This is a genomic window from Salipiger bermudensis HTCC2601, assembly GCF_000153725.1.
Lineage (GTDB): Bacteria > Pseudomonadota > Alphaproteobacteria > Rhodobacterales > Rhodobacteraceae > Salipiger > Salipiger bermudensis.
Genome location: NZ_DS022279.1, coordinates 64,348 through 120,624 on the forward strand (window position 1 = coordinate 64,348; position 56,277 = coordinate 120,624).

Here is a 56,277-nt window from a genome sequence, read left to right on the forward strand (position 1 = left end):
TTTCCTCGGCGATTGCCATGGCGATGAAGTCATAGGCCCGGCGCGCGGCGAAGACCGCGTAGGTGGTGGCAAACGGGATGAACCCCTCGCGGGCCAGCCCGGCGGCGGCGGAGAACAGCAGCTGCTCGGCCATGCCCATCTGGTAGAAGCGCTCGGGCATGGCGTTGGCAAAGACGTGCAGGTCGGTGTATTTCGACAGGTCCGCCGAGAGTCCGACGATGCGCGGGTCGCCCTGCGCCGCCTCGACCAGCGCGTGGCCGAAGGGGGCCGGGACGGTGTCATAGCCCTCGGCGGCCAGCGAGGCGATCATCGCCGAGGTCGCGACGAGCTTGCCCTCGGGCACCTTGCGGGGCTCGTACTTGCGCGCTTTCGAGGCGTGGGTCATTGCGGTTTCCCCTCTTCCAGTCGGTCGAGCGCGCGGGCCCATTCGTCGGGCTCGACCCGGACGAAATGGTTCTGCTCGCGGGCTTCGAGGAAATCGACGCCCTTGCACATGCGGGTGTTGCAGATGATCACACGCGGCTTGGGCTCTGGCAGGGCGCGGGCGGTGTCGAAGGCTGCGACCAGCGCCGAAAGGTCGTTGCCGTCGACCTCCTGCGCGTGCCAGCCGAAGGCCTCCCACTTGGGCGCCTCGGGCACTTGGGCGAGCGCGTCACGCGACGGGCCATCGGCCTGCTGGTTGTTGAAGTCGACGAGGCAGATCAGGTTGTCTAGCTTCCACTGCACGGCGGACATCACCGCCTCCCAGGTCGAGCCCTCGCCAAGCTCGCCGTCGGACATCAGGTTGTAGACCACACGGTCGGAGCGCTTGCGCTTCAGCCCGAGCGCCGCGCCCACGGCGATGCCGAGCCCGTGGCCGAGCGAGCCGCCGGTGATCTCCATGCCGGGCGTGTAGGAGGCCATGCCCGACATCGGCATCCGGCTGTCATCCATGCCGTAGGTGGCAAGCTCTTCCTCGGGCAGGATGCCGGCCTCCATGAGGGCGGCATAGAGCGCGATGGCGTAGTGCCCGATCGAGAGGTAGAAGCGGTCGCGCCCCTCCCATTCCGGATCGTCGGCGCGCCAGTCCATGGCGTGGAAATACGAGGTGGCGAGCACGTCGGCCACCCCGAGCGCCTGCCCGATATAGCCCTGCCCCTGCACCTCGCCCATCAGGAGCGCCTTGCGGCGGATGTTCCAGGCGCGCCTCTCGAGCGAGACGTTCGAGACCGCTGCGGCGGGACGTGTCATGCCTTCCCCTCCCATGGATCGGCGATGAATAGGCTGGCCCGGCACAGGCTGTGCGCCGGGCCCGAGATCAGTCGCGCGCAGCGTCGGTCATCGCGACGAGCATCACATGCGCCGAGGCGGCGCCGGGATCCATGTGCCCCAGCGAGCGCGCGCCGAGCTTGGCCGAACGGCCCCGGCGGCTCTCGATCTCGGCGGTGTAGTCGCGGCCGTTGCGGGCGCCCGCGCTTGCCGCCTCGAGGCAGGCGATCACGTCGCCGCCCGCGTGCAGCGCCTCCTTGGCCTTGGCCACCGCCGGCACCCAGGCGTCGATCATCGTCTTGTCGCCGACCTGCGCGCCGCCGCGCGACTGGATGCCGGTGCAGATGCCCTCGATCCACGCCACGGTGGCGGCGGCGTCGAGGTTGAGCCGGTCCGACACCATCGCGCCCGCCTTGCGGAAGGCCGAGGCATAGAGCGGCCCGGAGGATGCGCCGACCGCGTCGAGAAACGCCTTGGCCATGCGCTCGGAGATCTCGGTGACGGTCTCGCGGCGCTCCTCGGCCAGCTCCTTGCGCACCGCCGACCAGCCGATATCCATCGTCACGCCGTGGTCGCCGTCGCCGATGACGCCGTCGAGCTCGGAGAGCCAGTCGCGGTTGTCGTGGATGGCTGCGCCCATCGCCAGCATCATGGTGCGGAAGCGCGCGGGCGTGATCGGGCCGTCCTTGGCCAGCGTGTCGTGATCGACCGTCGCACCGGTCCCGGCGCTGGCGTGGTCGCGCCGGGTCAGGCTGCCTGCGGGGGCCAGATCGCCCGCCACGGTGAGCGCCGGGGTGCGGCAGGGGGTGTCGAGCAGCGCCTTGAGGTCGTCGTCGAGCTTCAGGAGCGTGATCGAGGCGCCGGCCATCTCGAGCGAGGTGCAGTATTCCCCGACCCATGCGAAGTGGATGTGGATGCCGTGTGCGTCGAGGATCTTGGCGGCGCGGCGGTGCAGCAGGTAGAGCTCCAGAGGCCCGGTGGCGCCCAGCCCGTTGACCAGCACCGCGACCTCGTCGCCGTGGCCGAGCCCCATGTCGGCGAGGATCGCCTCCATCAGCTCCTCGGCCACCTCGTCGGCGGTCTCGAGCTTGCCGCGGCGCATCCCCGGCTCGCCGTGGATGCCCATGCCGATTTCCATCTCGTCATGGCCGAGCTCGAAATTGGGCTTGCCGGTCTGCGGCAACGAGCAGGCGCTCAGCGCCACGCCCATCGAGCGGCAGTTCTCGTTGGCCTTCGTCGCGGCGGCGACCACGCCTGCGAGGTCGCGTCCCTGCTCGGCGGCGGCGCCTGCGATCTTGAAGACGAAGAAATCGCCCGCGATGCCGCGCCGTTCGCCCTCGCGGCCCTTGGGGGCGGAGGCGACATCGTCGGTGACGGCGAAGGAATGCGCTGGCACGCCCATCGCCTCGCATTCCTCGGCGGCCATGTCGAAATTCATCACGTCGCCGGTGTAGTTGCCGTAGAGAAACATCACGCCTGCGCCGCCATCGACGGCGCGCGCGGCATCCATGATGTGCTCGGGCGAGGGCGAGGCGAAGACGTTGCCCACCGCCGCCGCATCCGCCAGACCGCGCCCGACATAGCCGGCAAAGGCGGGCTCGTGCCCCGAGCCGCCGCCGATCACGATGCCGACCTTGCCGTCGCGCGGGCCGTCCTTCGCGACGATGGCGCGCCCGGTGGCGCCCTCGACCTTGAGCATGTGCGGATGCGCCAGAAGCATCCCCTCGATGGCCTCGGGGATGATGTCTTCCGGCGCGTTGATGAGCTTCTTGGTGCGGATATCGTCGGTCATGTGGTCCTCCCCCCTCATTGGACGAATGTCTTGGCGGCGGCAGTGGTCTGTTCGATCCACGGCTGCTCCTTGGCGATGGCGTCGTCGAGCGTGCCGCCCTCGATCATCAGCCAGTGCTCGAGGATGACGCTCATGTCCTTCGGGCAATGGGCGAGCTGGTCGAGCGTCCAGCGGATCGGCGCGCGCCCGGTCCCGAGCGGCACGCCGTGGATGCGGAAGCCGACGCCGTAGGTGTCGGGCGTGATCTCGTAATCCTTGAGATGCAGGTTGATGGTGTAGGGCGCGAGCAGGCCGATGGTCTCTTCCGGCCATTCGTTCGCGCAGATCGAGTTCGCCACGTCGAGACAGACGCCCAGGTGGTCGTCGTTCACGATGTCCAGCAGCTCGACCATGCGCGGGCTGGGGTAGTTGAAGTGGTTCTCGATCGCGATCTTCATGCCGGCGGCGCGGGCGGCATCGACGCGCGGGCGCAGCTGTTCGGCCAGCTCGGCGGTCGGGATATGCCCGTCGGCCTCGTCGAGCGCCACGCGCAGGATCTTTGAATGCAGCCGCTTGCCGATCTCGATGTAGCGGTCGACCTCGTCGGCGTCGAAGCACTGGGTGCCGAGCTCGAGCGCCAGCCCCTTCTCCTGCGCGATCTCGTAGAGGCGGTGGTGGTCCGCCGCCTCGAGCCGGTCGAGCGGCATGTTGTCGGCGTATTGCACCACGCTCAGCCCCAGCGCCTCGGCGCGGTCGAGCAGGTCGAAGGCGCTGAGCGGGCGGGCCGGGCGCTGATCCTTGATGCCGATGGACCAGCGATAGGCATAGCTGCCGAGTCCGAGTTTCATGATGTCCTCCCAAGTTCCGTCGGCGCCGGCGCCGCTTTGCCCGAGGCGAAAGCGCGACCCGCGCGGATGACCAGAAGGGATAACCGGTTTCGGCCCGCCTAGCTTTGAAGTTCTCCTAATCAGCTTGTTAAGTTTTGTTCATTTATTCGGGGCGGGGGCTTTGTCATGGTCTTTCAAACCGCGGCAGGGGAGAGCCGCAGGGGAGGATCAGCCGAAAGACATATTCCCCGGGGATGCAGTGCGCGCTGCCTGCCGTTGCCCCTTGCCGCGGAGATCACGGTCCGGTGCCAGCCGACCGGAGACATGACAGGTGGGGACTGCCCCGCCGAGAGACAGAAAGGATGAAGATGGGACTTCTGACTGGTAAAATTGCCGTCGTGACCGGGGCCGCGAGCCCGCGCGGCCTTGGCAAGGCGACGGCGAAGCTCTTTGCCGAGCATGGCGCGACCGTGGTCATCACCGACCTCGACGCCGCCCAGGCGCAGGCCGCCGCGGATGATCTTCCGGGCGAAGGCCATATGGGCATGGCCTGCAACGTCACCGACAAGGAGGCCTGCTTTGCCACTGCCGCCGCCGTCATCGAAAAGCTCGGCGCGGTCGACATCCTGGTCAACAACGCCGGCATCACCCAGCCGCTGAAGATCATGGAGATCGCGCCCGAGAACTATGACGCGGTGACCGACGTGAACCTGCGCGGCACGCTCTACATGACGCAGGCGCTGATCCCGCACTGGCGCGAGCGGCAGACCGGCTCGGTGGTCAACATGTCCTCGGTCTCGGCGCAGCGCGGCGGCGGCATCTTCGGCGGCCCGCACTACTCGGCCGCCAAGGCGGGCGTGCTTGGCCTGACCAAGGCGATGGCGCGCGAGCTGGCGCCCGACGGGGTGCGGGTCAACGCGATCTGCCCGGGCTTCATCGCCACCGACATCACCGCCGGCAAGCTGACCGACGAGATGCGCGCGCAGGTCCTGGCTGGCATTCCGATGGGCCGCGCCGGCACCGCCGACGACGTGGCGGGCTGCGCCCTGTTCCTGGCCTCGGACCTGTCGAGCTACTGCACCGGCACCGAGGTCGACGTGAATGGTGGATCGCTGATCCACTGAGGAGGAAAGACCTCCCGCCGCCATTCCGCGGTTCACGCGGGCGGCGGGAGACCGTATCTCCGGGCGGACACACCGCCCGGGGTCACGCCGGACATACCGGCGAGGGGCCGAAACGCCCCGGACCAATCAAGGAGGAGACACCATGAAATTCACCCTGACCGGCGCGCTGCTTGCCGCCACCGCCCTGACCTCGGCCCCGGCCTTTGCCGACGAGGTGATCTTTGCCCACGGCGCGAACCCCGGCAACCCGCGCTATGCGGCCGCCGAGATGTTCGCCGACCTCGTGCCCGCCTGCACCGGCGGTGAGACCACCGTCAACGTCGCGGCCTCGGCCACCATGGGCAACGATGTCGAGATGCTGACCTCGGTCGCCGGCGGCGTCATCCAGATGTCGGCCAACAGCCAGGGCCCGCTGGCGCAGATCGTGCCCGAGGCCGGGATGCTTGGCCTGCCGTTCCTGTTCGAGGACCTGCCGACGGTGTGGAGCGTGCTCGACGGTGAAGTCGGCGACATGCTCGACGCGAAGGCCCAGAATGCCGGGCTGAAGATCCTCACCTTCTGGGACAACGGCATCCGCCACGTCTCGCACACGTCGAAGAACGTGCCGACCCCGGCCGATCTCGAGGGCATGCAGATCCGCACCCCGTCGGACGAGACCACCATCGCGGCCTTCGAGGCGCTCGGCGCGTCGCCGGCGCCGCTGGCCTGGTCCGAGCTGCCGACCGCGCTGCAATCGGGCGTGTTCGAGGGCCAGGAAAACCCGCTGACCAACATCTACTCGGCCAAGCTGCACGAGATCACCCCCTACATCACCCTGACCGGGCACAAGTACGAATCCACCCCGGTGGTGGCCTCGATGGTGTGGTGGTCGGGCCTCGACGAGGCGACGCAGGAGTGCATCGAGGGCGCCGCCGAGCAGGCGGGCTGGTATCAGCGTGGCCTGTCGCTGAGCCAGGGCAAGTCGCTGCGCGAGACCATGGAAGCGGAGGGCGCGACCTTTGCCGAGGTCGAGGACCGTCAGGCCTTCATCGACGCCACGGCCGGTGTCTACGACCAGTACGAGGGCGACTACGGCGACCTGATCGGGGCGCTGCGCGAGGCCACCCAGTGACCGGCGAAAGCCCTTCCAAGGGGAGCGGCCTCGGCCGCTCCCTCCTGCGCCCGCTCCGGATCGTGGAGCGGGTGATCGAGGGCTCGGGCGCGGCGATCATCTTCGTCACGCTGAGCTTAACCTTCTGCGCGCTGCTGGTGAACGTGGTGCTGCGCTACGCCTTCGGCAGCGGACTGGCCTGGGCCTACGAGATCCACGCCATCCTGTTCCCCTGGCTGGTCGCCGGCGGCATCGCCGTGGCCTCGGTGCGCGGCTGGCACATCTCGGTCGACGCGCTGATCGGCATCCTGCCCGAGACGCTGCAGCGCGGGGTGGCGATGCTGGTCTCGGTGGCGGTGCTGGTGATCGCGCTGACGGTGATCCGCACCAGCGGGCCGATCATCCGCGCCTCGCAGTTCCAGCGCCTCTCGGAGATCCCGGTGTCGCAATACTGGGGCTATATCAGCCTCTACTATGCCTTCGGCGCGATGGCGGCGCAGGCGGTGATCACCCTGCTGCGACAGATCTTCGCGCCGCACTACGATCGCGACCTCCCCCAGCAAAGCTTCAGCTGAGAAAGGCCCCGACATGGTCAAGCTCCTGATTATCGTGTTCCCGGTGCTGCTGCTGGTCTCGGTGCCCGTGGCCCATGCCATGCTCGGCGCCACGGCCTTCGCGCTCTGGGTCGAGGGCAAGCCGATGGCGGTGATTGCGCAGCGGCTCTACTCGCCGACGCAGAGCTTCCCGATGCTGGCGATCCCGTTCTTCATCCTTGCCGGCAGCCTGATGATGTCGGGCCGCTTCGGCGAGCATCTCGTGACCATCGCGAAGCTGCTGGTGGGTCGCTTCAAGGGCGGTCTGGCGCAAGTCTCGATCATCGGCTCGGTGATGTTCGGCGGCGTCTCGGGCTCGGCGGTGGCGGATGCCTCGGCGCTCGGCAACGCGCTGATCCCGGTGCAGAAGAAAGAGGGCTATCCGGGCGGGTTTGCCGCCGCGGTCAACGCCTCGTCCTCGACCGTGTCGGTCCTGATCCCGCCGTCGATCCCGCTGATCCTGTACGGGCTGGTGTCCAACACCTCGATCATCGATCTGTTCGTTGCGGGCATCCTGCCGGGCGTGATGCTGGGCATCGGCATGTTCACCGCCGTGTGGTGGGTGGCGCGGCGGCTGGGCCTGCCGACCGCCGAGGTGCCGGGCGGCTTCCGCGCCTACAAGGGCGAGCTGCTGCACGCGATCCCGGCGCTCTTGATGCCGATCTTCGTCATCGGCACGCTGCGCTTCGGCATCGCGACGCCGACCGAGGTGTCGGTGATGGCGGTGGCCTACGCGCTCTTCGTGTCGGGCGTGATCTATCGCGACCTGACGCTCAAGGACATCTGGAAGGCGATGATCGACACCGGCGTGATGACCGGCGCGGTGCTGATCATCATCATGGCCTCGTCGGCGATCCAGTGGATCCTAACCGCCGAGCGCACGCCGCAGACCCTTGCGATCTGGGTCACCGAGACCCTGAGCGAGCCGTGGATGGTGATCCTTGCCCTGAACCTCGTGATGATCATCGTGGGCACCTTCCTCGACCTGCCGGCGGCGGTGCTTCTGCTCGGGCCGCTGTTCGTCACAATCGCCAACGCCATCGGGCTCGACCTTGTGCAGCTGGGGCTGATGATGGTGGTGAACCTCGCGGTGGGGCTCTACACGCCGCCCGTGGGCACGACATTGTTCATCTCGGCCGCCATCGCCCAGACCGGGATCGGCTCGGTGGTGAAGTCGCTGCTGCCGTTCTACGCGGTGTCGATCGTGGTGCTGCTGCTGATCTCCTACGTGCCGGCCCTGACGATCTACTGATCCTCCCGACGCCCGCGACCTCCTCCAGCGCGGGCGTCTCACGGCCCCGGCCCCTCCACTCGGGGCCGGGGCCGCGATTATGTCCGGTCCGCGCTGAGCTGACATCGTCTCAGTCTGCGGCGAATTCCTCGCCCGGGAGCTGCCGGCCCTGCTGCTCGTCGATGCGCAGGCCGAACCCGGTGACGAGGTCGCGGGCGCGGGCGTCATGCGCGGCGCCAAGCTCGCGGATCCAGTCGGAGAAGATCCGCACGATGCGGCGGTTGGTGTGGCGCGCCGGGCAGACCAGCCAGTAGGCCGGGAAGCGGATCGCCTCGAAGGCGGTCGAGAGCGGCACCAGCGCGCCGCTTTCCAGCTCGGGCAGGGCCAGTGTCGTACTCTCGAGCACCACGCCGGCGCCGTCGGTGGCCAATTGCAGCGCCATCGACGAGCGGTCGAGCCGCAGCGGGTAGACCATGCGCTCGCCCATCACCCCGTGCCGCGCCAGCCAGAAATCCCAGCGGTAATGCGTCTTGACCGAGTCGATGAGCTGGGCCTGCCGCAGCTGCCCGATGGGATCGTCCGAGCGCGCCCGCAGCTGCTCGAGATAGGCCGGCGAGCACATCGGAAACACCACGTCGTGCATCACCGGCTCCTGGTGCAGCCCGGACCAGCCGCCCTCGCCGTAGCGCAGGTCGAGATCGACCACCTCGGTCTCGAAATCCGAGAAATCCGGCGCCGCGTCGATGCGCACCTGCCAGTTCGGCGTGAGATCGAGGAATTCCTTCAGCCGCGGCGCCAGCCAGCGCACCGCGAAGGAGGGCGAGACGCGCAGGATGAAGTGCCGTGCCTCGCGCTGGCGCTGGATCGCCTGACGCACGTCGCGCATCATCCGGAACGCCTGGCTGGTGGTCTGGAACAGGCGCTCACCGTCCGAGGTCAGCGACAGGCGGCGCTTCTCGCGCCGGAACAGCAGAACGCCGAACTGCTGTTCGAACTGGCGGATCTGCTGGCTCACCGCCGAAGGGCTCACGCCAAGCTCCTCGGCGGCCTTCGAGATGCCGCCGAGCCGGGCCACCGCCTCGAAGTAGTTCATCGCGTTGAGGTTGATGTCCTTCATCATGGGCGCGGCTTTCCAAAACAGAGCTTGGCGCCGACTGTGCCCGGGACCGCCACGGGCGGCAACCGTCCGATAACGGGGGTACGGCTCTGGGAAGTTTCTTTGGCGGTCACAACTGCGCTCTTGCGTTGCGGAGCGACTCGCATATTGTGCGCCCGTTCTCAGGGCGGGGTGAAATTCCCCACCGGCGGTGACAGCCCGCGAGCGCCCTTCCCAAGGAAGGGGTCTAGCAGATCCGGTGGAATCCCGGGGCCGACGGTGAAAGTCCGGATGGAAGAGACGTATCGTGCCGGGCGTTTGCGCGCCCTGTGCGTTCGAAAGCTCTGGGACCTTTTGTGATCAACGGAGGGTTCCGAAATGACCGATCAGACACAGACCCGTATCGCCTTCATCCGCGCGCGCTGGCACGCCGACATCGTCGACCGCGCGCACGAGGGCTTCCTGGCCGAGGCCGCCGACATCCTGCCCGGCGCGGCGATTGATGCCTATGACGTGCCCGGCGCGTTCGAGATGCCGTTTCTGGCCAAGCGCCTGGCCGAGACCGGGCGCTATGACGCCGTGGTCGCCGCGGCCTTCGTGGTGGATGGCGGCATCTACCGTCACGACTTCGTCGCCGACGCGGTGGTGAAGGGGCTGATGGACGCGCAGATGACCACCGGCGTGCCGGTGTTCTCGGTCTCGCTCACGCCGCACCACTACCAGGAGACCGAGACCCACAACGCCTTCTTCGCCGAGCATTTCGTGAAGAAGGGCGCCGAGGCGGCCCACGCCGTGAAGGGCGTGCTGGACATCGTGGTGCCCGCGGGCGCCGAGCTGTCGGTCGTCAACGGCTGACAGGGCTTTCGAGCGCGCGGGCCGGAGCGCCTCCGGCCCGCGCTGCAGTTGCCATCTACCCGGCGAGATGCGCCTTGGCGCGGGCGACGATGGCGTCGCAGGTGATGCCGAACTCGGCATAGAGCCGCTCTGCCGGGGCCGAGGCGCCAAAGCCCGGCATCCCCACCACATCTGCCTCGCGCGCCACGTAGCGGGTCCAGCCGAAGGGCAGGGCGGCTTCGACCGCGATGCGCGGCGCGAGGCCCAGCACCTCGTCGCGATAGGCCTCTGGCTGGGCGTCGAAGAGCTCCCAGCAGGGCATCGAGACCACGGCGACCGCGTGACCTTCCGCGTGCAGGGCTTCTGCCGCCTCGACGGCAAGCGCCACCTCGGTGCCGGTGGCCAGCAGCGTCACGTCGCGCCCCTCGCCGAACTGCCGGATCACGTAGCCACCGCGCGCGGTGAGGTTCTCGTCGCCCGCCTCGCGCAGTTGCGGCACGCCCTGCCGTGACAGCGCCAAGAGCGACGGCGTGGCGGGAGAGCGCAGCGCGATGTCCCACGCCTCCAGTGTCTCGACCGCGTCGGCGGGCCGGAAGACGTTGAGGTTGGGGATCGCGCGCAACGAGGCGAGATGCTCGACCGGCTGGTGGGTCGGGCCGTCCTCGCCAAGGCCGATGCTGTCATGGGTCATCACGTAAGTGACGCCGAGCCCCATCAGCGCCGAGAGCCGGATGGCGTTGCGGGCATAGTCCGAGAACACCAGGAAGGTGCCGCCATAGGGCTTGAAGCCGCCATGCAGCGCCAGCCCGTTCATCGCCGCCGCCATGCCGAATTCGCGCACGCCATAGCCGATGTAACGGCCCGAGCTTTCGGGGCTGAAGAGGCTGTCCACCGCCGGAACCCGGGTGAGATTCGAGCCGGTGAGATCGGCGCTTCCGCCGATCATCGCGGGCACTGCCTCGGTGAGGCTTTCGAGCGCCACCTGCGAGGCCTTGCGCGTGGCGATGGCCTGCGGTTCTGCAAAGAGCGCCGCGCGGGCCTGTGCGACCGCCGAGTCATACCCCTTGGGCAGGTCGCCCGCGATGCGCTGGCGGAAGGCCGGGGCCTGATCGGAGGCGGCGAGGGCGTCTTCCCAAGCGGCCCGGGCGTCCGAGCCGCGCGCCCCGATGGCGCGCCATTCCTTCGCCAGGTCGGCTGGGATCTCGAACGGCGCGGCGTCCCAGCCGAGCGCCTGCTTGGCCAGCGCGCCCTCGTCCGCCCCAAGCGGCGCACCGTGTGCCTTGGCGGTGCCGGCGCGGTTGGGGGCGCCAAAGCCGATCACCGTCTTCATGGCGATGAGGCTGGGACGGGTGGTTTCCGCCTTGGCCTGCCCCATGGCGGCATCGAGCGCGTCGGCATCGTGGCCGTCGCAGCGGATCACGTGCCAACCGCAGGCCTCGAGCCGCTTGGGCACGTCCTCTGAGAACGACACCGAGGTCGGCCCGTCGATGGTAATGTCGTTGTCATCGTAAAGCACGTTGAGCTTGCCGAGGCCGAGATGGCCGGCCAGCGAGATCGCCTCTTGCCCGATGCCCTCCTGCAGGCAGCCATCGCCCAGCATCACCCAGGTGCGGTGATCGACGAGGCCGGGGAACTCGTCTGCCATGCGGCGTTCGGCCAGCGCCATGCCGACGGCGGTGGCGATGCCCTGTCCGAGCGGGCCGGTGGTGGTCTCGATCCCCTTGGCATGGCCCCATTCCGGGTGCCCGGCAGTGATCGCACCCCATTGCCGGAAGTTGCGGATCTGCTCGAGCGTCATGTCGGCGTAGCCGGTCAGGTGCAGCAGCCCGTAGAGCAGCATCGAGGCGTGTCCGTTGGACAGGACAAAGCGGTCGCGGTCGGGCCAGTCGGGAGCGGAGGCGTCGAACTTCAGGTGGTTGCGGAACAGCACCGTGGCCGCGTCGGCCATGCCCATCGGCGCACCGGGGTGGCCGGAATTGGCGGCGTTGACGGCGTCGATGGCCAGCGCGCGCAGGCAGTTGGCGAGGGCGAAGTTGGCAGGGTCGATCGCCGCCTTGGCGGCCAGTTGGCTGTGATCGAGCATCGGGATTTTCCTCCGGGTCAGGGCGCTGTCATGCGCTATCAGTCGCGGAAGTGGTAACATGAAGAATCACAAAATAACAAAAATAATGTTGATAAAGTGTCGATCGGTGTTATCTATCTTCCCGAAGACGGAGGAGACGACTCGATGCCAAGCGTTTGGATCGGCACCAGCTGGAAGATGAACAAGACCCTCGCCGAGGCTCGTACTTGGGCTGACGGGCTGGCTGCGGCCGAGCTCGATCCGCGCATCCAGAGCTTCGTGATCCCGCCCTTCACCGCCGTGCGCGAGGTCAAGGCGGCGCTGTCGGAGGCACCGGTCCTGGTCGGCGCACAGAACATGCACTGGGCCGACAAGGGTGCTTGGACCGGCGAGGTCTCGGCCCCGATGCTCACCGATTGCGGGCTCGAGATCGTCGAGCTCGGCCATTCCGAGCGCCGCGAGCATTTCGGCGAGACCGACGAGACCGTCGGCCTCAAGACCGAAGCGGCGGTGCGCCATGGCCTCGTGCCTCTGATCTGCATCGGCGAGACATTGGCCGACCGCGAAAGCGGTCGCGCGGCGGAGGTGCTGGCGGCACAGGTGCGCGGCGCGCTCTCCAAGCTTACGGACGATCAGAAGGCGGTGGAGATCTGGCTCGCCTACGAACCGGTCTGGGCCATCGGCGAGAACGGCATTCCGGCGACGGCAGACTATGCCGACGCCCGCCAGGCCGAGATTATCGCCGTCGCCGAGGAGATCCTCGGGCGCCGCATTCCCTGCCTCTACGGCGGCTCAGTCAATCCCGGCAACTGCGCCGAGCTGATCGCCTGCCCGCATATCGACGGGCTCTTCATCGGGCGCTCGGCCTGGGACGTGGCCGGCTATCTCGACATTCTCGCGCGCTGCGGCGCGGTACTGGATTCAAACGCCAAGACGGAGGAAATGACATGAAGATCGCAGTGGCCGGCGACAGCGCCGGAGAACCCCTCGCCATCGCGCTGGCCGAGTACCTGGCGCAGAACCCCGGCTACGAGGTCGCGGAGATCTCGCGCACCGAGGCCGGGCCAGACGATTTCTACGCCAACCTCTCGGACCGGGTGGCGACGCAGGTGCTGGACGGCACCTATGACAAGGCGATCCTGTGCTGCGGCACCGGCATCGGTGTCTGCCTCGCCGCCAACAAGGTGCCCGGCATCCGCGCGGCGCAGACCCACGACACCTATTCCGCCGGGAAGGCCGCGACCTCGAACAACGCCCATATCATCACCATGGGCGCGCGGGTGGTGGGCGTCGAGCTCGCCAAGGACATCGCCGACGCCTTCCTGTCGTCCTCCTTCGATCCCGAAGGCAAGTCGGCCGGCAATGTCCGCGCCATCGACGCGGTCGACGCCAAGTACCACACGGCATAAACAGGGGGCATCCCGGCCCGGCGCGCCTTTGTGCCGGGCCTCCCCCGAGCCACGGAATTCCTGTCATGCTGACCCTGCCCAACGACCGCCTGATCACGGCGGAGATCCTTCCCGCATGCCTGCCCGAAGATGGGGTGGGGCGCATCATCGGCGCTCTCGCCCATGCGCTGCCGGCCATCGGCGCGCGGCTGGCGGCGGGGAAACTGCCGGGCAACCCGGCGGAGCTCGTGGGCAACAACGAGAGCGGCGATGCGCAGAAGGCGCTCGACGTCGGCGCCCATGACCACATCCTCGCCGAGCTGCATGGCTGCGGTGTGCGGCACATGCTCTCGGAAGAGGCCGAAGAGGTCGAGACGCTGGATCCGGATGGCCTTTACGACATCGCCATCGACCCGATCGACGGCTCGGGCTCGATCGGCATCGGCGCTCCGCTGGGGATGCTCTTCGTGATCTATCCCACCGGGCCGCGCGATTTTGCCCGGCGCGGCTCCGAGGCCGTGGCGGCGGGTTATGCCTCGTTCGGGCACTCGCTGGATTTTGGCTACACCACCGGGCAGGGGGTGCAGATCGCCACCTTCGACGGGCAGGATTTCCGCATGAGCGCCCGCGACGTGACGCTGAAGCCCACCGCCTCGACCATCGCCTACAACGCCTCGAACGAGCGCCACTGGCCCGAGGGGCTGCAGGCCTGGGCGCGCGACCTGCGCGCCGGCAAGGACGGCCCGCGCGGGCGCGACTTCAACATGCGCTGGCTGGCGGCGGCGGTGGGCGAGCTGCACCGCATCCTGCTCAAGGGCGGCGCCTTCATCTACCCCGCCGACCGGCGCGAGGGCTACCGGCAGGGCCGGCTGCGGCTGGCCTACGAGGCGGTGCCCATCGCGCTGATGATCGAAGCCGCCGGCGGCCGCGCCACCGACGGCACCACCCGCATCCTCGACCTGATCCCCGAAACGCCGCACCAGAACGTGGCGCTGGCCTTCGGGGCGCCGGAAGAGATCGACACCATTGCCCGCTATATCCGGGAGGAGACCTGACCCCATGCCCCGCATCACGCTTCGCCAGCTGCTCGACCACGCCGCCGAGAACGGCTACGCCGTCCCGGCCTTCAACATCTCGAACATGGAGATGGGTCTGGCGATCATGACCGCCGCGCGCGAGACCGACGCGCCGGTGATCCTGGCGGCGTCGCGCGGGGCGCGGGCCTATGCCGGCGACGTGCTGCTGGCGCGGCTGATCGACGGGCTGGTCGAGACCTTCCCCGAGGTGCCGGTCTGCATGCATCTCGACCACGGCAACAACCTTGCGACCTGCGCCACCGCGATCCAGCACGGCTTTACCTCGGTGATGATGGACGGCTCGCTGCTGGCGGACGGCACCACCCCGGCGGAGTACGCCTATAACCGCGACATCACCGCCCGGGTCACCGAGATGGCCCATGCCTGCGGCGTCTCGGTCGAAGGCGAGCTTGGCGTTCTGGGCTCGCTCGAGACCGGCATGGGCGACCAGGAGGACGGTCACGGCGCTACCGAGAAGCTCTCGGAAGAGCAGCTGCTGACCGACCCGGAAGAGGCCGAGCGCTTCGTGCGCGAGACCGGCGTCGATGCGCTGGCGGTGGCGATGGGCACCAGCCACGGCGCCTACAAGTTCACCCGCCAGCCCGATGGCGAGATCCTCGCGATGAGCGTCATCGAAGAGATCAACCGCCGCCTGCCGGACACGCATCTGGTGATGCACGGCTCGTCCTCGGTGCCCGAGGATCTGCGGCTGCTGATCAACAGCTATGGCGGCGACATGCGCCCGACCTGGGGCGTGCCGGTGGAGGAGATCCAGCGCGGCATCCGCTCGGGCGTGCGCAAGGTCAACATCGACACCGACAACCGCATGGCGATGACGGCGGGGGTGCGCCGGGTGCTGTCCGACAACCCGGGCGAGTTCGACCCGCGCAAGTATCTCAAGGAAGGAAAGGCGCTGATGACCGCGCTCTGCAAGGCCCGCTTCGAGGCCTTCGGCACCGCCGGCCACGCGAGCCGCATCACGCCCGTCCCGCTGGAGGCGATGGCGCGGCGGTACTGAGTGGCGGTTGCGGGCGGACGGCTAAGGCCGTCCGCCGCGGCTGGATGGAGCGGTGTTGTCGGAGCGGACGTGGCTGCAGGTTTATCCATGCCTCGGCTTACCGGCGCTTCCGGCCCAGACCTACCATTCACTGTCAGCTAATACGCTGCGGCGCGGCTAGACTTTGTCGCCGTTCGTGCACCGCGAAGCATTTTGGCGGTGCAAGCTTCGATCAGCGGACTTTTGCCCAGCCAAGCACCGCCTGAAATTATATAATCTCACACAAGAACCAAGCATTGGTTAAGGCTGAACCTCCCTGCGCTCTACTCAACTTCATTTTCATCTTCATCCGGCTTGGCATCCTCTACTTCTAAGCGCTCCACCGGCTTGTTATCGGCATGCGAGATTGTTTTTATATCCAACTTTGCCGCCAAAAGATCCACTTTGCTTTCTATCAGTTTCAGATCACGCTCATTTTGAGAACCGTCCGTGTTTGAAAAGCGATAGGCTTTGAGCATCCCTTGCAACTCAGACACTTCTCGGCCCATATTTCGAACCCTATCATCGACATCATTTACACGAACATTGATTTTCTGCACATCCTCGAGGAGAGAAAAAACTCTTGCGTTCAACTCCAACAGAGATTTCAGCCACCCAACCATCAGGTTAAAACCTCGTGCCGTCTTGGATCTTTGCTGATTTCTTCCAACGCAGCGTCAAATCCTGCGGCTGCGATTGTTGTTCGGCATTCGATTACCAAGGAAAGAAGGCTCTTTGCAAAGTCTTCAGTAGTCTCGCCCTCCTCTATTGTGGCCATCAGGTCGGTCGACTGAGGAATAGACTGGAGCAGCCTGTCGCGAGAGTCACCATCATCAGATTCCAAATACCTCCCAATTAGGAAGGATGCTCTATGAGGTTCTAAAATATCCCCATTTGAGATTCTTCCAAATGTAAAGTCGTTGAAATCCTTGCCTTTAAGAATTCCCTCAAAATTCCTCGAAATCGCCTCAGAACTTACCCCTCTGCTTGAAATAAAATCAAGCTCCGGTACCTGGATAAACCATTTCCAAGTATCATCCAATTGATCCAAATGCATTTCAACTAAAAGCAGAAGCAGGAGAGCTGGCGGCTGATCCGAGCTTTGCTCACTGTCCATTAGGCTATCCAAATGACTATACTCCTCTGCAGAGGCGACACTTACCGATAGGTAGCTCCACCTCATTGACTGAAATCAGACTACCCAATATGCCAGCCCTTGGTCAACGATGCTGACTTTGAAGTTGCCCACTGCTAATAATGAACCATCATTCAGAAAGGGCATCAAACCGTCTTTCGCACAGTAGCATACACCACTGACACTTTGCTGCTTGAATGTCGGCTGTCGCCATCTGTGCACGCCAGCCTCGCACCTGCAGCGAATGCACACTGTCCGCCCTTCGAGCCAACGCCTCGCGGCATGCTGCGCATTGCATGAATGTCGCAGGAGAGCCGCAAGCGGACATCGTGATCTGGTCCTCCGCAGCTCCCCCAATCACCCTCGATCGCAGCCCGCCACCCTTTCCGCTCAATAATGGAACCGGCACTGCGCGATTTCGAGCACCTGCGCCGCGCCCTCGCCGCGGACGCGGTAGACCAGGCGGTGCTCGCGGGTGATGCGGCGGGACCACCAGCCGCTCAGGTCACCCTTGAGCGGCTCGGGCTTGCCGGTGCCGTCATACGGATGACGGCGGCATTCCTCGATCAGCTTGTTGAGCCGTTTCAAACCCTGTCGGTCGGTGTCCTGCCAGTGGCGGTGCTCGGCCCAGGCCTTACTTGAGAACGTAATCTTCATCGACGCGCTCGACCTCGAGACCCTCACCCGCATCGAACTCGGCAATGGAGGCGCGCAAGCGGGCGGCGTTGCGCGGCGAGGACAGCAGGTAGAGCGTGGTCTGGATCGCGTCCCACTCCTCCTGCGCAACCATCACCACGCCCTCGCGGCCGGTGCGGGTGATGACCAGCTCCTCGCGGTCCTCGACCACCTTGTCGAGCGCCTTGGCGAGGCCGTTGCGGGCGTCTGTATAGGTCATGACGTTCATGGCGATCCCTCCCGGAGCCGGTGCTGCGCCGCACGCCGCCGGCGGGCTGGCCGGGGCGGGGCGGTTAGGTCTAAATTGATATGATCAGAATCCTGTACATGTCAAGCGGCGGCCCGGGTCGCTGGCCCATGCACGGGCACGGGAGTGGCATGAGAAAGGGGGCCGCGCGGGCCCCCTTTCTTTGCTGCGTTCAGCGCCCGGATCAGGAGGATTGATCGAGCGTGAAGGCGGCGGTGTAGTTCTCGACATTGCTCTCGTCGATCAGCATGCAGTCGAAGAGTTGCTTCTCCTCGGCGACCATGAGCTCGCCGTTGGTGATGAAGTGGTCGGCCTGGCGCACCGCCTCCTCGGCGAAGATCGCCACCGGCTGCAGCACGGTGTAGGTCAGCTCGCCGGCCTTGACCGCGTCGACCGCATCGGGGGAGCCGTCGAAGCCGCCGACGACCATGCCCTCGAGCTGGCCGGCTTCCTTGAGCGCCGCGATGGCGCCAAGCGCCATCTCGTCATTGCCCGAGATCACGCCCTTGATGTCGGGGTTGGCCTGCAGCATGGACTGCATCTTCGAGTAGCCCTGCGTGCGGTCCCAGTTGGCCACTTCCTGCGCCTTCTTCTCGAGGTCGGGATACTGGGTCAGCACCGTCTCGAAGCCGTTGGAGCGGGTCTGGGCGTTGTTGTCCGAGGGGGCGCCGAAAAGCTCGACATAGGAGCCCTCGCCGCCGATCGCCTCGACCCAGGCCATGGCGCCGAGCGCCGCACCCTGCGCGTTGTTCGAGACGAGCTGCGCCTTGGCGAGGCCGGACTGGTTGATCTCGGCGTTGACGATGAAGACCGGGATGCCGGCCTCGACCGCCTTCTTCACCGCGCCGACCGAGCCGTCGGCATTGGCCGGGTCGAGGATGATCGCCTTGGCCTGGTTGGTGATCGCGGTGTCGACGAGGTTGCTCTCGGTGTTGGTGTCGCCCTTGTGGGCGGCGACGTTTGCGTCATAGCCCAGCTCCTCGGCGGTGGCCTTGGCGACCTCGCCCTCGGTGAACCAGTAGGGGTTCGAGGGGTCGTTGACGATGATCGAGATCAGGCCGTCGGCCATGGCGGCCTGCGCCATGAGCGGCAGGGCGGCGACGGTGGCGAGGATGGTGCGGCGGGTGAGTTTCATGGTTTGGGGTCCTCCCGTTGGGTTTTGGAACTGCCGGAGGGTCCGGCGGGGGTATTCGGGTGCGGGGTCTCCTCGCCCCGCATCCGCGAAGTCTCAGCGGCCGGTGCGGCCGTATTGCAGGCTGTTGAGCAGCACGGCGAGCACGATCACGGCGCCGGTAAAGACGGTCTGCCAGTAGGCCGACACGCCGATGATCACGAGCCCGTCGCTCAGGAAGCCGATGACGAAGGCGCCGAGCATGGTGCCGCGCACGTTGCCGCGCCCGCCGGTCAGGGCGGCCCCGCCGATCACCACCGCCGCGATGGCGGTGAGCTCGTAGGTGGTGCCCGCGGTGGGGCCGGCAGAGGTCAGCTGCGAGCTCAGGACAAGGCCGGCGATGGCGGCGCAGATGCCGGAGAGCACATAGACCGAGACCTTGACCTTGCGGGTGGGCACGCCCGAGAGTTCGGCGGCGCGCTCGTTGCCGCCCGAGGCGTAGAGCCAGCGGCCAAAGGCGGTGCGGGCCAGCACGAGACCCACGGTCAGAGCCACCAGCGCCAGCACGATCACCCCGATGGGGACGCCGCCGATGCGGTTGAAGCCGAGCCAGTCGAAGCCGGTGTTGCCCAGGGCTGCGTCGCCGCCGAGGTTGTTGTAGGTCAGCCCGTTGGTCATCAGCAGCGCCACGCCGCGGGCGACGTAGAGCATGCCGAGCGTGGCCACGAAGGCGGGCACGTTGAAGAACGCGATGAGCACGCCGTTGATCGCGCCGACGAAGGCGCCGAGGCAGATGGTCAGCAGCACCACCGCCCAGACCGGCGGGTAGAGGATGACACCGGCGGCGGGGATCTCGACGCCCTGCATCAGGTAGCCCGCGACCACACCGGAAAGTCCCAGGGTGGAGCCCACCGAAAGGTCGATGCCGCCATTCAGGATGACCAGCAGCATGCCGATGGCCAGCAGGCCGAAGATCGCCACGTGGCTCGACATGATGAGGAAGTTGCCGACGCTGAAATAGACCGGCGACAGGATCGAGAACACGATGATGATTGCCACGAGGGCAAAGAAGGCGCGGCCTTCGAGAAGAATCTTGCCAATGTTCATGCTGGTGCCACCTGTTGCCGGCTTGGAATTCGTGATGTCCGCCATGATGGCCTCCCTTAATGGTGCACGGCTTCGCCAGAGGCGGCCATGATCTGTTCCTTGGTTGCGGTATGGTCGAACGTGGCGGCGATGCGGCCGCGGTGCATGACGATGATGCGGTGGGCGATGCTCAGGCACTCGCCGACCTCGGAGGTCGAGTAGACCACCGCCAGCCCGCGCTCCTTCGCGGTCTGGGCGAGCAGCTTGAAAACCTCGGCCTTGGCGCCGATGTCGATGCCGCGCGACGGCTCGTCGAGCAGGATGACCTCGGGCCGGGTGGCGAGCATCTTGCCGATCACAACCTTCTGCTGGTTGCCGCCCGAGAGCGAGCCGATCATCGCGCCGCCGCCATCGGTCTTGACGGTGACCTCGCGGATCGAGGTCTCGACGACCTTGCGTTCGGCCTTGCGCGAGGTAAATAGCCCGCGGGTAAAGGCGCCGATCGAGGCCAGTGACAGGTTCTGGCCGACGGTCATGGTCTGCACCAGCCCGTCGCGCTGCCGGTCCTCGGGGACCAGCACCAGCCCGGCCTCGATGCGCTGCGAGATCGACAGGCCCGAGACGTCCTGCCCGTGCAGCTTCACGGCGCCGCCGCTGGCGGCGAGGCGCCCGGCCGCGCATTCCATCATCTCGGTGCGCCCGGCGCCCATCAGCCCGTAGATGCAGACGATCTCGCCGGCCTTCACCGACAGGCTCATGTGATCGACCACCAGCCCATGTCCCGAGGGATCGGGCACGCAAAGCTCTTCGATCGAGAGGGCAGGGGCGCCCATCTCGCTCTCGGGCGGGCTGCCGAGGTCGAAATTCTCGCCCACCATGTTGCGCACGATCCACTCGAGGTCGATCTCGGCGCGCGGCGCCCAGGCGGTCATCGCGCCGTCACGCAGCACCACCGCGTGGTCGGTCACCTCGAGCGCTTCCTCGAGATGATGCGAGATGTAGACGATGCTGACGCCCTTGGCGGTCAGGTCGTTAATCACCTTGAACAGCACCTCGACCTCGGAGGCCGACAGCGCCGAGGTGGGCTCGTCCATGATCAGGATGCGCGAGCGGGCCTGCAGGGCGCGGGCGATCTCGACGATCTGCTGCTGCCCGAGGCGCAGCTCCTCGACCGGGGTGAGCGGGTCGATCTCTTCCTCGAGCTCTTCCATCAGGGCGCGGGTGACGCGCTCTTCCTCGGCGAAATCGACGCCGCGGGCGGTGCGGATCTCACGCCCCATGAAGATGTTGTCGCGGACGTTGAGATTGGGCGCCAGCGCCAGCTCCTGGTGGATGATCGAGATGCCCTGCGCCAGCGCGTCGTTGGCGCCGTGAAAGGTGACCGGCTGGCCGTCGAGCAGGATCTGGCCCGAGGTCGGGGTCACGATGCCGGACAGGATCTTCATCAGGGTCGACTTGCCGGCGCCGTTCTCGCCGAAAAGCGTGGTGACCTGCCCGCGGTGGATGTCGAAGTTGACGCCCTTGAGCGCCTTCACCGCGCCGTAATGCTTGGCGACGTGGCGGGCCGACATCACGACCTCGCCGGTGGCGCCGGGGCGGATGGTCTGGTGAACGGTCATTGCACCGACACCTCGACCGGGGTGATCAGCCACATCTTGGGATTGATCAGCTTGAAGGCGCCGGTGACGGTCATCTGCTTGCCGGTCAGGTCGGAGGTGTCGAGCCCCTCGAGCACCTCGGCCTTCATGGCGCGGTTGATGCCGGCGCCGGCGTCCTGATACTCGATCTGGTTCTTGAATTCGCCGAAGGCGATGTCGCCGGGCGCGTCGCGCAGGTCGGTGCCATTGATCGCGGGACCGGTCTGGACCCGGATGCGAACGTCCTCGACGCCCTCGACCGCGACATCGTAGATGCCGCCCTTGCCCTCGCCCACGGTGCCGCTGAGGCGCACAGGCAGCACCGGCATGGCTCCCCCGGTGCCGTATTGCGCGGCGGCGGCGGCCTTGTCCTCGGCCAGCGCGGCGGCCAGCGTCGCCGCATCGACGGCGCGGGTGGTGATGTCCTCGCGGATGCGGGGGAACTGTTCGGCGCCGTAGGCATCGGGCGAGAAGCCCGCGACGCGGGTGTCCTCGTCCGAGCCGATGGTGACGACGGTGGTGTCGAGCGCCATCGCGGCGACCACGCAGAGCGCCACGGCGCCGAGGATCAGGCCCCGCCGTCCGATGCGCGGTTTGATGGATATCTCGCTGGCACTCATGCCTCTCGCTCCTCCCGTCGGGCCCCGAAGGCGGGGCCGGTTGATCATCGCAGGAGGGTGTCGGCCGCGTCCGGGCAGAGCCTCTGCGACGGCCTTTGCCGGGCAAAGGCCGGGCTGGCGTGCCCGGATGAGATCCGATGAGGCCAGACCGAGGTCCGGACCGTGATCCTCCCGTTTCGCGGAAGCGCCCGGCGATCTGCCGATTCTCCCGCTCCGCCGCAGAACCCCATGATTTGCCGGCCTTTTCCTCCGAATTGCTGGCGGGGCTGTCTGCGTCGTTCTCTTCACCTTAGATGAAATAAATTACGATGGAAGTAAAAAATTACACTCGACATGATGCGCCGCGCCGGTATGGTTGAAGGTGTTTCCCGGGCAGTGCCCCGTGGAATCGGCCGTGTCGGCAGGAGGGGTCGGCGGCATCTGGAAAGGGAGGAGCGGCATGGCTCAGGCATATTGCCCGGCCCAGCCAGCGCATCGCGAGGCGGTGCAGCATGGCTGAACGCGACATCATCATCGGCATCGACGCCGGAACCTCGGTCATCAAGGCGGTGGCCTTCACGCTCAATGGGCGCCAGCTGGCGGCATCGGCGGTGCCCAACCGCTATCTCGCGACGCCGGACGGCGCCGCGACGCAGGACATGGACCGCACCTGGAGCGACTGCGCCGAGGCGCTGCGCGGGCTTGGCGACAAGCTCGAGCGGCTCGCGGCACGCACCGCGGCGCTGGCGGTGACGGGGCAGGGCGATGGCACATGGCTGGTCGGAGCCGGGGACCGCCCGGTGGGCGACGCCTGGCTCTGGCTTGACGCCCGCGCCGCCGCCACCACCCGTGAACTTGCCGCCCGCCCCGGCGACGCGGCGCGCTTTCACGCCACCGGCACCGCGCTCAACACCTGTCAGCAGGGGGCGCAGATGGCGCATATGCAGCGCCATTGCCCGGAGCGGCTCGACCGCGCCGAGGTGGCGCTGCACTGCAAGGACTGGCTTTATCTCAACCTCACCGGGGTGCGGGCAACCGACCCTTCGGAGGCGAGCTTTACCTTCGGGGATTTCCGCACACGGGCCTATTCGGATCTGGTGATCGAGGCGCTGGGGCTGAGCCCGCGCCGCCAGCTGCTGCCCGAGATCGTGGATGGCAGCCAGACCACTCATCCGCTGAGCGCGCAGGCCGCCGCCGCCACCGGGCTGGCCGAGGGCACGCCGGTGAGCCTTGGCTATGTCGACATGGTGATGACGGCGCTCGGCGCGGGCGTCCATACCGGCACGCCCGGTGCCGCCTGCTCGACCATCGGCTCGACCGGGGTGCACATGCAGGCGATGCGCGACGACGCGGTGACGCTGAACGGCCGCTCGGGCTATGTCATCTGCCTGCCGGATGCGCGCATGGTCACGCAGGTGCAGACCAACATGGCCGCCACGCTCAACATCGACTGGGCGCTGCGCGTGGCCGCCGACCTGATGAGCGAGACCGGCCACCCGCATGATTATGCCGATCTGGTGGCCCGCATCGACGGCTGGCTGGCCCGCTCGGAGCCGGGGCAGATCCTCTATCAGCCCTATGTCTCCGAGGCCGGCGAGCGCGGCCCGATGGTCAATGCCAATGCCCGCGCGGGCCTCGTGGGGCTGTCGGCGCATCATCGCTTTCCCGACGTGATCCGCGCGGTCTGCGAGGGGCTGGGGATGGCGGCGCGCGACTGCTACGGCGCCATGGGCCAGCTGCCGCAGGAGCTGCGGCTCACCGGCGGGGCGGCACGCTCGTCTGCGCTGCGTGCGATCCTCGCGGCCAGCACCGGCGCCCCGGTGCGGGTCTCGTCGCGCGAGGAGGCCGGCGCGGCCGGCTGCGCGATGATGGCCGCCGTGGCGATTGGCGCCTATCCCGACATGACACGCTGCATCGCCGAGTGGGTGACCCCGCTTCTCGGCGCGGCCGAGGCGCCGGACCCGGCGCTTCGCGACACTTATGCCTCGCTCTACCCGGTCTATGCCGCCGCGCGCGAGGCGCTCGAGCCGGTCTGGGACGGGCTGGCCGAGCACCGAGCGGCCGCGGCCGCCCCCACACAGACCAAGGACGCGCCCAAGTCGGCGCAGGGAGGAGCGTGAGATGACCCCTGAAGAGCTGGACATGTTCGTCATCGGCGGCGGCATCAACGGGGCGGGCTTTGCCCGCGACGCCGCCGGGCGCGGCCTCAGCGTGGCGCTGTGCGAAAAAGGAGACCTGGCCGAGGGCACCTCGTCGCGCTCGGGCAAGCTGGTGCATGGCGGGCTGCGCTACCTGGAATATTACGAGTTCCGGCTGGTGCGCGAGGCGCTGATCGAGCGCGAGGTGCTGATGAACGCGGCGCCGCACATCATCTGGCCGCTGCGCTTCGTGCTGCCGCATTCGCCGCAGGATCGCCCGGCCTGGCTGGTGCGGCTGGGGCTGTTCCTCTACGACCACCTCGGCGGCCGGCGCAAGCTGCCGGGCACCCGGACGCTCGACCTGCGTCGCGACCCGGAAGGCGCGCCGCTGCTCGATCAATATACCCGGGGCTTCGAATATTCCGACTGCTGGGTCGACGACGCCCGGCTGGTGACGCTCAACGCGCTCGACGCCGCCGAGCGCGGCGCGCTGGTCCTGACCCGCGCGCCCGCGGTCTCGGCCCGGCGCGAGGACGGGCGCTGGCGCATCACCACGCAAAACAGCCTGACCGGAGAGACCCGCGAGTTCCTCGCCAAGTGTCTGGTCAACGCCGCCGGTCCCTGGGTGACCGACGTGCTGACCCGGGTGGCGGGGGCGAACTCGAGCCGCAACGTGCGGCTGGTCAAGGGCAGCCACATCATCGTGCCGAAATTCTGGGAGGGGCCGCACAGCTACCTCGTGCAGAACGACGACAAGCGGGTGATCTTCATCAACGCCTACGAGGGCGACAAGGCGCTCATCGGCACCACCGATATTGCCTATGAGGGCCGCGCCGAGGATGTCGCCATCGACGATGGCGAGATCGACTACCTGCTGGGCTGCGTGAACCGCTACTTCAAGGAAAAGCTGCGCCGCGAGGATATCCTCGAGACCTTCTCCGGCGTGCGGCCGCTCTTCGATGACGGGCAGGGCAACCCCTCGGCGGTGACGCGCGACTACGTGTTCGACCTCGACGAGACCGGCGGCGCGCCATTGCTCAACATCTTCGGCGGCAAGATCACCACCTTCCGCGAGCTGGCCGAGCGCGGCATGCGCGAGATCGCCCATGTCTTCCCCAAGATGGGCGGCGACTGGACCGAGGGCGCGACGCTGCCCGGCGGCGACATGCCCGGCGCCGATTACGATGCCTTCCGCGAGACGCTGAAGGCCGAGGTGCCGTGGATGCCGCGCGCGCTGCGCGAGTATTACGGTCGGCGCTACGGCACGCTGACCCGGCGCATCGTCGGCGGGGCCACCGGGCTCGAGGGTCTGGGGCGGCATTTCGGCGCCCATCTCTACGAGGCCGAGGTGAGCTGGCTGGTCGAGAACGAATGGGCGGTCACCGCCGAGGACATCCTTTGGCGCCGGACCAAGCACCGGCTCGACCTGAGCGAGGCCGAGATCGCCGCCTTTACCGAGTGGTTCGACCGTGCCCATGCGGAGGCCGCGTGATGGCGCTGACGCTGTCTCTGAATACCAACCCGCTGGTGAACCGCTTCGCCGCGCCGGACGATCTGATCGATTGCGTGGCGCGGGATCTGAGGATCCGCGACCTGCAGCTGACGCACGAGTTCATCAACCCGTCCTGGCCGGCGCCGGTGATCCGGCGGCTGACCCGGGAGATGGGCGCGGCGCTCGACCGCACCGGCGTGCGGGTGACCTCGGGGATGACCGGGCCCTACGGGCGGCTCAACCATTTCGGCCATCCCGATCGCGACGTGCGGCGCTACTATGTCGACTGGTTCAAGAGCTTCGCCGACATCATCGCCGATCTTGGCGGCCGCTCGGTGGGCACGCAGTTCGCCATTCTCACTTATCGGGAGCAGGACGACCCGGCGCGGCGCGCCGAGATGATCGACATCGCCATCGACTGCTGGGCCGAGGTGGCCGAGCACGGCCGCAAGGCGGGGCTCGACTACGTGTTCTGGGAGCCGATGAGCATTGCCCGCGAGTTCGGCGAGACGATCCCCGAGTGCCTTGCGCTGCAGGCGCGGCTGAGCGACGCCGGCATGGCGATCCCGATGTGGATGATGGCCGATATCGACCACGGTGACGTCACCTCGGACGATCCTGCGGACTACGATCCCTATGCCTGGGCGCGCGCGGTGCCGAAAGTGTCGCCGATCATCCACATCAAGCAGAGCCTGATGGACAAGGGCGGCCATCGCCCCTTTACCGCCGCGTTCAACGCGAAGGGCAAGATCCAGCCCGAACCGTTGCTGAGCGCCTTTGCCGAGGGCGGGGCGCAGGACAACGAGATCTGTCTCGAACTGTCCTTCAAGGAGCGCGAGCCCAACGACCGCGAGGTGATCCCGCAGATCGCCGAGAGCATCGCCTTCTGGGCACCGCATATCGACACCGGCGCCACCGACCTCAAACTCTGACATGGTGGCGCAACCGGGGCTTTCCCCGGCCGCGCCCGAACCGTATCAAGGATCACCTCAACGGGGCGCTGTCCCCTCGACCGGCCCCGGAGAGCGGCATGAACGACACCGACCAGACCCTCGCCATCCGCGCCGCCTGGATGCACTACGTTGGCGGGCTGACGCAGGCGAAGGTCGCCAAGCGGCTCGGCCTGCCCTCGGTTAAGGCGCATCGGCTGATCGCCAAGGCGGTGGCCGAGGGCTTCGTCAAGGTCTCGATCGAGGGCGACATCGTCGAATGCGTCGAGCTCGAGGCGCAGCTGTTCGAGACCTACGGCCTGAAGCTCTGCGAGGTGGCTCCCGACATCGGCGAGGAGGGTCTGCCGCTGCGGGCGCTGGCGCTGGCGGGGGCGGCCTATCTCAAGCGCCAGTTCGAGGCCGGCGAACATCCGGTGATCGGGCTCGGCCACGGGCGTACGCTGGCCGAGGTCACGCGGCAATTGCCGCGCATCGATGCGCGGGGGCTGAACTTCGTGTCGCTGCTTGGCGGGCTGACACGGAATTTCTCGGCCAACCCGCATGACGTGATGCACCGCCTTGCCGAGAAGACCGGCGCGCGGGCCTATGTCATGCCGGTGCCGTTCTTCGCCAACACCGTCGAGGATCGAGAGGTGCTGCTGTCGCAGCGCGGCGTCGACGAGGTGTTCCGCATGGCGCAGGCGGCGACGCTCAAGGTCGTCGGCATCGGCACCGCCACGGCAGATGCGCAGCTGGTTTCCTCGGGGATGATCGAACCGGCCGAGATCGAGGCCATCGCCGCCGCCGGCGCGCGGGGCGAGATGCTGGGGGATTTCTTCGATGCCGGGGGCCATGTGGTGGAAACCACGCTGTCGGCAAGAACCTTGGCGGTGGGCTACGATCCCGAGCGCGAAGAGGATATCGTGGCGATCGCGGGCGGGCCGGACAAGGTCGAGGCGATCCGGGCGGTGTTGCGGTCTGGCCGTGTCGCCGGGCTGATCACCGACGAGCGGACGGCGCGCGCGCTTCTGGACTGACGCGATCCACGCGTCGCGACGCTTGGACCGAAGGACCGCCGCGCATGAAACGGGACGACCGCAGGCAGCAGATCCTCGACGCGCTGGTGCGCAACGGGGCGGTGCAGCTCGATGAGCTGGCCGAGCAGTTCGCCGTGTCGAAGATGACCATCCACCGCGATCTCGACGATCTCGAGGGCGAGGGGCTGCTGCGCAAGATCCGTGGTGGCGCCACCATCGAGCCGGGCTCGCAGTTCGAGAGCGATTTCCGCTTCCGCCATCTGCAGGGTCAGGAGCTCAAGAGCCGCATGGCGCGCGCCGCGCTCGACCGGGTCGAGCCGGGCATGACGGTGATGATCAACGACGGTTCCACCGCCACGGTGCTGGGCGAGATGCTGGTCGAGAAGCGCCCGCTCACGGTGATCACCAACAACGACGCGGTGATGGAGGCGCTGAAATCCGAGACCGGGATGACGGTGATCGCGCTCGGGGGGCGGTACTCGGCCAAGTACAACGCATGGGTCGGACGGGTGACCGAGCGCGCGCTCGCCGAGCTGCGCGCCGATCTTGCCTTCATCTCGACGCCGGCGGCGGCGGAGGGCCGTGTCTATCACATGGATGACGACATCACTGGCGTGAAACGCGGCATGATGGACGCGGCGGCGCAGTCGGTGCTTCTGGTCAATCACCTGCGCTTCGGCCAGACGGCGCTGCACGTGCTCGCGGAGTATGCCGAGTTCGCCGCCGTGGTGACAGATGCCGAGCCGTCCGAGGACGAGCGCGCCCGGATCGACACCGCCGGTGCCGCGCTTCTCGTCGCAGCCGAGCGCTGACCGGAGCCGGGCCTTCGGCGCTCCGAGGCGGGGCTCAGCTTGCGCGCGCGGCCTCGGCGGCGATGACCTCTGCCATCGGCTGCGACAGCATCCGCGCGAGGATCTCTGTCACCTCATCCCAGAAGGCATCGTCGCGGGCGACGGGCTTGGGCGGGAGCCCGGTTTCGCGCAGGCCCGCCACGATGCCGGAGGCGTCCTGCCCCGCGGCGAGGGCCTGCAGGCGCGCGGCGTTGGGGTCGCGCAGCTCGTAGGGGGCGCAGTCATGCGTGCGCCCCGAGACGTGGCGCAGCCAGGCGGCGGTGGCAAAGGCGAAGGCCCGCACGGACACGCCGCCCTGTCGCGCGTCGGGGATGGCGGAGAAGATGCGCTGCGGCATCTTCTCGGAGCCGTCCATGGCGATCTGGAAGGTCTCGTGCGCGATGGCGGGGTTCTCGAAACGGCGCAGCAGCGCCTCGGCATAGGCGGTCGTGTCGATGCCCGCGATCGGCGGCAGCGTCGCGGCGGCGGTGGTCAGGTGCCGGCGCACCAGCGCGGCAAGAGGCGCGTCGGCCATCACGTCGCGCACGTAGGTGGCGCCGGCGTGGAAGCCGGCATAGGCGAGCATCGAGTGGCTGCCGTTGAGCATCCGCAGCTTCATCGCCTCGAAGGCCGACACGTCGTCGGTGAAGATCACCCCGGCGGCCTCCCAGGCCGGGCGGCCGAGGGGGAAGTGATCCTCGACGACCCATTGGCAGAAGCGCTCGGTCTCGACCGCGGCCAGATCCTCGCACCCGGTGAGCGCGGCGGCCTCGGCGCGCGTCGCCTCGGTCGCGGCGGGGGTGATGCGGTCAACCATGGTCGAGGGAAAGGCGACCTCGGCGGCGATCCAGTCAGAGAGCGCAGGATCAAGGCGGCGGGCGAAGTCGACCACCGCGCCGCGCAGCAGTACGCCGTTGTCCGGCAGGTTGTCGCAGCAGAGCACGGTGAAGGGCGGCAGACCCGCCGCCCGCCGCCGGCGCAGCGCCTCTGTCAGCAGCCCGAGCACGCCCTGCGGCGCGTCCGGCGTGGCGAGATCGGCCGCCACTGCCGGGTGCTGCGGGTCGCAGCCCTGCGCGGCCCGGTCGAGCCCGTAGGCCTTTTCGGTGACCGTCAGCGAGACGATCCGCGTCGTCTCGGCGGCCATCGCGGCGAGCGCCGGCTCGGGGTCTCCGGCCGAGCAGACGGCGTCGGCGATGGAGGCGATCACACGCGCCTGCGTGCCCTCGGTGCCCTTCTCGATCAGGGTATAGAGCCCGGTCTGCGGGTGCAGCTCTTCGGAGGCCTTGGGCGAGCGCAGCGACACCCCGAGGATGCGCCAGTCGCCGCCCGTGGCCGCCAGCGCGAGGTCGGTCAGCGCCGCCTGATGCGCCTTGTGGAAGGCACCAAGCCCGAGATGCACGATGCCGACCCCGTGGTCAGCGGGAGCGTAGCCCGGGCGCAGCGCGGCGGGCACCTGATCGAGAGAGGTCAGCCGCATGTCAGGCCTCCGCGCCGAGGGGATGCTGGAAGGCATGGTAAAGGCCGCGCAGCTCGGCCAGCCCCTTGAGGCGCCCGATCGCCGGATAGCCCGGCTGGGCCTCGCGGCCGATATCGTCGAGAATGTCCTGCCCGTGATCGGGGCGGAACGGGATCGACCAGTCGGCGCGTCCTTCGGCCTTGCGGCGGGCCTCTTCGGCGACGATGGCGCGCACCATGGCGACCATGTCGGTATGCCCGCTCAGGTGCTCGTCCTCGTAGAACGAGTTCATCATCGCATCGCCCTCGATGGCGACGTTGCGCAGGTGCAGGAAATGCACCCGGTCGGCCAGCGCCTTGAAGATCGCGACGGTGTCGTTGTCGGGCCGCGCGCCGAGCGAGCCTGTGCAGAGCGTGACGCCGTTGGCCGGCAGGTCGACCGCATCGAGGATCTTCTGGTACTGCGCCTCCGAGGACATGATCCGCGGCAGGCCCAGAAGCGGGAAGGGCGGGTCGTCGGGATGGCAGCAGAGCCGGACGCCAAGCTCCTCGGCCAGCGGGGCCACCTCGGCGAGGAAGTCGATCATGTGACCTTGCAGGCGCGCTTCCGAAACGCCGTCATACTCGGCGAGATGCGCGCGCACGTCCTCGAGGGTGAATGTCTCCGCCGCGCCGGGCAGTCCGAAGACCACGTTGCCGGCAAGCTGCTCGCGGCGTGCGTCGTCCATCGCGGCGAAGCGCTCGGCGGCGGCGGCGGTCACGTCGTCGGGGAACTGCTCGGCGGCGCCGGCGCGCTCGAGGATGTGGATGTCGAAGGCGGCAAAGTCGATCAGGTCGAAGCGCATGCAGCGGGCGCCGTTGGGCCGCTCCCACGCGAGGTCGGTGCGGGTCCAGTCGAGCACCGGCATGAAGTTGTAGCAGATCACCTCGATCCCGGCCTCGGAGAGGTTGCGCATCGAGCGCTTCCAGCTCTCGATATGGGCCTTCCAGTCGCCCTTCTGCTTCTTGATGTCCTCGGAGACGGGCAGCGATTCGACCACGTCCCAGCGCAGGGGGGAGGGCCGGCCATCCTTGCGGGTGCCGATCTCGCGTTGCCGCTGCGCGATCTCTTCGGCGGTCCATACCGCCCCGGTGGGGACGTGGTGCAGGGCGGAGACCACGCCCTCGACGCCTGCCTGCATCATGTCGTCGATGCTCACACGGTCCCGCGGACCGAACCAACGCCAAGTCTGACGCATCGCTAATTCCTCCCTCGGAAGTCATGGCCGCAGCCGGCCCGTCCTGCTGTCAATGCATAGCAGATCAGAATTCTGTTGACTAGTATGGTAGTATCCACCACGCTGCCAAGCCAAGGGAGGAACGCAATGGGCATCGAGTCGCTCGACATCGGACAACTGGACCTGTCGGCACCGGTCGGTGCGCAGCTCACCGCTGCGCTGCGCCAATGCATCATCCGCAACCAGCTCAAGCCCGGCGTGCGGCTCTCCGAGGCCGAGATCGGTGCCCGCTTCGGCATCTCCCGGCAGCCGGTGCGCGAAGCCTTCATCAAGCTCTCCGAAGAGGGTCTTCTCGAGATCCGGCCGCAACGCGGCTCTTTCGTGCGCAAGATTTCCCTCGAAGCGGTGATGGATGCGCGCTTTGTCCGCGAAGCGGTCGAGGCGGATATCGTCAAGGCCTGCGCCGCCGATCCGTCGTCCGGTCTGGTCGAGGAGTTGCGCGAGCAGATCCGCGCGCAGCAGCGCCTCGTCGATGATCGCCCGGCGGCCTTCGTGCCGCTCGACGACATGTTCCACCGCACGCTGGCGCAGGCCGCCGGCCGGCCCAATGCTTGGGCGGTGATCGAGGGCATGAAGACCCAGATGGACCGGGTGCGGCAGATGACGTCGATCAACTTCCCGCTGGCCCATCTCATCACGCAGCACAATGCCGTGGTCGACGCCATCGAGGCGCGCGACCCGCAGGCTGCGGAACAGGCGATGCGCGGACACCTGCAGATGATCCTGCAGGACCTGCCCGCGATCCGTGAAGGCTTTCCCGACTATTTCGATCCGTCAGGAGCGTAGTCGCGGAATTTTCAAGGCGAATGAAAGGGAGGAAACCATGTTCGTCACCAAGTCTCTCAAGACCCTCATGCTCACCGGCCTCGCGACCGTCGCGCTGACCGCGTCGGCGATGGCCCAGGACATGACGCTGAAGCTTGGCCATCCGGCCAACGAGGACAACATCTGGCACAAGGCCTCGATGAAGTTCGCCGAGGAGGTCGAAGCGCTGACCGAGGGCCGCATCGCGGTCGAGGTCTATCCCAACGAAACGCTCGGCAAGGAGATGGATGTCATCAACGGCATGCAGCTTGGCACCGCCGACATGACCATCACCGGCGAATCTCTGCAGAACTACGCCCCGATGGCGGCGCTGCTGGCGATCCCCTACGGCTACGAGACGCTCGAGGACATGGACGCGGTGGCCGGCGGCGAGCTCGGCGAGAAGATCGAGCAGCAGATCATCGAGAAGGTCGGCATCCGCCCGATCGCTTATTTCGCCCGCGGCCCGCGCAACCTGACCACCAACCGGCCGATCACCTCGCCCGAGGAGCTGGACGGGCTGAAGATGCGCGTGCCCAACGTCCCTCTGTTCCTCAACGTCTGGAAGGCGCTTGGCGCGAACCCGACGCCGATGGCCTTCTCCGAGGTCTTCACCTCGCTGCAGAACGGCACCATCGATGCGCAGGAGAACCCGCTGGCGCTGATCAAGTCGGCCAATTTCAACGAGGTGCAGGACTACGTGAACCTGACCCAGCACGTGCGCTCGTGGATCTACCTGACGCTGTCTGACATGGCTTGGCAGCAGATGTCCGAAGAGGATCAGGCCGCCGTTATGGAAGCCGCCGCGCGGGCACAGGACTGGGAGCGCGAGCAGTTCCTCGCCGACGAGCAGGAGCTTCAGGCCGAGCTCGAGGAGCTGGGCATGGAGTTCGTCGAGGTCGACAGCGCGGCCTTCGCCGCCGCCGCCAAGGAAGCGGTGCTGAACTCGGTCTCCGAAGAGATCCGCCCCGACGTGGAGCAGCTCTTCGCCGAGTGATCGGCCATAGATCCGACGCTGATCCTTCGGCGGGCCCGCACCCTTTTGCCGGGCCCGCCACCTCTCCGCCCCGGCGCGCTGCGCCCGGGCCCCGGATGTTCCCCTCTCGTCGAGGACGACCATGGAAAAGTTCACCGCGGTCCTGACCGTCATCGCCCGCGCCGCGACCGGCGTCGCCTTCATGGTCATCATCGTGGCCGTGGTGGTGCAGTTGCTGGGCCGGTCCGGCATCATAAGCTCGGTCGTCTGGACCGAGGAGCTGACCCGTTTCGCGCTGCTCTACCTCGCCGCCTTCGGCGTCGGGCTGAGCTACCGTTTGGGCAACCTCGTCAATGTCGACATCGTCTGCGAGGCGCTGCCCGAGCGTGCCGCCTGGCTGCTGCGGCTTGTCTGCGCCGTCATCACCTGCGCCTTCGGGCTCGTGCTGGTCAACGCCACCTGGCTCTACGTCTCGGTCGGCGCGCGGCAGACCGCGCCGTCGCTCGGGGTGCGGATGGACTGGGTCCACGCCTCGGTGCTGGTGGCGCTGATGTCGCTGAGCCTGTTCGCCGCGCTGCGCATCATCGGGATGCTGAGCGGCACGACCGACGGCACCCCCGACCGTCTCGAAGAGGACGCCTGACATGGAACTCGCCATTCTCCTGACCTGCTTCCTCGGCGGGCTGGTCATCGGTCTGCCGGTCGCTGTGACGCTCGGCGTCTCGTCGCTGGCCTACCTGTCGTTCAAGGGGATGCCGCTCGTTGTGATCCCGCAGAAGATGTATGCCGGCATGGACACCTTCGTGCTGCTCTGCATCCCGGGCTTCATCCTTGCCGGCAACCTGATGAACGCCGGCGGCATCACCGGGCGCATCGTCCGGCTGGCGCAGGCCATGGTGGGCTGGATGCGCGGCGGGCTCGGCCTGACCAACGTCGCCGCCTCGATGCTGTTCGGCGGCATCTCGGGCACCGCCGCCGCCGACGCCGCCTCGATCGGGGGCATGATGATCCCCGGCATGAAAAAGGCCGGCTACCCGGCGGATTTCTCCGCCGCGATCACCGCCGCCTCCTCGACCGTGGGGCCGATCATCCCGCCCTCGGTGCCGATGATCATCGTCGGCACGCTGTCGGGCATCTCGGTGGGCAAGATGTTCATCGCGGGCGCCCTGCCGGGCATCCTGATGGGTGTCGCGATGATGATCACCGCCTGGATCATTGCCCGCCGCCGCAACTTCCCGCGCCAGCCGTGGCAGGGCTTTGCAGAGCTCGGCCGGGCTTTCCTCGGGGCGTTCTGGGCCGTCGCCATGACCGCCTTCATCGTCGGCGGCCTGCTGATCGGCTTCGCCACCCCGACCGAGACCGCCGTGGTCGCCTCGATCTACGCCTTCGTGGTCGGTGCCTTCGTCTATCGCGGGCTCAAGCTGCGCGACGTGCCGCGCATCATCGTCAACAGCGCCGTCTCCGCCGCGGCAATCCTCGTGCTGGTGGGGCTGGCCAACGTGTTCGGTTGGATCCTCGTCTCCGAGCGCATCCCGCAGATGATCGCCAACGCGGTGCTCAGCGTTACCGACAACCGGTTCCTCGTGATCCTGCTGATCAACCTCGTGCTGCTCTGCGTCGGCATGTTCATGGAGACCATCGCGGCGCTGATCATCCTATTCGGGCCGCTGCTGGCGCTGGCCACCGGGGTCGGGGTCGACCCGCTGCATTTCGCGGTCTTCGCGGTGCTCAACCTGATGATCGGCCTGACCACGCCGCCGGTCGGGGTCTGCCTGTTCATCTGCGCCGATATCGGTCGGGTGTCGCTGTGGCAGGTGACCCGCGCCATCGGGCCGTTCCTCGTGACCAACATGATCGTGCTGATGCTGGTGTCTTACATCCCGTTCTTCAGCACGTGGCTTCCCTCGCTTCTCAGCAACTAGGACTGTTCCCATGACGATCCGCATCGCCCGCCTGCATGGCCGCAAGGACCTGCGCGTCGAAACCCTCGAGGACCCGGAGGCCGGCCCCGGCGAGGTCGTCGTGGCGATCGGGGCGGGCGGCATCTGCGGCTCCGACATCCATTACTACACCGATGGCGGCATCGGCACGATCCGGGTGCGCGAGCCGATCATCATCGGCCACGAGGCCGCCGGCACGGTGGTCGAGCTGGGCGCGGGTGTCGAGGGGCTTTCGGTGGGTGACCGGGTGGCGGTGAACCCGTCGCATCCCTGCGGCGCCTGCCGGTTCTGCCGTGAGGGCGCGCACCAGCATTGCATGAACATGCGCTTCAAGGGCTCGGCGATGTTCCTGCCGCACGAGCAGGGGTTCTTCCGCGACCGGGTCGCCATCGGGGCCGCGCAATGCCACCCGATCGCCGAGGGCGTGCCGATGGCCGAGGCGGCGCTGGCCGAGCCGCTGGCGGTCTGCCGTCGCGCCGTGACCCGGGCGATCGAGATCTCGGGGCCGCTCGAGGGCAAGCGCGTGCTGGTGACGGGAGCGGGCCCGATCGGGGCGCTCTGCGTGGCGCTGGCGAAGCATTTCGGCGCTGCCGAGATCGTCGTGACCGATCTGCAGGACGCCACGCTCGAGGTGGCGCAGGCAGTCGGTGCGACCCGCACCATCAACGTGGCCAGAGACGGGGCGGCGCTCTCGGAGTACGAGATCGACAAGGGGCAGTTCGACCTGTGCTTCGAGTGCTCGGCCGCGGAACCGGCGATCCGCTCGGCCATCGCCTGCACCCGACCGCTCGGGACCATCGTGCAGGTGGGCGTGATGGGAGACACGCCGGTGCCGTTCAACATGCTGGTGGCCAAGGAACTGAACCTCGTGGGCACCCACCGCTTCGATGCCGAGTTCGGGCAGGCGGTGGAGCTGATCAACAGCCGCGCGCTGACCCTCGCGCCCATCGTCACTCACAGCCTGCCGGTCGACGAGGTGCAGGCGGCCATGGACCTTGCCCTCGACCGGGGCAAGGCGGTGAAGGTGCAGGTGGTTTTCTGAGATCGCGCCATGGGCGCCCGGACAAGGGCGGTCCACAGCTTGGGGTCGCCGCAGGTGGCAGGCGCGGTCTTCGTGTCACTCGTTCGCGTGTGCCCTGAGCGGCGGGCGTACACGCGAGACGCGCGTTCCGATCTCGTCGGCGCCTGATATCTGCTTGTAACTCCGGGCACTTCGGGCCATTCAGGGCTCTGGTCCGCGGTGCAGCTAGCGCATGCGGGACCACATCTCCCAGCCACCGAGACGGTCCGTGCAAGCGATCGAGCTAGGCAGCGATCAACACAAAACGGACTTCGGAGACGGGAATGCCCCCTCACGTTCTTCTCACCCGCCGCGCGCTCGCGGGCGGGACCGCGCTGACGTTGCTGTCGGCGCAACTGGCCCATGCCCAGGACGAGGTCTACGACCTCGGCACCATCACCATCACCGCCGGCGGCTTCGAGCAGCTGGTCGAGAACGCCCCCGGCAGCGTCACCGTGATCGACCGCCAGGATCTCGAGGGTCGTCAGATCCGCAACCTCGAAGATGCGCTTGTCGGCGTGCAGGGCGTGGTCACCACCGGCGTTGCAAAGGAGAAGGACATCTCGATCCGCGGCCTGCCGGGCGAATACACCCTGATCCTCGTGGACGGTGTACGCCAAGGCACGCGCGAGAGCCGCCCCAACGGCAGCGCCGGCTACGAGCAGAGCTTCATTCCGCCGGTCTCGGCCATCGAGCGCATCGAGGTCGTGCGCGGCCCGATGTCCTCGCTCTACGGGTCCGACGCGATGGGCGGCGTGGTGAACATCATCACCCGACCGGTGGCCGACGAATGGACCGGCGAGGTCTCGACCGCGGTCACGATCCCGCAGGACGATGATGACGGCGCCTCGAAGGAGCTGTCCTTCTACCTGAGCGGTCCGGTGGTCTCGGACAAGCTCGGCCTGCAGGTCTGGGGTCGCGGTTACGGCGCCGACGAGAGCGGCATCGTCGACGGTGCCGATGGCGCCCGCGACCGCTACCTCAACGGCCGGCTGAGCTGGGCCATCGCCCCCGGCCACACGCTGTTTCTCGAGGGCGGAAAGACCGAGCTCGACCGCACCCGCACCGATGGCGAGTCGGTTGAGGAAGGCAGCGGCGACTCGCGCCAGCGCAACACCCGCGACCACCTCAATCTGCGCTATTCGGGCGACTGGAGCGGCACCCAGGCCGATCTCGCGCTGAGCCGCGAATGGGGCGAACGCAACACCTGGTCCGAGGATGACGACGGCTCGATGAGCAAGTCCGACCGCACCCCCGAGATCCGCAACACCACCTTCGACGCCAAGTTCACCACGCCGCTTCAGGCCGCGGGCGAGCATACGCTGGTCTATGGCGGCCAGTGGACCGAGAACGCGCTGACCGACCAGAACCCGGGCCGCGCCGATCCCGGCGACGAGACCTTCTCGGTCGAGCAATGGGCGGTGTTCGCCGAGGACGAGTGGTGGATCACGCCGAGCTTCGCCCTGACCGGCGGGCTGCGCTATACCGAGCACGAAAGCTATGGCGGCGAATGGACGCCGCGCCTCTATGCGGTCTGGAACGCCACCGACGCGCTGACCATCAAGGGGGGTGTCTCGACCGGGTTCAAGGCCCCCGGCGTGCGCCAGACCGTCGATGGCTATTACTATACCACCCAGCGCGGCGCCGGGGTGATCGTCTCGAACCCGGACCTGCAGCCGGAAAAGAGCACCAGCTACGAGCTGGGCGCGATCTACACCGCCGCCACCTGGGATGTCGGTGCGACCCTGTTCCGCACCGAGTTCGAGGACAAGATCGCCAGCTTCAACAGCGGCGAGACGGTCGAGGTCGACGGAACCACCTACAACCGCTGGGAATACACCAATATCGGCGAGGCACGGATCCAGGGGCTCGAGCTGAGCGGAAGCTGGGCACCGCGGGACGACCTGTCGCTGCGGGCGACCTACACCTGGACCGACTCCGAGCAGCTCTCGGGCGAGTACGAGGGGCTGCCGCTGATGCGCACCCCGGAGCACACCGCCTCGCTGCGCGCCGACTGGCAGACCCCGGTGAGCGGCCTCGATCTCTGGGGCGCGGCGAACTACCACGGGCGCGAGATCAACGCGGGCGCCCGCATCGGCAGCAACGGCACGCCCTACGAATATGACGACGACGGTGACGCCATCGCCTACGAATACGACCCCTATACCACGGTCGATATCGGCGGCAGCTACGTGTTCAACGACGCGATCAGCCTGGACGCGGCGATCTACAACGTCACCGATGTGCGCCTGACCTCGTCGGACAACAACGCCGTCTCCGAAGGGCGCCGGTTCTGGATCGGCGCAACCGCGCGCTTCTGATGCCATCGCCCTGTCCGCGCCACGCGGGCAGGGCCTTTCATCGTGTGCATCGCGGCAGCTCCCGCCATCGGCAGCGTGCCGCGCGTTTGGGCAGATGCGCCCGCCGGAGACGCGGGAAAGCGCCGATCGGAGCGGCACGCGGACCCTTGCGAGGGCGATGCGTGGTCAACGCCCTGCCCGGCGCTATTTATGTTTCTCGTTCATAAGCTTATTCGGCAACGCGGGGGCGACAGCCCGTGCCCGCTGCCGTAGCCTGCCGCAATCGTTCGCGCAGGTCACATCGCAGGAGTACCGGATCATGTTTGCCGCCGTCATGGGGATCATCGGCGCCTATGTCGCCTTGCGCGTCGTGGGTCCGCTGAGCCTGCCGGTCTGGAGCCGCATCCTGCTCGGGATCGCGGTGCTCCTGCTGGCCGAGAACCACCTGCTGACCAAGCTTGCCTACGGCAACATGTTCTCGCTCGAACTGCCGCGCGCCGTGGTCATCGCGGTCAATCTCGGCTTCGGCGCGGTGCTGCTGACCGCCGCCTTCCACGTGGTGCTCGATCTCTTCGTGCTGCTGCGCTCGGCGCTGTTGTGGCAGTGGCGCCCGCTGCCCGCTTCCTGGAGTGGCGGCGCGGTGGTGCTGGCGCTGGCGCTGGCGGCGCTCGGGGTGGCGAACGCGGTGCGGCAACCGGCGCAGAAAGAGCTGGCCTTCGAGATCGATGACCTGCCGGCGCCGTTCCACGGCTACTCCGTCGTTCACCTGACCGACCTGCATCTCAGCCGGCTGTTCCACCGGCCTTTCGCCGAGGAACTGGTGGACCGGGTCAACGCGCTGGAGGCGGACGTGATCCTGATCAGCGGCGACCTGATCGACGGCTATCTCGACGTGCGGCGCGCGGACGTGGCGCCGCTCGAAGGGCTGACGGCGCGGGACGGCGTCTTCGTGAGCCCGGGCAACCACGAGTACTACTTCGGCTTCGAGAGCTGGTGGGAGACCTACCAGAGCCTCGGCATGCGGCCGCTTGCCAATGCTCACACCACCATCGAGCGCGACGGCGAGGCCCTCGTGGTGGCGGGCGTCACCGACCTGCGCGCTGCCGCCTTCGGCCTGCCGGCACCGGATATCGACCGGGCCCTCGACGGCGCGCCCGACGAGGCGCCGGTGCTGCTGCTCAACCACCAGCCGCGACAGGCCCGGGCGATGGCCGCGCGCGGCGTCGACGTGCATCTTGCCGGGCACACCCATGGCGGGATGGTGATCGGGCTCGCCGCGCTGGTGGCGCGCTTCAACGAGGGCTTCGTCTCGGGGCACTACGAGGTCGGCGACATGCAGCTCTATGTCAGCAACGGCACAGCGCTGTGGCCGGGCTTTGCGCTGCGTCTCGGCGTACCGTCCGAGCTGACGCGGATCACCTTGCAGCCGCGCGGCGGCGCGGGGCCGGAGAGCGCGTCGACGGCGGCCGAGGTTGGAAGCTGAGCAGGCGCACGCCCTGCCAACCCGTTACAGCCGCTGCACACGACGGAGCGACTTACCGATCTCCGCGCGGATGCCGGGGGCGGTCGGGCGGTCGGCGGCACAGTGCCCTTGTAAGCCGGTCTGCACGGAGGCCGTTTTCGACGTCCTGTCAGGCGGCGGCGCGGGACAGGACCAGCCGCGCCGCCGCCATCGCACGTGGCACCAGCGTGTCGAGCTCGAGGAACTCGCGCTCGGAATGCACGCCGCCGCCCACCGGGCCACAGGCGCAGAGCGTCGGGATCCCCATGCTGCTGGTCAGGCCGGCGTCTGAGCAGGAGGGGGTGAACTCGGCCTTCAGGGCAAGGCCGACCTGCACCGCGGCGGCGACGTAGTCGGCGGTAAGCGCGGCGTTGCCCGTCATCGGGAGAAACTTGCCAAGACACTCCATCCGGCCATCGACATCGGGGGTGAACGGGGTCTCGGCGATGCGCCGGATCTCGACCTCCGCCGCCTCGCCACTCTCGACGGTTGCGAAGCGGACGTCGATGCGGGCTTCGGCCTCGGGGGCCACCATGTTGACCGCCTGACCGCCCGAGACGATGCCGACACTGACCGAGACGCCGGTCTCGGGATTGGTGAGCGCGGTCCAGGCGAGGATCTTCTGCGCCAGCTCCACGATGGCGCTGCGTCCGTCTGCCGGATTCAGCCCGGCATGGGCGGCGCGCCCGCTGATCGTCACGCGGTAGAACGCACCGCCACGGCGTCCGTCGACCACGTTTCCGCTGACCCGGCCCGGCTCGGAATTGAGCACGAAGGCGGAACGCGCGGCGACCTCGCGGATCACCGGCGCAGAGCCGTTGGATCCGATCTCCTCATCGACGGTGAAAAGCGCCTGGAGCGGCACCGCCAACCCCGAGCGTGCAAGCTCGCGTAGCACGAAGGCGTTCATCACCAGCCCCGCTTTCATGTCGGCGACCCCCGGCCCGTGGGCGCGGTCGGCCTCGATCCGGAACGGCCGGGCTGTTGCCTCTCCGCGGGCAAAGACCGTGTCCATGTGTCCCATGAGCAGGCCCGGCGCGGCGGGGCTTTGCGGCAGGTACTCGGCCAGCAGCGCGTCCGCATGGCCGGGGACGGGCATCCGGCTGAGCCGGATCCCGGGCTCTCCATCGAGGAAGGAGGCGATCCGGTCGCGGACGGCATCGACGCCGGCAGGGTCGCGCGACGGGCTGTCGATGTTCACCAGATCGGACAGCAGGGCGATCATCTCGTCCCTTGCGGAGGCGAGGCTTTCCGGGAAGCCGGGCGTTTCGGTCATGCTTGGGTCTTTCTGTCAGGCGGTCTGGAGAAGGGCGGAGATGCGCAGACCGGTCTCGTGAACCGCCGCGTTGATGCGGGTCTGGTTCTCGAAATAGCTCGGGGTCACGCAGCCGACGTTGAGCGCCGCGACGATGGTGCCGTCGCGATCGAGGATGGGAGCCGCGACCGAGGCCGCACCGATCACGTGTTCCTCGATGTTGATGGCGTGGCGCTGGCGGCGGATTTCGGCAATCAGGTTGCGCAGCGTGTCGGGGTCGTTGACCGTGTAGCGGGTGAATTTCGGCAGCTTGGGGGTCGCGGCGAAATAGCTCTCCGCGAAGCCCGTTCGGCCGAAGGCGAGGAAGCAACGTCCCATGGCCGAGCAGAACACCGGGAAGCGGGTGCCGAGGGGGATCTCGTAGCGGATATCGGCGGTGCTCTGCACCGTGTCGATCACCTTCACCTCCGGCTTTGCGGTCAGCACGCCGAGCACGGCGGTCTGCGCGATCCGGTGCGACAGCGCCTTCAGCTCGGGCAGCGCGATCTGGCGCAGGAGGCCGGTGCGCCCGCCGACCCAGCCGCTCTGGTCGAGCAGGGCCGAGCGCATGCTCCAGCTGTTGTCCTGGGATTTCTCGACATAGCCGCGCTGCGCCAGCGTTTGCAGCAGCATGAGGCAGCTGCTCTTGGGGATGTCCAGCTCGGACGCGATTTCGGTCAGCCGCCAGCCACGGACCTCCGTGCCCAGCAGTTCGAGCAGGTCGAGGATGCGCTGCGCCGACTTGACGCTGCCACTGGCCGGAGGGAGAGGTTCGTCGCTCTTCATGGTATCCACTCTGCCCATCCGGCGTCAGGCCGCAAGCTCGAGCAGGTTGCAATCCGAGATCGGCCGGGCGCCGGTCTCGATCTCGCGGATCAGCGCGACAAGGCGGTCGACGCGCGGCGTGGGGATACCGTGACGCCGGCCGATTTCCGAGATCTGGCCGACCTGGAACGCCACCTCGGTCGGGCGCTTGCGGATCGCGAGGTCACGCCAGATGCCGGAATGGGTCTTGGCCGAGGCGCGGTTGAAGCGCACCATGCGCTCGATCGAGAGGTCGCGCCGGGCCGGGTCGCCTCCGGCAGCGAAGGCCATCGGATCGAACCCGTCGAAACCGATGGGCGCGACGCCCTCGGCGGCGGCGACGGCGGTGGCCTCGCCGAGGATCTCGTCCCAGAGCAAGCGGAGCTCGGGCCGCGCGATGCAGTCGCCGATGCCCTTGTCGCCAAGCGCCTGCGCGTAGAGCAACGTGAGATAGGCGAGCTTGCCCCAGAGATGGGCATAGATCCGGTCGGTCTGGATCGCCTCGGGCTCGAAGATCCGCATGGCACGGTGGAGCGTCTCGAGCCGCCCGGTCATCCGTCCGTCGGTTTCGCCCACCACCACCGCGCCGCGGTTCCCGTAAAGGATTTCTCCGGGCGCGATCCAGTCGGCTCCGAAGTTGATGAAGGCGCCCATGACGCGGCTGGCGCCTACGCTCTCGGCGATGCGCGGCTCGCAGAGCCCGTTCTGGAAGGAGGCCACATAGCCGTCCTCGGTCAGGTGCGGACGCAGTGCCGCCATGGCGGCGTCGGTCTGCGGGGTCTTGACGCAGAGCAGGATGCGCGACCAGCGCCCCTCGAGCTGCGCCGGCGTGAAGGCGGGCGCCTTCACGGTAAAGCTGTCGACCGGGCCGGTGATGGCGAGACCGCGATTGCGGATCGCCTCGACATGGGGCTCGACGGTGTCGACGAAGGTCACCGGATAGCCGGCGCGGGCGAGATAGGCGCCGATGGTGCCACCGATGGCGCCGGCACCCCAGATCAGCACGGGGTCATGCGACATGCGAGACCTCCCGGTGCGATGCCAGCCCTTCGAGCAGGCTCGCGGCGCGTTCGAGGGTTTCGGCCAGCCGGTTGGCGCTGCGACGCGCGGCGACGAGGTGGTGCCGGTGCTCCTCGCCCGCCTCGGCGGCGGCGACCGCCGCGCGCAGGGGCGCGAGGATCGGATAGGCCTGCGCGATCAGCGCGGGATCGGGGCGAAAGCGGTCGCCCGTGGTGTAGTCGATCGGCACCAAGAGGTGCGAGAGGTCACGCAGTGCAAGGTCCGGCACCGGACCGGCCGCCGCGGCGATCCGGTCGAGCAGGGCGAGGCTGCGCTCGAGCCGCAGCTCGGCAAGGACCGGTGCATCGCTGAGCGGGGCGAGGGCGCCGCGCATGGCGCTGGCCCAGTTGGCATGGTCGGTCGGGAGGGTTTCGGCGGTCAGCAGGCTGCGGATCGTCTCGACATAGATCCGGGTGTCGCGGCGCAGGATCTCGGCATCGATCTTGTCGAGCGTGTCGCCGGGGGTGTGCCACCACCAGCCGAAGCCCGCGCCCTTGCGGGCCGGGCCGGCGTTGCCCATGAAGCCCGACGCGACGTTGGCGGTGCCCTCGGCTATGGGCTGTTCGCCCACGGTCAGGAACATCGACGGCACGCCGATGCCCCAGAACGACTGGTCGCCCGCGCGGCTCAGGCGCTGGCCGGTCAGGCTCTGCCCGGTGAGCCGGGAGACGATCTCGTTGCCGAAGCCATGCAGTTCGGCGCAGACCGGCATGTCGGCGAGGCTCGTGTTGCCACGCCCGCCGGTGGAGTCGACGTTGACGTGAACGAGGCAGCGCTCGGACAGCTCGGCCCAGGCCGCATCGGCATACCAGCTCGAGCCGGAATAGCGTCCGTGCGAGTGGCCGGACCAGAAGCAGAGCCGCAGGCCGCGCCGCATCTCGCCGCGACGGCTGGCGATGAGCCGCGCGGTCTCGAGCATCGTGGCGTTGGCGCCACCATTGTCCATCACGCCCTCGTACCAGGTGTCGTGGTGGCCCGAGAACAGGATGAAGGGCGCGTCCGGGCGGCCCTCGGGCATCAGGTCCGCCTGCAGGATCGGGGTCTTGCGCCAGCCGGTATCGACCTCGGCGGTGATCCGCAGCCGCGTCTGTCCGCCAGAGAGCGATGCCTTGAGGCGCGCGCCGTCGGCATCGTTCACGGTGACCACGGCGGTGGCGGGCAGGGTGGCCATGTCGGCGGCATCGGGGTTGCCCCAGATGTTGGAGATGCACATCTCGTGCCGATGCTCGTGCGGCATCACGTGCACCTGCCCCACGGCCCCGGCGAGGTTGGCGCGGCGGGTGGCGTCGGAGGCGGCGAGCCCGTCGATCACCGCGATGCGGCCACGCAGGTCGACGGCGGCGAAATTCTCGGGGGTCGGGGCGCCGACGATCACCGCCTCGGCCACGAGCCCGTCCGGCCCGGTGGCGCGGGCGAAGCTGTGGGTGATGCACTCGAACCGCTCGGAGCCGTCCTCGAGCGCGAGGGCGGCGGCACCGGGGAGGCTGATATAGGCGTCGTGCTCGATCAAAGCGGTTTCGAAACCGGCGGCGGCCATCTCGGCTTCGAGATGCGCGAAACTCTCGCGCTCCTGCGACGAGCCCGAGAGTTTGACGTAGCGAGCGAAGACCTCGAGGTCGCGCCACATGCGGGCGTCATCGACCTGTTCGTCGAGGGGGGCGGGGTGGGTCATCTGGTCTCCAGTTCTGTCTCCGCCCCGGCAGGCCGGGGCGGGTGGCTCAGCTCACGGGGGTGCCGGCGCGGGTCAGCGCCCGGCCCGCGAGGAAGCCGCCGTCGATGGCAATGCACTCGCCGTTCACGTAATCGGCGTCGGGCCCGAGCAGGAAGCTCACCACGCCCGAGATGTCCGGGGCCCGGCCGGTTCGGCCGCGCGGGATCATCGAGAGATAGGCGGCCCGGTATTCATCGCTGATCTGGTCGTCGCGCACCTCGATGAGGCCGGGCGCCACGGCGTTGACCCGCAGTCCCAGCGGCGCGAGTTCCTGCGCGCAGGACTTGGTGAACATCACGATCCCGGCTTTCGAGGCGCTGTAATGCGAGACGCCGACGCGCGCGGAATAGGCCGCGGCGGAGGCGAAGTTGACGATGGCGCCGCCCGCAAGGTCCGCGTCGCGCCGCATCCGCCCGAAGGCCTGCGTGCACAGAAAGGTGCCGCGCAGGTTGATGCCGATGACGGCGTCCCAGTCGGAAACATCCATGTCGAGCAGCGCGTGGTCGGGATAGACCCCGGCATTGTTCACCAGTGCCTCGGGCGGCCCGAGCGTTTCGGCCACGCGCGCGAAGGCGGGCGCGACGGCCTCGGCCTCCAGCACGTCCAGGCTCAGTCCGATGGCGCTCTCTCCGCTCGGGTCGAGCGCCTTTGCCTCCGCGGACGCGGTGTCGCCGTCGCGGTCGAGAAGGGCGACCGCCCAGCCTTCGGCGTGCAGCCGTTTCGAGATGTCGAGACCAAGGCTGCGGGCCGCCCCGGTGACGATCGCCACCGGGCGGGTGCCGCGGGGGGGAGTGCCCCCCGCAACGGTTGCGTCCGTGGCCATCACTGGGTTGCCACTTCGCGGTTCCAGCGCTCGGTCCATTCGGGGCGCACCGTGGTCACGTAGTCCCAATCGACGGCCTTGAGTCCGTCGAGCACGCCCTCGCCAACCGGCAGCTTGGCGGCGACCGCCTCGGGCAGCTCGACCTTGCTGTTCACCGGCGCAAGATAGGTGTTCTCGGCATTGGCGGCCTGCGCCTCGACGCTGAGCGCATAGTCGATGTAGCGCTGCGCGGCCTCGAGGTGCTTGGTCCCCTTGGCGATGCCGATGGTGCTGTCGATGATGTAGGCCCCTTCCTCGGGGATGGTCCAGCCGAGGTTCGCGCCGGCATCGATCGCGCCCTGCGCGCGGTCCGAGGTCCAGCTGGTGATCGCCGCATCGCCCTGGGCGAAGAGCTGCGCCATCTGCGCGTGCTGGGTGTAGAAGGTCAGGATGTTCGGCGTCAGCGACTGCAGCTTCTCGAAGCCGGGGTCGACATTCTCGACGTTTCCGCCGGCAAGATCGTTGGCGGTCAGCAGGAAGAAGTTGCCATGCGAGGTCGAGATGTCCGGCACCACCGTCAGGCCGGCGTAGTCCGGGTTCCACATCTCTTCCCACGAGGCCGGGGTCTCGTCGATGTAGTCCTTGTTCCAGGTCAGCGCCTGCGAGACGTACATGAACTTGGTATAGACGTCGTCCTCGCTGCGGAAGCGCGGGTAGAGATCGTTGAGGTTCGGAATGCTCTCGGCATCGAGCGGCTCGAACAGCCCCTCGGCCTTGGCCTGAGCGGCGCCGACCTCGTCCATCATCACCACGTCAATCGTGGCGTCGTCCCTCTGGGCCCGCATCATCGCGACGGTCTGCATGGTCAGGCCGGTGGCGATCTGCACGTCGATGTCGGGGTTGGCGGCCTCGAAGGGCTCGATCACGCTCTTGGTCCAGCCGTCGCCGAAGGAGCCGCCATAGACGATGACGGTCAGGACTTCCTTGTCCTGGGCGTGGAGCGGCAGCGCGGTGAGGCCGGTGAGGAGGGTGGTGGCGGCAAGCCGTTTGAAATTGGTCATGTTCTCTTTTCCTGTTGGGTATCCGTGACCCGCCGTCAGGCGACGAGTCTTGCGTCTTCGCTGCGCCAGCCGACCGTTGCGGTGACGCCTTCCGTCAGACCGCCGGTGTCGCTCCGGTCCTGGCGGTGAACGAGAAGGGATTCGCCCGAGGGGAGCCGGACGAGGTATTCCATCAGACCGCCCAGCTTCACCGCGCGCTCGATGCGCCCGGTGGTGAGGTGCGGGGTGTCCACGGGGGCGCCTTCGGGCGAGATGTGCAGTTTCTCGGGCCGCAGCAGCAACGCGGGCGAGGTTCCCGTGGCCGGGGCCAGCGCGCCAACCTCCAGCGTCAGGCCTGCGGCGGTGCGGAACTGTCCCGAGCCTGCCTCGCCCTCGAAAAGGTTGGCGGTGCCGATGAAATCGGCCACGAAGCGGGTCGCGGGGTGGTCGTAGATCTCGCGCGGGGAGCCTTCCTGCTCGATCCGGCCCTTGTTCATGACGACGATGCGGTCGGCGATGGTCATCGCCTCTTCCTGGTCGTGGGTGACGAAGAGCGAGGTGATGCCCACGTCCTTCTGCAGCCGGCGGATGTCGTGTCGCATCTGCACCCTGAGCTTGGCGTCGAGGTTGGAGAGCGGCTCGTCGAAGAGCAGCAGTTCGGGCTGCAGCGCGAGCACGCGGGCCAGCGCCACACGCTGCTGCTGGCCGCCGGACATCTGCTTGGGATAGCGGTCCTTGAGCGCGGTGAGGCCGGTCATCCCGAGCACCGAGTCGAGCCGCTTTGCGGCATCCTCTCCGGGGATCTTCTTGCACTTGAGGCCGAACATGATGTTCTGCGTCACCGTCATGTGCGGGAACAGGGCGTAGGACTGGAACACCATGCCCATGTCGCGCTTGTTGGGCGGCAGCGCGGTGATGTCGCGCCCCTTCATGCTGATGCTGCCCGCGGTGGGGGTGATGAAGCCCGCGACCATGCGCAGGGTCGTTGTCTTGCCGCAGCCCGAGGGGCCGAGGAAGGCGACCATTTCGCCCTGGGCGATGGTGAGGTCGAGCCCCTCGACGGCGATGGTGCCGGGATAGCTCTTGCGGAGGGCGGAGAGGACGAGGTCAGACATCAGGCGGAGGGTCCCTTTTTGGCGCCGGTGAGGCGCGCGTAAAGTGGCAGCCCGAGCGCCATCCAGATCAGGATGATGATCGAGGCCACGGCCGAGATCGTCGGCTCGGACTGGTATTCGAGGAAGGTGTAGATGCGGATCGGCAGGGTCTGCATTTCCGGCCCCGCGAGGAAGAGCGTCACCACGAGCTCGTCGAAGGACAGGATGAAGGCAAAGATCACCCCCGCGATCACGCCGGGCAGGATCTGCGGCAGGGTGATCTGGACGAAGGCCCGCACCGGGCCCGCGCCGAGATTGCGCGCGGCCTCTTCCATGGAGATGTCGAAATCCGACAGGCTGGCCATGGCGAGCCGCACCACGAAGGGCGTGGTGAGAAGCACATGCGCCGCGACCAGGCCCGCGAAGGTGCCCTGCAGCCCGATCCGGTTGTAGAAGATCAGCAGCGCGAGGCCCAGCACCACCGTCGGCAGCAGGATCGGCGAGAGGATCACCGTGGTCAGGCTCTGCTGCGTGCGGCCGCGCAACCGGGTGAGACCGACGGCGGCCAGCGTGCCCAGCAGCCCGGCGATGGAGGCGCTGGCAAGGCCGAGCGCGAGACTGCGCAGCATGGCGTCGGTGAAGGCGGGCTCGTTGAGCACCTTGGCGTACCATTTCAGCGTCGCCCCCTCGGGCGGGAAGGTCGGGAAGTTCGAGGTGGTGATCGAGGAGCCGATCACCGCCACGAGCGGCGCCATCAGGAAGAGGATGATGAGGGTGTTGACCAGTTTCAGCATCAGCTTGCCCTCTGCGCGGCGCGCGATGTGAGCTTGAGAAAGAGCATCATGATCGCCACCAGCAGCACCATCAGCCCGATCGACATGGCGGCACCGAAGGGCCAGTTCAGCAGAGAGACGCCCTGCTGGTAGATCACCATGGCGATCACCGGGTTGCGCGGGCCGCCGATCAGGGCGGGGGTCACGAAGGACGAGATGGCGAGCGCGAAGACCAGGATCGAGCCGGCCACGATGCCCGGCATGCACAGCGGCAGGGTGATGCGGAAGAAGATCCGCGTGGCGCCTGCGCCGAGGTTGCGGGCGGCCTCGTAGACCTGCGGGTTGATGTTGAGCAGCGCCGCATCGAGCGCCAGGACCATGAAGGGCAGATGCACATGGGTCATGACGATGTCGACGCCGGTCATCTGGTACATCATGCGGATCGGCAGCCGGATGATCTCGAGCTCGCGCAGGGTGCTGTTGATGACGCCGTTGTTCGACAGCAGCATCATCCAGCCGAAGGTGCGCACCACCACGCTCGTCAGCAGCGGCGCGAGCACGGCAAAATATAGCAGGGCGCGCCAGATGCCGGTGGTCCGCGACAGTCCGATGGCCAGCGGCAGGCCGAGCACTAGCGTCGCCAGAACGACCGTCACCGCCATGACGACCGAGCGCCAGACGATCTGCAGGAAGTAGGGATCGAGAAGGAAGTCCGCGTAGTTCTGGAGCGTACGCTGGTCGGTCACGCCGGCGCCGCCGGCCTCGTAGACCCTCAGGCTCACGTCGATCAGGACGAGCATGGCGCCCAGCAGGAACAGCCCCATGAAGACGAGGTTCGGAACCGTGAACCAGATCGGGCCGGGCGGTGCCTTGGGCGCTGCCCGGTCGCGCGCTGTGGCGCCTTCGGCGAGCTGCGTTTGATGAATCGATGAGTGCATGACGGCCTTTCCTGTCGATAGGTGCTTTTCACCGAGCGGTTGGCGCGACAGGAAGGATGTTTATGTATGTGAACGTAAGATTCGGAATAATCGAGAAATATCGCAATTGGATGGCTAATAATCCATCATAAGTCAGACAAAATGCAATGAGGTGAGCTTCATGTTCATCAATGTGAACACTTGATCACGTGGTCGGGCGATTGGTTGAGACAGGATCTTGTCCGATGTTCAGCGCCCCCACACCCGCCCTTGGAACGGTCGGGCGGCTGAGGGAGGCGCCACCATGACAACCGCACGGGCCCCGGTCGGCGCGCGAAAAGGAGGGGCGGGGCAGGCGTGGCGACTGGGCCAAAGGCGGCCCGGGCGCCACAATGACATCGGGCCGGAATGTCAGAGCTTTCGTCTTGGGAACGGGGCCGGCACAGATGTTGCGCTGCCTCCGGTCGAGGCTCTCTACCGACCGCAGGAAGCGCGGGGCGGGCGGACCGGGGCCCTGTGCGTGGCGCGCCTCGCACAGAGGCCGGTGATCGCGCTCACGCTGGGGGCGTCGATACGCGCCTGGGTCCCGCCGCCTTGCCTCGGGCTTTCGCCGTGGATTGAGGTTGAGCGGCGCGAGGCGCGCGGGGCACGGATCCCCCGCCACAGCTTCGACTGTCACATCCGGACGGCGGGCTGGCCCTCGGAGTGGCAGGCGGATCCCGGCCTCTTCCTGCCGGGGTCGGCCCGTGGCCGGTCCCGGGTCACAACGTCCCGGTCGTCACGCCGCGATGATCAGCAGCTCCGCGGTGATGCAGGTCCGGTTTGCGCCGGGGCGCAGGGTGCCGCTCTTGGGCACGCCATCAAAGCCGACCGAACTGGCCTCGAGCCGCACCGCGCCGCGCTCGAAGCGCCCTTCATGTAGCAGAACCTCGGTTGCGTAGCTCTCCTGCATCGCGTCCTCGAACCGTGTGTCGATCAGGCTGCCGATGCCCTCGACGCGGGCCTGCGTCAGCTCTGACGCGGCCCGTGCCAGCAGCGCGTGCGGGTCTTCGTTCGGTCCCAGCTTGCAGAGCAGCGCCGGCTGCCCCTCCCCGACATGCGCCTCGGCCACCGGGGTGAACAGGTCGAACCCGGTCTCGGCGTCGGGCCGGACCTCGAACCCGGCCCCGCTCAGGCCCCAACCCTCGGCCACGGTGTCCTCGGCCAGAACCGACTCGGGCATCAGCAGATGGCCCATGCGCGGCGCGGCGACACCGTCCCCGGAGGCCCCGGACCACAGCCCGTGACAATGCAGGAATGGCGCGCCCTCGCGCCGGCCCAGATGCAGCCCGGCATCGTGAAGCCTCGCGGGCACCAGGCGATAGGTCTCGCTATACCAGGCCGCCCGCCCGTCACCCGGCGCACGATCCGGGATGACATAGGCGAGCCGTGTGAAGCTGGCATCGCGCAGGCGCAGATAGCCGCAGCCGTACCCCTCGGCCGCAAACGCCTCGGTGATCGCCTGATCGAGCGGACGTCCCGCCGCGAGGCGCAGCGTGAGGGGCTTGGCCCGGCAGGGCAGGGCGGTGAACCGATCCGGCGCCCGCGGCCCGGGATGCTGAAGCGGTGCGGGCAGGCTCATCCGGCGGGCGCCGTCTCGGGCAGGTCGCCGCGCGCTGTCAGTTCTTCGCGGATCAGCTTCTTGGTGATCTTTCCGTAGGCGCTCTTGGGCATCTCGTCCCAGAACACCACGTGGCGCGGCATCTTGTAGCGCGCGATCTTCGGGCCGAGCCAGCCCAGCAGCTCCTCCGCCGCCACGCCGTCCTCCCGCGGCACGCAGACCGCCACGCCGATCTCGCCCCAGACCGGGTCGGGCACGCCCAGCACCGCGACCTCGGAGATGTCGGGGTGTTGCAGGATCTTCTCCTCGATCTCGCGCGGATAGATGTTCGAGCCGCCCGAGATGTACATGTCCGAGGCGCGCCCGGTCAGGTAGAAGAACCCGTCCGCGTCCATGTGACCAAGATCGCCGGTCAGGAACCAGCCGTTGCGAAAGCTCTTGGCGTTGGCCTCGGGGTTGTCGAAATAGCCCGCGAACACCGCCGGCCCGATCACCGCGATCTCGCCGGTTTCGCCCGGCGCGACCTCCGTGCCCTCGGCATCCTGGATCTGCACCTGCATGCCCGTGCGGGCGAACCCGCAGGAGCCGATGCGCATCGCGCCATCGTCGGTGGAATGCAACGCCGGCGGCAGCACGGTGATGTTGCCGGTGACCTCGCCAAGGCCGAAATACTGCACCAGCTTCGGGCCCAGCACCTCGAGCGCGCGCACCTGATCGGCGCGGTACATCGGCGCGCCGGCGTAAATCATGTAGCGCAGGCTGGAATGGTCATGCTCGTGCACCGAGGGGTGCTCGACGAGCAGCTTGACGATGGTCGGAACGGTGAAGAGGTTGCTCACCTTCCAGCGCGCCACCAGCCCCCAGATCTCGTCCGGATCGAACTTGGCGCCGGCGGGCAGGATCGTCTTCACCCCGTGCGCCACCTGCGCAAGCTGGTGGATGCCCGCGCCATGAGACAGCGGCGCGACCACGACCGAGGCATCCTCGGGCCCGGTGCCGGGCATCAGGTCGCACAGATGATTGGTCACGACGAAGGCCATCTGCCCGTGCGTCAGCACCGCCGCCTTGGGCCGCCCGGTGGTGCCGGAGGTGAAGAAGAACCAGCAGGGATCGTCGCGCTGCACCTCGGCCACGGCCGGGCGCTCGCCCAGATGCGCGGCAACCAGATCCTCGTAGCTGTCGCCCAGCTCCTCGCCGATGCCGATCACGAAGGACAGCCCGTCGCAGGCGGCGGCGTGGTCCGGGAATTCGGCGCCGCAAAGCAGGCCCTTGGCCTGCGCGCTCGCGGCCTGATAGGCCAGATCGTCCGGCGACTGACGGAAATTCGCCGGCACCCAGATCGCCCCCAAACGCCAGCAGGCGAACATCGCCTCGAACATCTGGTTGTTGTTGGCCGACTGCACCAGCAGCCGGTCGCCCTTGCCCAGGCCATAGCGCTGCGACAGGGCGGCGGCGAAGGCGGCAGAGCGCGCCTCCATCTCGGCCCAGCTCCAGCTCTTCTCGCCCCAGACGAAGCCGATCTCGTCCGGGTGGCGGCGGGCGCTTTCGGTGAGGAAATGCGACAGGTTCATCACCCGGGTCGAGACCGGCACCAGCCCGGCCGAGAGGTCGATTGCGCCGGGCTGGCTCATTTCACCCGCTCCAGGATCGAGACGTAGTTGGTGACCGCGGCGCCGCCCATGTTGAACACGCCGGCGATCTCCGCGCCGGGGATCTGCATGTCGCCGGCATCCCCGGTCAGCTGCATCGCCGCCATCACGTGCAGCGACACGCCGGTGGCGCCGATCGGGTGGCCCTTGGATTTCAGACCGCCAGAGGCATTGACCGGCAGCTTGCCGTCCTTGGCGGTGATGCCGTCGCGGATGACGCGCCCGCCCTCGCCGCGCTCGGCCAGGCCCATGGCCTCGTATTCCAGCATCTCGGCGATGGTGAAGCAGTCATGGGTCTCGACCAGCGACAGGTCATCGAGCCCGAGCCCCGAGCGCTCGAACGCCTGCGCCCACGCGCGGCGGGCGCCGGCGAATTCCAGCACGTCGCGACGCGACAGCGCCATGATCTCGTTGACATGGCTGCGGGCGCGGAAGGCGATGGCGCGGGTCATCTCGGCCGCGGTCTCGGCATCGGCCAGCACGAGGACCGCCGCACCGTCCGACACCAGCGAACAGTCGGTGCGCCGCAGCGGGCCGGCGACGATCGGGTTCTTCTCCGAGACGGTGTTGCAGAAGGCGGTGCCGAAATCCTTGCGCATATGCGCCAGTGGGTTGGCCATGCCGTTGCTGTGGTTCTTGGCGGCGATCATCGCCAGCTCTTCGCTCTTGTCGCCGTAGCGCTGGAAGTAGCTGCCGGCGATCTTGCCGAAGAGCCCGGCAAAGCCGCCGCTGATGTCGGCCTCTTCCTTGCAGTAGCTGGCTCCGAGCAGGATGTCGCCCACCTCGGCGGTGGGCGTCGCGCTCATCTTCTCGGCGCCGACGACAAGCGCGATGCGGCCCCGCCCGGCAGCGATGAAGTCCATCGCGCCATGTAGCGCCGCCGAGCCGGTGGCGCAGGCGTTCTCGTAGCGCGTGGCGGGCGTGTGGGCGAAACGCTCGTCGCCCATCGCCACCAGCGCGCCCTGAAAGTCCTGCTGCGAAAAGCCGTTGTTGAACACGCCGGTGAAGATGCCGTCGACATCCTCGGGGGTGATGCCGGCATGCTCTAGCGCCTCGGCCACCGCGGCGGCCATCAGGCTCTCGGTGTCGGGGTGCTCGGATTTGCCAAAGGGTGTGTGGCCCCAGCCGACGATCTGCGGATCTTGCATTCTGTCCTCCTCAGGTGCGGGATGGCGCGGCATGGAGCCGGGCCAGAGTTGTTTCGATGGTGCGGGCGCCGTCCTGCAATTGCGCCACCAGCGCGTCGCGGCGGGGCGGTTGCATCCGGCTCTCGATCGCCGCCAGAGACAGCGCTCCGGCAAGGCTGCCGTCGGGGCGCCGCAGCGCCACCCCGAGGCCCCAGGAATCCGGCACCACGAGGCCGGGGTTGAGCGCGAAGCCGCTGTCGCGGGTCTGCGCCACGCGGGCGCGGATCTCGTCTGCGGGCAGCAGCGGGTAATCGGCGGCAAGGCGCGCGGCGTTGAGCTCGAGCATGGCTTCGGCCTCGTCCTCGGGCAGTGCCGCGAGCATGGCAAGCGAGCCCGCGCCCACACCCAAAGGGTGCATCCCCCCGGCAAGCAGCGCGTAGCTGCGAATCGGATAGGTGCCGTCTTCGCGGTGCAGGCACAGCGCCGAGGCGCCACGCGGCACCGATAGGAAGGCCGCGTCGCCGGTCTCCTGCGCCAGCCGCTTCAGGGTCTCGAGCGACAGTTCCAGCAGCCCATGACGGCGGGCCGCGAAGGTGCCGAGGATATAGGCCTCTTCTCCAAGGTAGTAGCGCCGGCTCTCGGGATTCTGCTCGACCATGCCGTTGCGCATCAGGGCCAGCAGTAGGCGGCGCAGCGTCGACTTGTTGAGGCCGCTCTGCGCGACCAGCTCGGCAAGGCTGGCGCCGTCTTCGGTCTGCCGTCCGACCATGCCCAGAAGCGCCAGCGCGCGGTCGACGCTCTGGCTTCCCGCCGGGCTGGAGGTGTCGCCCTCCATGGACTTGTGTTCCACATTATGGACCAATTTAAGCGACCCTTCCGGTGGCAGCTTTCGAAAGTTTCCCAACATCTATTTGTTTCATTCCCAATATTGCAAGTTCTTGTTGCCCGTGGCAATGAAGGCATTCCACTATGTGGACGCCGCGGGGGCAGGGAGGCCTGCGCGGCAGGGCCGGACGGGCCCGGACTTTGGGAGGACAGATTTGATGTTCGCGAAATTTGGCAAAACTGCCCTGGCCACCATGCTGGCGGGCGCGATGACGGTTGGCGCAGCCTCGGCCGAGACCCTGCGGCTGTCGCACAACACCGGCGACACCACGACCTGGCAGAAGGGCGCCGACAAGTTCGCCGAGCTGGTCTCCGAGGCCACCGGTGGCGACGTCTCGGTGCGGGTGTTCCCCAACGCGCAGCTCGCTGGCGGCGACCAGATGCGCCAGGCCGAGATGGTCGGTCGCGGCGCGCTCGATCTGGTGGTGACCTCGGCGATCAACGTGACGCCGCTGGTCCCCGAGATGGCCGCCTTCTCGCTGCCCTATCTTTATTCCGATTACGACGAGGTCGACGCCACCACGCAGGGCGCGCCGGGCGAGCAGCTCGCGGCGATCCTCGCCGACAAGGGCATCATCGTCCTGGCCTGGGGCGAGAACGGCTTCCGCGAGGTGACCAACAACACCCGCCCGGTGAAGACCCCGGCGGACATGCAGGGCCTCAACATGCGGGTGGCCGGCCCGATGTATATCGACGTCATGAACGCGCTCGGCGCCAACCCCCAGCAGATGCAGTGGGGCGAGACGATGACCGCGCTGCAGCAGGGCGTGGTCGACGGCCAGGAGAACCCGATCGGTGCGGTGATCATCCCGCAGCAGGTCTACGAGGTGCAGAAATACCTCACCACTTGGCACTATTCCTATGACCCGATCTTCATCGGCATCAGCCAGAAGAAATGGGATGGCTACGACGCCGAGATGCAGACCACGCTGCGCGAGGCCGCGCAGGAGGCGATGAGCTACCAGCGCGAGATCAGCCGCGAAGCCACCGCGACCGGGATCGAGTTCCTGCGCGAGAAGGGCATGGAGGTCTATGAACCCTCCGCCGAAGAGCTTGCCGCCTTCAAGGAGGCCACCCAGCCGGCCTTCGACGAGTGGGCGGCCAAGGTCGGCCCCGAGCTGGTGCAGAGCTTTCAGGACGCCATCGACGGCGCGAACTGATCCGCTTCCAAGACCGGCGTGTCCCCGCGGGGACACGCCCTTCGCGTCTGTCTGAGTATCGGGAGGCCTGATGTCCTTCATCCTGCGCGAGGCCGAGAAGATCATCTGCGCGGTGCTCTTCCTGGCCATGACCTTCCTCGGGTTCGCCAATGTCGTGGTGCGCTATGGCACGCATTATTCGCTGGCCGCGACCGAGGAACTGCTGACCAACGGCTTTCTGCTGCTGACCATCTTCGGCGCCGCCATCGCGGCCCGGCGGGGCGAGCATCTTGCCGTCGGGCTGGTGCATGACCTTCTGCCGCGCCCGGCGCGGCGCGTGGTCTTCGTGCTGTCGGTGGCGGCCTCGGTGCTGCTGCTGGCGCTCTCGGCGTGGTTTTCGTGGCAGGCGATGACGAACATGATCGGCAACGGGATGCGGTCCTACGGCCTGCAGATCCCGGCCTGGTACTATCAGGCGGCCGTCCCCTTCGGCTTTGCGCTGGTGCTGGTGCGCTACCTGCAGCACGCCGTCTTGGTCTGGCGCACCGGCGAGGATGACGAGGTGATCCCCGATGTATGATCTTGTCCCCGGGCTGCCGGCTGGCACCGAGATGGTCATCCTGTTCTTCCTCCTGCTGGCGCTGCGCGTGCCGGTGGCCTTCTCGCTCGGCCTCTCGGCGCTTTACGCGATGTGGCAGATCGGCTTCGGGCTGGAGCTCGCAGGCGACCTGATCGCCACCGGCATCACCAAGTTCTCGCTGCTCGCCATCCCGTTCTT

General features: G+C 67.8%; 53 protein-coding genes and 1 riboswitch (2 of these 54 cut by a window edge). Of the genes, 24 read left to right on the plus strand and 29 right to left on the minus strand.

Features of this window, described 5'->3' with window-relative positions; all coding sequences use genetic code 11:
* The 4 genes from R2601_RS24235 to R2601_RS24250 all read right to left on the minus strand — a co-directional run.
* On the minus strand, nt 1-385 hold the start of the coding sequence (locus R2601_RS24235; RefSeq protein ID WP_007803670.1) for a transketolase family protein. It extends 650 nt beyond the left edge of the window; 385 of the gene's 1,035 nt are visible here — the first part of the coding sequence; the start codon lies at nt 383-385; the stop codon falls past the left edge of the window.
* Entirely contained in the window at nt 382-1,230 is an 849-nt protein-coding gene (locus R2601_RS24240) for a transketolase (protein WP_007803671.1), read from the minus strand. The genes R2601_RS24235 and R2601_RS24240 overlap by 4 nt, the downstream gene beginning before the upstream one ends.
* Before the next feature lie 67 nt (nt 1,231-1,297).
* Complete coding sequence (gene dhaL / locus R2601_RS24245) at nt 1,298-3,040, minus strand: dihydroxyacetone kinase subunit DhaL (protein ID WP_007803672.1); 1,743 nt, start codon at nt 3,038-3,040, stop codon at nt 1,298-1,300.
* A 14-nt stretch (nt 3,041-3,054) separates the two neighbouring features.
* A complete protein-coding gene (locus tag R2601_RS24250; protein ID WP_007803673.1) occupies nt 3,055-3,867 on the minus strand; it encodes a sugar phosphate isomerase/epimerase family protein in 813 nt (270 codons plus the stop codon).
* Nucleotides 3,868-4,214: 347 nt separating this feature from the next.
* Between R2601_RS24250 and R2601_RS24255 the strand changes: the two genes are divergently transcribed.
* The 4 genes from R2601_RS24255 to R2601_RS24270 all read left to right on the plus strand — a co-directional run bounded on the left by R2601_RS24255 (nt 4,215) and on the right by R2601_RS24270 (nt 7,905).
* Entirely contained in the window at nt 4,215-4,970 is a 756-nt protein-coding gene (locus R2601_RS24255; protein WP_040546059.1) for an SDR family NAD(P)-dependent oxidoreductase, read from the plus strand.
* A gap of 142 nt (nt 4,971-5,112) precedes the next feature.
* The gene (locus R2601_RS24260; RefSeq protein ID WP_007803676.1) at nt 5,113-6,081 is read left to right on the plus strand and encodes a TRAP transporter substrate-binding protein; all 969 of its coding nucleotides are present in this window, start codon (nt 5,113-5,115) and stop codon (nt 6,079-6,081) included.
* Nucleotides 6,078-6,635, plus strand: coding sequence for a TRAP transporter small permease (locus R2601_RS24265; RefSeq protein ID WP_007803678.1), 558 nt, complete (start codon nt 6,078-6,080; stop codon nt 6,633-6,635). Before R2601_RS24260 ends, R2601_RS24265 begins: the two co-directional genes overlap by 4 nt.
* Before the next feature lie 13 nt (nt 6,636-6,648).
* Nucleotides 6,649-7,905: a TRAP transporter large permease gene (locus tag R2601_RS24270; RefSeq protein ID WP_007803680.1), complete on the plus strand. Its 1,257-nt coding sequence runs from the start codon at nt 6,649-6,651 to the stop codon at nt 7,903-7,905.
* A gap of 109 nt (nt 7,906-8,014) precedes the next feature.
* Here R2601_RS24270 and R2601_RS24275 read toward each other — a convergent pair whose 3' ends face one another.
* On the minus strand, nt 8,015-9,004 hold the full coding sequence (locus tag R2601_RS24275; protein WP_007803682.1) for a LysR substrate-binding domain-containing protein: 990 nt from the start codon (nt 9,002-9,004) through the stop codon (nt 8,015-8,017).
* Between the two features lie 150 nt (nt 9,005-9,154).
* Nucleotides 9,155-9,286: riboswitch (FMN riboswitch) on the plus strand.
* A gap of 72 nt (nt 9,287-9,358) precedes the next feature.
* Between R2601_RS24275 and R2601_RS24280 the strand changes: the two genes are divergently transcribed.
* On the plus strand, nt 9,359-9,835 hold the full coding sequence (locus R2601_RS24280; protein ID WP_007803684.1) for a 6,7-dimethyl-8-ribityllumazine synthase: 477 nt from the start codon (nt 9,359-9,361) through the stop codon (nt 9,833-9,835).
* A 55-nt stretch (nt 9,836-9,890) separates the two neighbouring features.
* On the opposite strand, the gene tkt is transcribed toward R2601_RS24280, so the two are convergent.
* Nucleotides 9,891-11,897, minus strand: a complete 2,007-nt coding sequence (gene tkt, locus R2601_RS24285; RefSeq protein ID WP_007803686.1) for a transketolase — start codon at nt 11,895-11,897, stop codon at nt 9,891-9,893.
* 144 nt (nt 11,898-12,041) lie between these two features.
* Between tkt and R2601_RS24290 the strand changes: the two genes are divergently transcribed.
* The 4 genes from R2601_RS24290 to fba all read left to right on the plus strand — a co-directional run bounded on the left by R2601_RS24290 (nt 12,042) and on the right by fba (nt 15,358).
* A complete protein-coding gene (locus R2601_RS24290; RefSeq protein WP_007803688.1) occupies nt 12,042-12,827 on the plus strand; it encodes a triose-phosphate isomerase in 786 nt (261 codons plus the stop codon).
* Entirely contained in the window at nt 12,824-13,285 is a 462-nt protein-coding gene (derI, locus tag R2601_RS24295) for a D-erythrulose-4-phosphate isomerase (RefSeq protein WP_007803690.1), read from the plus strand. The genes R2601_RS24290 and derI overlap by 4 nt, the downstream gene beginning before the upstream one ends.
* A gap of 65 nt (nt 13,286-13,350) precedes the next feature.
* Nucleotides 13,351-14,319: a class 1 fructose-bisphosphatase gene (locus R2601_RS24300; protein ID WP_007803691.1), complete on the plus strand. Its 969-nt coding sequence runs from the start codon at nt 13,351-13,353 to the stop codon at nt 14,317-14,319.
* A 4-nt stretch (nt 14,320-14,323) separates the two neighbouring features.
* A complete protein-coding gene (gene fba / locus R2601_RS24305) occupies nt 14,324-15,358 on the plus strand; it encodes a class II fructose-bisphosphate aldolase (protein WP_007803693.1) in 1,035 nt (344 codons plus the stop codon).
* Nucleotides 15,359-15,660: 302 nt separating this feature from the next.
* Here fba and R2601_RS24310 read toward each other — a convergent pair whose 3' ends face one another.
* From R2601_RS24310 to R2601_RS24340, 8 genes are all read right to left on the minus strand, one after another.
* A complete protein-coding gene (locus R2601_RS24310; protein WP_040546061.1) occupies nt 15,661-15,999 on the minus strand; it encodes a hypothetical protein in 339 nt (112 codons plus the stop codon).
* Nucleotides 15,999-16,493: a hypothetical protein gene (locus R2601_RS26735; protein ID WP_144266947.1), complete on the minus strand. Its 495-nt coding sequence runs from the start codon at nt 16,491-16,493 to the stop codon at nt 15,999-16,001. Before R2601_RS26735 ends, R2601_RS24310 begins: the two co-directional genes overlap by 1 nt.
* A 408-nt stretch (nt 16,494-16,901) precedes the next feature.
* Nucleotides 16,902-17,168: a Txe/YoeB family addiction module toxin gene (locus tag R2601_RS24315; RefSeq protein WP_007803697.1), complete on the minus strand. Its 267-nt coding sequence runs from the start codon at nt 17,166-17,168 to the stop codon at nt 16,902-16,904.
* Complete coding sequence (locus R2601_RS24320; protein WP_007803699.1) at nt 17,146-17,415, minus strand: type II toxin-antitoxin system Phd/YefM family antitoxin; 270 nt, start codon at nt 17,413-17,415, stop codon at nt 17,146-17,148. The genes R2601_RS24315 and R2601_RS24320 overlap by 23 nt, the downstream gene beginning before the upstream one ends.
* Nucleotides 17,416-17,617: 202 nt before the next feature.
* Nucleotides 17,618-18,568 (minus strand): D-ribose ABC transporter substrate-binding protein, encoded by a 951-nt coding sequence (locus R2601_RS24325; RefSeq protein ID WP_007803701.1) that lies wholly within the window; start codon nt 18,566-18,568, stop codon nt 17,618-17,620.
* Between the two features lie 93 nt (nt 18,569-18,661).
* A complete protein-coding gene (locus R2601_RS24330; protein WP_007803702.1) occupies nt 18,662-19,696 on the minus strand; it encodes an ABC transporter permease in 1,035 nt (344 codons plus the stop codon).
* Between the two features lie 11 nt (nt 19,697-19,707).
* The gene (locus tag R2601_RS24335; protein WP_007803704.1) at nt 19,708-21,249 is read right to left on the minus strand and encodes a sugar ABC transporter ATP-binding protein; all 1,542 of its coding nucleotides are present in this window, start codon (nt 21,247-21,249) and stop codon (nt 19,708-19,710) included.
* Nucleotides 21,246-21,887, minus strand: a complete 642-nt coding sequence (locus tag R2601_RS24340; RefSeq protein WP_007803706.1) for a DUF2291 family protein — start codon at nt 21,885-21,887, stop codon at nt 21,246-21,248. Before R2601_RS24340 ends, R2601_RS24335 begins: the two co-directional genes overlap by 4 nt.
* 491 nt (nt 21,888-22,378) lie before the next feature.
* On the opposite strand from R2601_RS24340, the gene R2601_RS24345 reads away from it, so the two are divergent.
* From R2601_RS24345 to R2601_RS24365, 5 genes are all read left to right on the plus strand, one after another.
* Nucleotides 22,379-23,986: an FGGY-family carbohydrate kinase gene (locus R2601_RS24345; RefSeq protein WP_007803708.1), complete on the plus strand. Its 1,608-nt coding sequence runs from the start codon at nt 22,379-22,381 to the stop codon at nt 23,984-23,986.
* A gap of 1 nt (nt 23,987) precedes the next feature.
* Nucleotides 23,988-25,496: a glycerol-3-phosphate dehydrogenase gene (locus R2601_RS24350; protein ID WP_007803710.1), complete on the plus strand. Its 1,509-nt coding sequence runs from the start codon at nt 23,988-23,990 to the stop codon at nt 25,494-25,496.
* Complete coding sequence (locus R2601_RS24355; RefSeq protein WP_007803712.1) at nt 25,496-26,428, plus strand: TIM barrel protein; 933 nt, start codon at nt 25,496-25,498, stop codon at nt 26,426-26,428. The genes R2601_RS24350 and R2601_RS24355 overlap by 1 nt, the downstream gene beginning before the upstream one ends.
* Before the next feature lie 98 nt (nt 26,429-26,526).
* A complete protein-coding gene (locus R2601_RS24360; RefSeq protein ID WP_007803714.1) occupies nt 26,527-27,462 on the plus strand; it encodes a sugar-binding transcriptional regulator in 936 nt (311 codons plus the stop codon).
* A gap of 44 nt (nt 27,463-27,506) precedes the next feature.
* The gene (locus R2601_RS24365; protein ID WP_007803716.1) at nt 27,507-28,274 is read left to right on the plus strand and encodes a DeoR/GlpR family DNA-binding transcription regulator; all 768 of its coding nucleotides are present in this window, start codon (nt 27,507-27,509) and stop codon (nt 28,272-28,274) included.
* 34 nt (nt 28,275-28,308) lie between these two features.
* Here R2601_RS24365 and R2601_RS24370 read toward each other — a convergent pair whose 3' ends face one another.
* Both R2601_RS24370 and uxuA read right to left on the minus strand, forming a co-directional pair.
* A complete protein-coding gene (locus R2601_RS24370) occupies nt 28,309-29,769 on the minus strand; it encodes a mannitol dehydrogenase family protein (protein WP_007803718.1) in 1,461 nt (486 codons plus the stop codon).
* A 1-nt stretch (nt 29,770) separates the two neighbouring features.
* Nucleotides 29,771-30,985 carry a mannonate dehydratase gene (gene uxuA, locus R2601_RS24375; RefSeq protein WP_007803720.1) on the minus strand — a complete coding sequence of 405 codons (1,215 nt, stop codon included), beginning with the start codon at nt 30,983-30,985 and terminating at the stop codon, nt 29,771-29,773.
* Nucleotides 30,986-31,111: 126 nt separating this feature from the next.
* Here uxuA and R2601_RS24380 point away from each other — a divergent pair, with 126 nt between their 5' ends.
* The 7 genes from R2601_RS24380 to R2601_RS24410 all read left to right on the plus strand — a co-directional run bounded on the left by R2601_RS24380 (nt 31,112) and on the right by R2601_RS24410 (nt 39,587).
* Nucleotides 31,112-31,810, plus strand: a complete 699-nt coding sequence (locus R2601_RS24380) for a GntR family transcriptional regulator (protein WP_007803722.1) — start codon at nt 31,112-31,114, stop codon at nt 31,808-31,810.
* Between the two features lie 37 nt (nt 31,811-31,847).
* Nucleotides 31,848-32,825, plus strand: coding sequence for a TRAP transporter substrate-binding protein (locus R2601_RS24385; RefSeq protein WP_007803724.1), 978 nt, complete (start codon nt 31,848-31,850; stop codon nt 32,823-32,825).
* Between the two features lie 121 nt (nt 32,826-32,946).
* A complete protein-coding gene (locus R2601_RS24390) occupies nt 32,947-33,447 on the plus strand; it encodes a TRAP transporter small permease (RefSeq protein ID WP_007803725.1) in 501 nt (166 codons plus the stop codon).
* A gap of 1 nt (nt 33,448) precedes the next feature.
* On the plus strand, nt 33,449-34,726 hold the full coding sequence (locus R2601_RS24395; RefSeq protein ID WP_007803727.1) for a TRAP transporter large permease: 1,278 nt from the start codon (nt 33,449-33,451) through the stop codon (nt 34,724-34,726).
* 10 nt (nt 34,727-34,736) lie between these two features.
* Entirely contained in the window at nt 34,737-35,786 is a 1,050-nt protein-coding gene (locus R2601_RS24400; RefSeq protein WP_007803729.1) for an L-idonate 5-dehydrogenase, read from the plus strand.
* A gap of 302 nt (nt 35,787-36,088) precedes the next feature.
* Nucleotides 36,089-38,125, plus strand: a complete 2,037-nt coding sequence (locus R2601_RS24405; protein ID WP_007803731.1) for a TonB-dependent receptor domain-containing protein — start codon at nt 36,089-36,091, stop codon at nt 38,123-38,125.
* 298 nt (nt 38,126-38,423) lie between these two features.
* Nucleotides 38,424-39,587 (plus strand): metallophosphoesterase, encoded by a 1,164-nt coding sequence (locus R2601_RS24410; RefSeq protein WP_007803733.1) that lies wholly within the window; start codon nt 38,424-38,426, stop codon nt 39,585-39,587.
* 148 nt (nt 39,588-39,735) lie between these two features.
* On the opposite strand, the gene R2601_RS24415 is transcribed toward R2601_RS24410, so the two are convergent.
* The 13 genes from R2601_RS24415 to R2601_RS24475 all read right to left on the minus strand — a co-directional run bounded on the left by R2601_RS24415 (nt 39,736) and on the right by R2601_RS24475 (nt 54,310).
* Nucleotides 39,736-40,881 (minus strand): M20 family metallopeptidase, encoded by a 1,146-nt coding sequence (locus tag R2601_RS24415; protein WP_007803735.1) that lies wholly within the window; start codon nt 40,879-40,881, stop codon nt 39,736-39,738.
* Between the two features lie 15 nt (nt 40,882-40,896).
* A complete protein-coding gene (locus tag R2601_RS24420; protein WP_007803737.1) occupies nt 40,897-41,685 on the minus strand; it encodes an IclR family transcriptional regulator in 789 nt (262 codons plus the stop codon).
* A 24-nt stretch (nt 41,686-41,709) separates the two neighbouring features.
* The gene (locus R2601_RS24425; RefSeq protein WP_007803739.1) at nt 41,710-42,723 is read right to left on the minus strand and encodes a ketopantoate reductase family protein; all 1,014 of its coding nucleotides are present in this window, start codon (nt 42,721-42,723) and stop codon (nt 41,710-41,712) included.
* On the minus strand, nt 42,713-44,434 hold the full coding sequence (locus tag R2601_RS24430; protein WP_007803742.1) for a M28 family peptidase: 1,722 nt from the start codon (nt 44,432-44,434) through the stop codon (nt 42,713-42,715). Before R2601_RS24430 ends, R2601_RS24425 begins: the two co-directional genes overlap by 11 nt.
* 46 nt (nt 44,435-44,480) lie before the next feature.
* Nucleotides 44,481-45,296: an SDR family NAD(P)-dependent oxidoreductase gene (locus tag R2601_RS24435; RefSeq protein WP_007803744.1), complete on the minus strand. Its 816-nt coding sequence runs from the start codon at nt 45,294-45,296 to the stop codon at nt 44,481-44,483.
* Nucleotides 45,296-46,336: an ABC transporter substrate-binding protein gene (locus tag R2601_RS24440; RefSeq protein ID WP_007803745.1), complete on the minus strand. Its 1,041-nt coding sequence runs from the start codon at nt 46,334-46,336 to the stop codon at nt 45,296-45,298. Before R2601_RS24440 ends, R2601_RS24435 begins: the two co-directional genes overlap by 1 nt.
* A 35-nt stretch (nt 46,337-46,371) precedes the next feature.
* A complete protein-coding gene (locus R2601_RS24445) occupies nt 46,372-47,430 on the minus strand; it encodes an ABC transporter ATP-binding protein (protein WP_007803747.1) in 1,059 nt (352 codons plus the stop codon).
* Nucleotides 47,430-48,203, minus strand: coding sequence for an ABC transporter permease (locus tag R2601_RS24450; protein WP_007803749.1), 774 nt, complete (start codon nt 48,201-48,203; stop codon nt 47,430-47,432). The genes R2601_RS24445 and R2601_RS24450 overlap by 1 nt, the downstream gene beginning before the upstream one ends.
* The gene (locus R2601_RS24455; protein WP_007803751.1) at nt 48,203-49,120 is read right to left on the minus strand and encodes an ABC transporter permease; all 918 of its coding nucleotides are present in this window, start codon (nt 49,118-49,120) and stop codon (nt 48,203-48,205) included. Before R2601_RS24455 ends, R2601_RS24450 begins: the two co-directional genes overlap by 1 nt.
* Before the next feature lie 757 nt (nt 49,121-49,877).
* Nucleotides 49,878-50,720, minus strand: a complete 843-nt coding sequence (locus R2601_RS24460) for a PPC domain-containing DNA-binding protein (RefSeq protein ID WP_007803752.1) — start codon at nt 50,718-50,720, stop codon at nt 49,878-49,880.
* Nucleotides 50,717-52,330 (minus strand): acyl-CoA synthetase, encoded by a 1,614-nt coding sequence (locus R2601_RS24465; RefSeq protein ID WP_007803754.1) that lies wholly within the window; start codon nt 52,328-52,330, stop codon nt 50,717-50,719. The genes R2601_RS24460 and R2601_RS24465 overlap by 4 nt, the downstream gene beginning before the upstream one ends.
* The gene (locus tag R2601_RS24470; protein ID WP_007803756.1) at nt 52,327-53,496 is read right to left on the minus strand and encodes an acetyl-CoA acetyltransferase; all 1,170 of its coding nucleotides are present in this window, start codon (nt 53,494-53,496) and stop codon (nt 52,327-52,329) included. The genes R2601_RS24465 and R2601_RS24470 overlap by 4 nt, the downstream gene beginning before the upstream one ends.
* Nucleotides 53,497-53,506: 10 nt before the next feature.
* Complete coding sequence (locus tag R2601_RS24475; protein ID WP_007803758.1) at nt 53,507-54,310, minus strand: IclR family transcriptional regulator; 804 nt, start codon at nt 54,308-54,310, stop codon at nt 53,507-53,509.
* A 208-nt stretch (nt 54,311-54,518) separates the two neighbouring features.
* On the opposite strand from R2601_RS24475, the gene R2601_RS24480 reads away from it, so the two are divergent.
* From R2601_RS24480 to R2601_RS24490, 3 genes are all read left to right on the plus strand, one after another.
* Nucleotides 54,519-55,520 (plus strand): DctP family TRAP transporter solute-binding subunit, encoded by a 1,002-nt coding sequence (locus tag R2601_RS24480; protein ID WP_007803760.1) that lies wholly within the window; start codon nt 54,519-54,521, stop codon nt 55,518-55,520.
* A gap of 70 nt (nt 55,521-55,590) precedes the next feature.
* Nucleotides 55,591-56,079, plus strand: a complete 489-nt coding sequence (locus tag R2601_RS24485) for a TRAP transporter small permease (protein WP_007803762.1) — start codon at nt 55,591-55,593, stop codon at nt 56,077-56,079.
* Nucleotides 56,072-56,277, plus strand: the beginning of a protein-coding gene (locus R2601_RS24490; protein ID WP_007803764.1) for a TRAP transporter large permease. It continues 1,123 nt past the right edge of the window; only the first 206 of its 1,329 coding nucleotides appear in the window; the start codon lies at nt 56,072-56,074; its stop codon lies beyond the right edge, outside the window. The genes R2601_RS24485 and R2601_RS24490 overlap by 8 nt, the downstream gene beginning before the upstream one ends.

Coding starts and splice junctions, on each gene's coding strand:
- R2601_RS24240 (WP_007803671.1), bottom strand. CDS start 1,230: ATGACACGTCCCGCCGCAGCGGTCTCGAACGTCTCGCTCGAGAGGCGC.
- dhaL (WP_007803672.1), bottom strand. CDS start 3,040: ATGACCGACGATATCCGCACCAAGAAGCTCATCAACGCGCCGGAAGAC.
- R2601_RS24250 (WP_007803673.1), bottom strand. CDS start 3,867: ATGAAACTCGGACTCGGCAGCTATGCCTATCGCTGGTCCATCGGCATC.
- R2601_RS24255 (WP_040546059.1), top strand. CDS start 4,215: ATGGGACTTCTGACTGGTAAAATTGCCGTCGTGACCGGGGCCGCGAGC.
- R2601_RS24260 (WP_007803676.1), top strand. CDS start 5,113: ATGAAATTCACCCTGACCGGCGCGCTGCTTGCCGCCACCGCCCTGACC.
- R2601_RS24270 (WP_007803680.1), top strand. CDS start 6,649: ATGGTCAAGCTCCTGATTATCGTGTTCCCGGTGCTGCTGCTGGTCTCG.
- R2601_RS24275 (WP_007803682.1), bottom strand. CDS start 9,004: ATGATGAAGGACATCAACCTCAACGCGATGAACTACTTCGAGGCGGTG.
- R2601_RS24280 (WP_007803684.1), top strand. CDS start 9,359: ATGACCGATCAGACACAGACCCGTATCGCCTTCATCCGCGCGCGCTGG.
- tkt (WP_007803686.1), bottom strand. CDS start 11,897: ATGCTCGATCACAGCCAACTGGCCGCCAAGGCGGCGATCGACCCTGCC.
- R2601_RS24290 (WP_007803688.1), top strand. CDS start 12,042: ATGCCAAGCGTTTGGATCGGCACCAGCTGGAAGATGAACAAGACCCTC.
- derI (WP_007803690.1), top strand. CDS start 12,824: ATGAAGATCGCAGTGGCCGGCGACAGCGCCGGAGAACCCCTCGCCATC.
- R2601_RS24300 (WP_007803691.1), top strand. CDS start 13,351: ATGCTGACCCTGCCCAACGACCGCCTGATCACGGCGGAGATCCTTCCC.
- fba (WP_007803693.1), top strand. CDS start 14,324: ATGCCCCGCATCACGCTTCGCCAGCTGCTCGACCACGCCGCCGAGAAC.
- R2601_RS24310 (WP_040546061.1), bottom strand. CDS start 15,999: ATGGTTGGGTGGCTGAAATCTCTGTTGGAGTTGAACGCAAGAGTTTTT.
- R2601_RS26735 (WP_144266947.1), bottom strand. CDS start 16,493: ATGGACAGTGAGCAAAGCTCGGATCAGCCGCCAGCTCTCCTGCTTCTG.
- R2601_RS24315 (WP_007803697.1), bottom strand. CDS start 17,168: ATGAAGATTACGTTCTCAAGTAAGGCCTGGGCCGAGCACCGCCACTGG.
- R2601_RS24320 (WP_007803699.1), bottom strand. CDS start 17,415: ATGAACGTCATGACCTATACAGACGCCCGCAACGGCCTCGCCAAGGCG.
- R2601_RS24325 (WP_007803701.1), bottom strand. CDS start 18,568: ATGAAACTCACCCGCCGCACCATCCTCGCCACCGTCGCCGCCCTGCCG.
- R2601_RS24330 (WP_007803702.1), bottom strand. CDS start 19,696: ATGGCGGACATCACGAATTCCAAGCCGGCAACAGGTGGCACCAGCATG.
- R2601_RS24335 (WP_007803704.1), bottom strand. CDS start 21,249: ATGACCGTTCACCAGACCATCCGCCCCGGCGCCACCGGCGAGGTCGTG.
- R2601_RS24340 (WP_007803706.1), bottom strand. CDS start 21,887: ATGAGTGCCAGCGAGATATCCATCAAACCGCGCATCGGACGGCGGGGC.
- R2601_RS24345 (WP_007803708.1), top strand. CDS start 22,379: ATGGCTGAACGCGACATCATCATCGGCATCGACGCCGGAACCTCGGTC.
- R2601_RS24350 (WP_007803710.1), top strand. CDS start 23,988: ATGACCCCTGAAGAGCTGGACATGTTCGTCATCGGCGGCGGCATCAAC.
- R2601_RS24355 (WP_007803712.1), top strand. CDS start 25,496: ATGGCGCTGACGCTGTCTCTGAATACCAACCCGCTGGTGAACCGCTTC.
- R2601_RS24360 (WP_007803714.1), top strand. CDS start 26,527: ATGAACGACACCGACCAGACCCTCGCCATCCGCGCCGCCTGGATGCAC.
- R2601_RS24365 (WP_007803716.1), top strand. CDS start 27,507: ATGAAACGGGACGACCGCAGGCAGCAGATCCTCGACGCGCTGGTGCGC.
- R2601_RS24370 (WP_007803718.1), bottom strand. CDS start 29,769: ATGCGGCTGACCTCTCTCGATCAGGTGCCCGCCGCGCTGCGCCCGGGC.
- uxuA (WP_007803720.1), bottom strand. CDS start 30,985: ATGCGTCAGACTTGGCGTTGGTTCGGTCCGCGGGACCGTGTGAGCATC.
- R2601_RS24380 (WP_007803722.1), top strand. CDS start 31,112: ATGGGCATCGAGTCGCTCGACATCGGACAACTGGACCTGTCGGCACCG.
- R2601_RS24385 (WP_007803724.1), top strand. CDS start 31,848: ATGTTCGTCACCAAGTCTCTCAAGACCCTCATGCTCACCGGCCTCGCG.
- R2601_RS24390 (WP_007803725.1), top strand. CDS start 32,947: ATGGAAAAGTTCACCGCGGTCCTGACCGTCATCGCCCGCGCCGCGACC.
- R2601_RS24395 (WP_007803727.1), top strand. CDS start 33,449: ATGGAACTCGCCATTCTCCTGACCTGCTTCCTCGGCGGGCTGGTCATC.
- R2601_RS24400 (WP_007803729.1), top strand. CDS start 34,737: ATGACGATCCGCATCGCCCGCCTGCATGGCCGCAAGGACCTGCGCGTC.
- R2601_RS24405 (WP_007803731.1), top strand. CDS start 36,089: ATGCCCCCTCACGTTCTTCTCACCCGCCGCGCGCTCGCGGGCGGGACC.
- R2601_RS24410 (WP_007803733.1), top strand. CDS start 38,424: ATGTTTGCCGCCGTCATGGGGATCATCGGCGCCTATGTCGCCTTGCGC.
- R2601_RS24415 (WP_007803735.1), bottom strand. CDS start 40,881: ATGACCGAAACGCCCGGCTTCCCGGAAAGCCTCGCCTCCGCAAGGGAC.
- R2601_RS24420 (WP_007803737.1), bottom strand. CDS start 41,685: ATGAAGAGCGACGAACCTCTCCCTCCGGCCAGTGGCAGCGTCAAGTCG.
- R2601_RS24425 (WP_007803739.1), bottom strand. CDS start 42,723: ATGTCGCATGACCCCGTGCTGATCTGGGGTGCCGGCGCCATCGGTGGC.
- R2601_RS24430 (WP_007803742.1), bottom strand. CDS start 44,434: ATGACCCACCCCGCCCCCCTCGACGAACAGGTCGATGACGCCCGCATG.
- R2601_RS24435 (WP_007803744.1), bottom strand. CDS start 45,296: ATGGCCACGGACGCAACCGTTGCGGGGGGCACTCCCCCCCGCGGCACC.
- R2601_RS24440 (WP_007803745.1), bottom strand. CDS start 46,336: ATGACCAATTTCAAACGGCTTGCCGCCACCACCCTCCTCACCGGCCTC.
- R2601_RS24445 (WP_007803747.1), bottom strand. CDS start 47,430: ATGTCTGACCTCGTCCTCTCCGCCCTCCGCAAGAGCTATCCCGGCACC.
- R2601_RS24450 (WP_007803749.1), bottom strand. CDS start 48,203: ATGCTGAAACTGGTCAACACCCTCATCATCCTCTTCCTGATGGCGCCG.
- R2601_RS24455 (WP_007803751.1), bottom strand. CDS start 49,120: ATGCACTCATCGATTCATCAAACGCAGCTCGCCGAAGGCGCCACAGCG.
- R2601_RS24460 (WP_007803752.1), bottom strand. CDS start 50,720: ATGAGCCTGCCCGCACCGCTTCAGCATCCCGGGCCGCGGGCGCCGGAT.
- R2601_RS24465 (WP_007803754.1), bottom strand. CDS start 52,330: ATGAGCCAGCCCGGCGCAATCGACCTCTCGGCCGGGCTGGTGCCGGTC.
- R2601_RS24470 (WP_007803756.1), bottom strand. CDS start 53,496: ATGCAAGATCCGCAGATCGTCGGCTGGGGCCACACACCCTTTGGCAAA.
- R2601_RS24475 (WP_007803758.1), bottom strand. CDS start 54,310: ATGGAGGGCGACACCTCCAGCCCGGCGGGAAGCCAGAGCGTCGACCGC.
- R2601_RS24480 (WP_007803760.1), top strand. CDS start 54,519: ATGTTCGCGAAATTTGGCAAAACTGCCCTGGCCACCATGCTGGCGGGC.
- R2601_RS24485 (WP_007803762.1), top strand. CDS start 55,591: ATGTCCTTCATCCTGCGCGAGGCCGAGAAGATCATCTGCGCGGTGCTC.